Origin of the sequence: Pseudomonas sp. NBRC 111140, assembly GCF_001320885.1 — a bacterium.
GTDB lineage: Bacteria > Pseudomonadota > Gammaproteobacteria > Pseudomonadales > Pseudomonadaceae > Aquipseudomonas > Aquipseudomonas putida_P.
In genome coordinates, this window is the sequence record NZ_BCBQ01000019.1 from 1 (window position 1) to 57671 (window position 57671).

Genomic DNA, 57671 nt, shown 5'->3' on the forward strand with positions numbered 1-57671 from the left:
CTTACCATCATCTTGTTCATTGCGAGTCCTTGTGCGAGAGCGTTCCCGGGTGGGTGGCGGCGGCAAAGATATCAACCAGCCACCATAGCGTCCAGGCGCCATCCGCCTCGCTAGCCAGTGCTAGAAGAACCCTTGGGAGCACTCCCACTCTGCCCCAACATCCACGGCGCCCACCGCTGCAAAAACTTTAAGCTGATAACTACTGCGCACTCGGCCGCATCACTACCTGCCGCTGGTTGTAGAAGGTCATGCCAGCCGGAATATCCCGCGTAACCAGCGACATAGCGCCAATCACCACGTCGTCGCCAATATCGATGCGATCGGCAACAATGCAGCTATTGGCGCCCATGCTCACATTGTCGCCAATGCGCAGCGCGTATTCCTCTAGGCCAAGGGTCTTGATGCCGATCGAGCAGTTCTGCCGGATGAAGAAATTGCGCCCGATGCGCACGTGCCGGGTGATCACTACCCCCGGTAGGTGCGCGATGCGCAGGCCGGGCGCGATGTGTGCACCTATATCGATGTCCACGGCGTACTTGAGGTTTAGCCGCTGTTGCATGCGCCGGGCGTGACGCCGTGCCAGGCCACCATGGGCGTCGAGGTACTGGGCCAGGCGGTAGGCAAAGAGAAAACGCAGTTTGTTGTCCTTGCGGGCGCGGCGCAGCACGTTGAACAGCAAACTGATTCGGCGTCCGGGCCTTTTCTTGTTGGAGACTTCCAGTCGCCAGCATTCGAGCAGGTGGTCGAGGTTCACGCTGAGGTTCTCGTTGGACTAGCGCTTCATCATGCCGAAGGCAAAGTCATCGGGCCAGCGTGGTCAGCTGTGACGGCCCTTGCCCTCATCGGCATTGGCTGGCTAGGCTAGCGGGCCAACCGCAGAGACTCGCCATGTCGGATTCCCGCTCCATCACGCTGGATGAAATCGATCGCCAGCTGATCGCCCTGTTGCAGATCAACGCCCGCGAAAGCGTCGCCACCCTCGCCCGCCAGCTGGGCATTGCCCGTACCACCGTCAACTCACGCCTGGAGCGGCTGGAGAAGAACAAAGTCATCTCCGGTTATGGCGTGCGCCTGGGCCAGAGTGTGATAGGCGGCGGGCTGCAGGCGTACGTGGGGATCAAAGTACAGCCGCGTTCCGGCAAGGAAGTTGTGCGGCGCCTGAGTGCCATGGGGCAGGTGCAGCAGCTGTGTGCGGTAAGCGGAGAATTCGACTACGTGGCCTGGCTGCGTACGGACTCGCCCGAACAGCTTGACCAGTTGCTTGACCAGATCGGCAGTGTCGACGGCGTGGAGAAGACCACCACGTCGATCATTCTCAGTAGCAAGGTAGATCGCGGGCAGCCGCTCTGATTTCTAAGTCGTCGTAATGTATATGACGCATGTTATTCCGACGAAACAAACTACATTCAGACACCACTCTGCGCCTTAATTACGAAAACCCCACGCCCTAAAATGACCCCCAGGCATCTCCTATACTCAGGCTCCGCTCCCCGCGCAGCCTCTCTGGCAAGGTCACTTCATGAACAAGAAAAACCGCCACCCCGCCGACGGCAAGAAGCCGATCACCATCTTCGGCCCGGACTTCCCGTTCGCTTTCGACGACTGGTTGGAGCACCCCGCGGGCCTGGGCAGCATTCCGGTTGATCGCCAGGGTGAAGAAGTAGCCATCATAGGTGCCGGTATCGCCGGCCTGGTGGCGGCCTACGAGTTGATGAAGCTGGGCCTCAAACCGGTGGTGTACGAGGCTTCCAAGCTGGGTGGCCGGCTGCGCTCGCAAGCCTTCAACGGCACCGATGGGATCATCGCCGAATTGGGTGGCATGCGCTTCCCGGTGTCGTCCACGGCCTTCTATCACTACGTGGACAAGCTGGGCCTGGAAACCAAGCCTTTCCCCAACCCGCTGACCCCGGCCTCGGGCAGCACGGTGATCGACCTGGAAGGCCAGACCTACTACGCCGAAAAAACCAGCGACCTGCCCAAGCTGTTTCATGAAGTGGCCGATGCCTGGGCTGATGCGCTGGAAAGCGGCGCCCAGTTCGCCGAAATCCAGCAAGCCATCCGCGACCGCGACGTACCGCGCCTGAAGGCACTGTGGAACAAGCTGGTGCCGCTGTGGGACGACCGCACCTTCTACGACTTCGTCGCCACCTCGCGCTCGTTTGCCAAGCTGAGCTTCCAGCACCGCGAAGTGTTCGGCCAGGTCGGTTTCGGCACCGGTGGCTGGGATTCGGACTTCCCCAACTCGATGCTGGAAATTTTCCGCGTGGTGATGACCAACTGCGACGACCACCAGCACCTGGTGGTCGGCGGTGTGGAACAAGTGCCGCAAGGCATCTGGCGCCATGTACCGGAGCGCTGCGTGCATTGGCCGCAGGGCACCAGCCTGAGCACGTTGCACGGCGGCGCGCCGCGTACCGGGGTCAAGCGCATTGCCCGCGCTTCCGATGGACGCCTGGCGGTCACCGACAACTGGGGCGACACCCGCCACTACAGCGCGGTACTCGCCACCTGCCAGACCTGGCTGCTGACCACCCAGATCGACTGCGAGGAATCGCTGTTCTCGCAAAAAATGTGGATGGCTCTGGACCGCACCCGCTACATGCAGTCGTCGAAGACCTTCGTCATGGTCGACCGGCCGTTCTGGAAGGACAAGGACCCGGAAACCGGCCGCGACCTGATGAGCATGACCCTCACCGACCGGCTTACCCGCGGCACTTACCTGTTCGACAACGGTGACGACAAGCCGGGGGTGATCTGCCTGTCCTACGCCTGGATGAGCGATGCGCTGAAGATGCTGCCGCACCCGGTGGAAAAGCGCGTGCAGCTGGCCCTGGATGCGCTGAAGAAGATCTACCCGAAAACCGACATCGCAGGGCACATCATCGGCGACCCGATCACCATTTCCTGGGAAGCCGACCCGCACTTCCTTGGCGCTTTCAAGGGGGCGCTGCCGGGCCACTACCGCTACAACCAGCGCATGTACGCGCACTTCATGCAGCAGGACATGCCCGCCGAGCAGCGCGGCATCTTCATTGCCGGTGACGACGTGTCGTGGACCCCGGCCTGGGTGGAAGGCGCGGTGCAAACGTCGCTGAATGCGGTGTGGGGTATCATGAACCACTTCGGTGGCCACACCCACCCGGACAACCCCGGCCCAGGCGACGTGTTCGACGAAATCGGCCCGATCGCCCTGGCAGACTGAGACAAGGAGGCACCATGCGCATCGCTCTGTTCCAGGGTGCACCCAAGCCACTGGACGTGCCCGGCAACCTGCAACGGCTGCGCCACCAGGCGCAGCTGGCGGCCGAACGCGGCGCACAGTTGCTGGTGTGTCCGGAAATGTTCCTGACGGGCTACAACATCGGCCTGGCCCAGGTCGAGCGCCTGGCTGAAGCCGACGATGGCCCGACGGCGATGGCGGTGGTGGAGATCGCCCAGGCGCAGCGCATCGCTATCGTCTATGGCTACCCCGAGCGCGGCGACGACGGGGCAATCTACAACAGCGTACAGTTGATCGATGCGCATGGCCGCAGCCTCAGCAACTACCGCAAGACCCACCTGTTCGGTGACCTGGACCGCTCGATGTTCAGCCCAGGCGCCGACCTGTCCCCGGTGGTGGAATTTGACGGTTGGAAAGTCGGCCTGCTGATCTGCTACGACATCGAGTTCCCGGAGAACGCTCGGCGCCTGGCGCTCGATGGCGCAGAGCTGATACTGGTGCCGACCGCGAACATGACGCCGTACGACTTTACCTGCCAGGTGACCGTGAGGGCGCGGGCGCAGGAGAACCAGTGTTACCTGGTGTATGCCAATTATTGCGGTGCGGAAGACGAGATTCACTACTGCGGGCAGAGCAGCCTCATCGGGCCGGATGGCAGTGTGCTAGCCATGGCCGGGCAGGATGAATGCCAGTTGTTGGCGGAGCTTGAACATGATCAGGTGGTGCAGGGGCGCTTGGCGTTTCCTTATCTGAACGATTTGCGCCAGGAGCTTCACCTGCGTAAAGGCTGATAGCCCTTTCGCGGGCCCGCTACACAAATGGGTTAGCATGGACAGCAGCAACCGGAGCCCCCATGCCTGACGCCACCCGCCACCTCACCCTCGCCAACGGCCTGCAGCTTACCCTGCGCCATGCCCCGCGCCTGAAGCGCGCGGCCGCCGCATTGCGGGTGCACGCGGGTAGCCATGACGCGCCGGGAAAATGGCCAGGGCTGGCCCACTTCCTCGAGCACCTGTTCTTCCTCGGCACCCCGCGCTTCCCCCTGGACGATGGCCTGATGCGCTACGTGCAGGCCCTCGGTGGCCAGGTCAACGCCAGTACCCGTGAACGCACCACCGATTTTTTCTTCGAAGTCCCGCCTAATGCCTTGGCCGCAGGCCTCGAGCGCCTGTGCCAGATGCTGGCCGAGCCTGACCTGGGCATCGCGCGCCAACGCCGCGAGCGCGAAGTGATTCACGCCGAGTTCATCGCCTGGTCGCGCAACCCACAGGCCCAGCAGCAATTCGCCTTGCTGCAGACGCTGTCGCCCGCTCATCCGCTGAGCGCTTTTCATGCCGGCAACCGATACACCCTGGCCCTGCAGGACCCGGCCTTCCAGCAAGCGCTTGGGGGCTTTCACCGGCGCTTTTACCAAGGCGGCCAGATCGTCTTGAGCCTGTGCGGCCCGCAACCGCTGGTTGAACTGGAGCAACTGGGCCGGCAGCATGCTCAGCAGTTCGCCACGGGCACGCGAGTACCGCACCTTCAGCCACCGCCCCTGTCGGCGGCGACTATGCCACTGGCTTTTATCCACGAGCACCTTCCGGCAGGTGCCGAGCAGGCGCTGGAACTGCTGATTGCCTGCCTGAATGACAGCCGCCCAGGTACCTGGCTGGGTACACTGCGCGAGCGTGGCTGGCTGCAAGGTTTCAAGGCCGAAAAGCTGTATGCCTTCGCCGGGCAGTTGCTGTGGCACCTGGACCTGAAGCTCAGCTCCGACGCCTGCCCAGATGAAGCCAATGACCTGCTGCACGGTTGGTTCAATTTCATCCGACAAGCCGATCTCGCACAGCTGAACCGTGACTTCGGCTTGCTGCAGCACAGCGGCGAACGCAGTGCCAGCGCACTTGAACTGGCCCGCCGGGACAGTACCGGGTTGCCGTTCAGCCAGTTGGATACACAAGGTTTGCAGGCCCTTCGTGCCCTGCTGGATGACCTGCCATGCAGCAATCATGGGCAATGGCAGATACCCACGGTCGAGCCGTTGCTGATGGCTGACTTACCCACCGCCATGGCGCAGCCTCTACCGAACGCACTGACGATCAGTGACCAGCTCCCCGGCACCCGCCAATATGCGGCACTCTACTTACGCTGGCACGTGCCTTCGGCTGTGCGCCAGCGCTTGCAGGGCGTGCTTGAACAGGCCCTCGCGCCGCTGCAGGAGCGATGTGAACGCGCCTCGGTGCAACTGCAATACACCACCGCAGGGGAATACTGGCAGTTGCGCTGCGCCGGGCTGCCGGCCGCGGTGCTGCGCGCAGTGCCGCAGGCCTTGGCTTTGATGCTCACCCCCCCTTCCAGTTGCTGGCTGCCCAGCGCGGCGCCGCCCCCGGCACTGATCCCTATCAGGGCCTTGCTCAAGCAACTGCCAGACACGGTGCTGCATACCCCGCCCACAGCGGCACCGGCCGGCACGCTGAAACAGCAGCAACTCGACAGCCTGTGGCAGCACGCAAATTGGCATGGCCTGGCTGCGGGCTTCGACGATGCCGCGCTGAACGCCTTGGCTACCGCGTTGCAGCACTGCCCCGGGCAAGGCGCACGGCCTGGCTCCCTGCCCACATGGGCCAACCGTCGCTGGCAGCATGCCGAAGTGGCTGGCAGCGAATATGCCCTGCTGCTGTTCTGCCCGCTGCCTCCCGCCAGCGAAGCCGCAGGCCGCCTGCTAGCGCAACTGCTGCAGGGGCCGGTTTACCAACGCCTGCGGGTAGAGTTGCAACTCGGCTACGCGGTGTTCAGCGCCTTTCGTCAGGTCGAGGGGGTCGGCGGTCTACTGTTCGGCGTGCAGTCCCCCCATACCGGCCAAGCGCAGGTCCTCGACCACCTGCTCGCCCTGTTGCGCCAGGGTGTCACCCTGGACCCGGCCGCCCGCCAAGCCCTGGCCGAGCAATTCGACGAGCCCGCCATGGCCAATGCCGACGTCGCCGAATGGGCGTGGCAGACACACCTGGCTACACAACCCGGCAGGCTGGATGCACTGCGCAGGGCTATCCTGAACACGTGGCAGACGGATCTGGACCACCTGCTGAGCAACCTGCTCGACACAGGTTCCACTTGGCTATGCCTGGCCAACGCTGCCGCGCCAAACCCTTCCTGGCAAGGCGCTGCACGATGATTGTTACGCGAACTGCAACGGCGCTTTTCGAATAATTAACCTTTCGGTACAAATTTTTCTTGTAAGATAGCGCAATCCCAGTTTCAGGGAACTGCCGACGCGTGGCGGTACCCAAGTAGTAGCTGAGCATCCCAACCCTCATCCGGAAGGAGTAATTCCATGTGGACCAAACCTGCATACACTGATCTGCGTATCGGCTTCGAAGTCACCATGTACTTCGCTAACCGCTAAGCCCGGCTTAGGGTTTCACGCCTCGGCCTGCCGGGGCGTTTTCGTTTTTCCGATCCGGTTTTTTGCATAGAGAGTGGCCATGTACATCCAGGTTCTCGGCTCCGCCGCCGGTGGCGGGTTCCCACAGTGGAACTGCAACTGCGTCAACTGCAAGGGCTACCGTGACGGCACCCTGCGCGCCACGGCACGCACCCAGTCGTCCATCGCCCTGTCCGACGACGGCGTGCATTGGGTTCTGTGCAATGCCTCGCCCGACATCCGCGCCCAACTGCAGGCCTTTGCGCCCATGCAACCGGCCCGGGCCCTGCGCGACACCGGCATCAACGCCATCGTCCTGCTGGACAGCCAGATCGACCACACCACTGGCCTGCTCAGCCTGCGCGAAGGTTGCCCGCACCAAGTGTGGTGCACCGACATGGTCCACCAGGACCTGACCACCGGTTTCCCGCTGTTCAACATGCTCAGCCACTGGAACGGTGGCCTGCAGTGGAACCGCATCGAGCTGGAAGGCAGCTTCGTCATCGAGGCCTGCCCCAACCTCAAGTTCACCCCCTTCCCCCTGCGCAGCGCTGCACCGCCGTACTCGCCGCACCGTTTCGACCCGCACCCAGGCGACAACCTGGGCCTGTTGGTCGAGGACACTCGTACCGGCGGCAAGCTGTTCTACGCCCCAGGCCTGGGCCAGGTCGACGGCAAGCTGTTGGCGATGATGCACGACGCCGACTGCCTGCTGGTCGACGGCACCCTGTGGGAGGACGATGAAATGCAGCGCCGTGGTGTCGGCACCCGCACCGGCCGCGAGATGGGCCACCTGGCGCAAAATGGCCCTGGCGGCATGCTCGAAGTGCTGGACGGCTTCTCGCGCCAGCGCAAAGTGCTTATCCACATCAACAACACCAACCCGATTCTCGATGAAGACTCCCCCGAGCGCGCCGAAGTCCTGCGCCGCGGTGTGGAAGTTGCCTTCGACGGCATGAGCATCGAGTTGTAAGGAGGCCCGATGAGCGACGCACTGCCCATGTCCCCTGCCGAATTCGAGCAGGCTCTGCGCGCCAAAGGCGCCTATTACCACATCCATCACCCGTACCATGTGGCGATGTACCAAGGCCGCGCCACCCGCGAGCAGATCCAGGGCTGGGTGGCCAACCGTTTCTACTACCAGGTCAACATCCCGATGAAGGATGCCGCGATCCTGGCCAACTGCCCGGACCGCGAAGTGCGCCGAGAGTGGATCCAGCGCCTGCTCGACCACGACGGCGCACCCGGCGAGAACGGTGGCATCGAAGCCTGGCTGCGCCTGGGCCAGGCCGTCGGCCTCGACCCCGACCAGCTGCGCTCCCAGGAGCTGGTACTGCCCGGCGTACGCTTTGCCGTGGACGCCTACGTCAACTTCGCCCGCCGCGCCAGCTGGCAGGAAGCCGCCAGCAGCTCGCTGACCGAACTGTTTGCCCCACAAATCCACCAGTCGCGGCTGGACAGTTGGCCACAGCACTACCCGTGGATCGACCCGGCCGGCTACGAGTACTTCCGCACCCGCCTTGGCCAGGCCCGGCGCGACGTGGAGCACGGCCTGGCGATTACCCTGCAGCACTACACCACCCGCGCGGGCCAGGAGCGTATGCTGGAGATCCTGCAGTTCAAGCTGGATATCCTCTGGAGCATGCTCGACGCCATGAGCATGGCCTACGAGCTGAACCGCCCGCCTTATCACTCCGTCACCCAGGACCGGGTGTGGCACAAGGGGATCACCCTATGAGTCTTGATCGCAATCAAGTGCCGAACTGGCGCCCCGGCTACCGCTTCCAGTACGAGCCGGCGCAAAAGGGCCATGTGTTGCTGTACCCCGAGGGCATGATCAAGCTCAACGAAAGCGCCAGCCTGATCGGTGGCCTGATCGACGGCCAGCGTGACGTGGCAGCGATCATCAGCGAACTCGAACAGCAATTCCCCGATGTCCCGGAAGTGGCCGATGACATCGAGCAATTCATGGAGGTGGCCCGTGCCGAACACTGGATCGTCCTCGCCTGAGTTGCCGCCTACGCCTGCGGTCGGCCTGCCGCTGTGGCTGCTGGCCGAGCTCACCTACCGCTGCCCGCTGCAGTGCCCGTACTGTTCCAACCCGCTGGACTTCGCCGCCCAGGGCCAAGAGCTGAGCACCGAACAGTGGTTCAAGGTGATGGCTGAAGCACGGGAAATGGGCGCCGCGCAAATCGGCTTCTCTGGCGGTGAACCGCTGGTGCGCCAGGACCTTGCCGAGCTGATTGGCGAGGCTCGCAGGCTGGGTTACTACACCAACCTGATCACCTCGGGCATTGGCCTGACCGAGGCGCGCATCGCCGATTTCAAGAAGGCCGGCCTGGACCATATCCAGATCAGCTTCCAGGCCAGCGACGAGCAGGTGAACAACCTGCTGGCTGGCTCGAAGAAGGCCTTTGCACAAAAGCTGGAAATGGCCCGCGCGGTGAAAGCCCACGGTTACCCGATGGTGCTCAACTTCGTCACCCATCGGCACAACATCGACAAGATCGACCGCATCATCGAGCTGTGCATTGCCCTGGAGGCCGACTTCGTCGAGCTTGCCACCTGCCAGTTCTACGGCTGGGCGCACCTCAACCGCCTGGGCCTGCTACCGACTCGCGTGCAGCTCGAGCGGGCAGAACGCATCACCAACGAATACCGGGACAAACTCAAGGCCGAGGGCAACCCGTGCAAGCTGATCTTCGTTACCCCGGACTACTACGAAGAACGCCCCAAAGCCTGCATGAATGGTTGGGGCAACCTGTTCCTCACCATCACCCCGGACGGCACCGCCCTGCCCTGCCACGGCGCGCGCCAGCTGCCGGTGCAATTCCCCAATGTGCGCGAGCATGACTTGCACCATATCTGGTACGAGTCGTTCGGCTTCAATCGCTTCCGTGGTTATGAGTGGATGCGCGAACCGTGCCGCTCCTGCGACGAGAAAGAAAAGGACTTCGGCGGCTGTCGCTGCCAGGCCTTCATGCTGACCGGCGATGCCAGCAACGCCGACCCGGTATGCGCCAAGTCGGCCGACCACGGCATCATCCTCAAGGCCCGCGAGGAGGCAGAAACCGCCCAGCTCGCCATTGAACAGATGACCTTCCGCAATGATCGAAACTCACGTGTCATCGCCCGCGGCTGAATTCAGCGCGGCCCAGGCGGTGGCCGCCGGCACCGACTTCGCCGAACTCAAAGTCAGTGCCGACGGGCTGTTCTGGATCGAATTTCGCCCGGCCGATGGTGCTTGCCGTATCTGGCACTGGCTGCACTACCAGGCCCGCTGCCTGACGCCAGATGGTTTCAGCGTGCGCAGCCGGGCCTACGAGTATGGCGGTGGCAGCTTCTGCCTGGGTGGCGACGGGTTGGTGTTCGTCAACGAAAAGGACCAGCAGGTCTACACCCAGCCGCTGGACGATTTGCTACCGCGTGCTCTGACCCGCGATGCCAGCTGCCGCTATGGCGATGTGCAGTGGCACGACAGCCAGGTGCTGGCCGTCGAGGAGCGCCATGCCGAGCAGGTGGAGCATCGCCTCGTCGCTTTGGGCGAAAGCCGCCGTGAGGTACTCGCCGAGGGTGCCGATTTCTACGCCGCACCCACCGTGAGTGCCGATGGCCAACGCCTGGCGTGGATCGAATGGGACCGCCCTGCACAGCCCTGGACCGTGACCCGCCTGATGAGCCGCACACGGGATGCCAGCGGCCACTGGGGGCCGCCGCAGTGTGTAGCCGCCGCTGACGAATCGCTGCAACAACCACGCTTCGATGCCGAAGGCCGGCTCTACTGCCTATCCGACCGCAACGGCTTCTGGCAGCCCTGGGGAGAGGTCGAGGGTCACTGGCAAGCCTTGCCCGCCAAGTCGGCGGACCATGCAGCAGCGCCTTGGCAGTTGGGCACCTGCACCTGGCTGCCACTGGGGCCGCAAAGCTACCTGGCCAGCTGGTTCCAGGATGGCTTCGGGCAATTGGGGCTGCGTGGCGAAGATGGCCGCATGGCGCGGTTTGCCAGTGCTTATACTCGTTTTCGCAACCTGGCCATGGATGCCGAACACCTCTATGCCATTGCCGCCTCGCCTATCAGCCCGCCGGCAGTGATTGCCATCGACCGCGGCAACCACGAGGTCCGTGTGCTGGCCGGTGGTGCCGAGGTGCTACCGGCAGGGCGCATCAGCCTGCCGCAGCCCATCCACTATGGCAGTGACGGCGAGCAGGCCCATGGCTTCTTCTACCCGCCAGTGCAGTCGCAAGGCGCCGCACCGCTGGTGGTGTTCGTCCACGGTGGGCCGACTTCGGCCTGTTACCCCGTGCTCGACCCACGCATCCAGTACTGGACCCAGCGCGGCTTTGCCGTGGCCGACCTGAACTACCGGGGCAGCACCGGCTATGGCCGGGAGTACCGCCAGGCACTGCACCTGCGCTGGGGCGAAAGCGATGTGGCCGATGCCTGCGCAGCGGTCGAATACCTGGCGGCTCAGGGTTGGGTCGACAAACACAAGGCGTTCATCCGCGGCGGCAGCGCCGGTGGCTATACCACCTTGTGCGCCCTGGCATTCCATGATGTGTTCCGTGCCGGCGCCAGCCTGTACGGGGTCAGCGACCCGGTGGCCCTGGGCCGTGCCACCCACAAGTTCGAGGGCGACTACCTGGACTGGCTGATCGGCGACCCGCAGCAGGACGCCGAGCGTTATCGCCAGCGCACGCCTTTGCTGCATGCAGGGCAGATCAAGGTGCCGGTGATTTTCTTCCAGGGCGAGCTGGATGCGGTGGTGGTGCCGGAACAGACCCGCGCGATGCTGGCGGCGTTGCAGGCTAACGGGATCGAGGCTGAGGGGCACTTCTATGCCGGAGAGCGGCATGGGTTCCGCAAAGCGGAGAACCTGGCGCATGCATTGGAAGAAGAGTGGAAATTCTATTGCCGGGTGTTGAAGCACTGAGAGTTTGGGGCCGCTTTGCGGCCCCGGAAAACCTCATCGCTTGGCGATGATATAGACCGCGTGCACGATCCCCGGAATGTAACCCAGCAAGGTCAGCAGGATATTCAGCCAGAATGCTCCGCCGAACCCCACCTGCAGAAACACACCCAGCGGTGGCAGAAGGATGGCGATAATGATGCGGATAAAGTCCATGCGAGTCTCTCCTGAAGGGTTACATCAAAGACTAGCCGCGCGCCACAGAGGTTCCACAGGCAAAAAAAAACGCCCCGGGCCGAATGAAACAGGCCAGGGGCGATGCGCAGGAACGCCAGACGGTTCGTAGAATTCTCGGTCTTGCTAAACAGCTACGCCGGCATCTCGCGGCGGGCCTGCTGCTGGGCATGCAGGCGGGCAAAGGCGCGGGCCAGGCGCAACAGCATTTCATCGATGTTGCCCTTGCTCACAGTCAGCGCTGGCGAAAAACGCACTACATCCGCTTGCGGTGCGTTCAGCAGCAGGCCTTCGTACAGGGCGGCCGCCACCAGTTCGCGGGCCAGGTTTTCTTTCAGTTGCAAGGCCCACAGCAGGCCTTGCCCGCGTACTTCGCCCTGGCCATAACGCCCAGCCAGGCGGCTTAAGCCTTCACGCAGGTGGCGGCCGTTGTCCTGCACCTGAGCGAAGAAGCCAGGCTCCAGCACGGTGCCCAGCACAGCCAGGCCGGCGGCGCACATCAGCGCATTGCCGTGGTGGCTGCCTTCCAGTTCACCAGGCTCGGCGCAGCACGCCGTGCCCCGGGCCAGCAAGGCGGCCAGCGGCACGCCACCGCCCAGGCCCTTGCCCAGGGTGATGATGTCGGCGCGCACGCCATAGGTCTCTTCTGCCAGCAGCGCACCACAGCGGCCAATACCGGTCTGCACCTCATCGAGGATCAGCAGGATGCCCAGTTCGCGGCAGAGCGTTTCCACGCCCTTGAGGTATTCCTGGGTAGCCGGAATAACGCCCGCCTCGCCCTGGATCGGCTCCAGCATGATTGCCACGGTGCGCGAGTCCACCGCCGCGTGCAGCGCCGCCAAGTCATTGAACGGCACCTTGCTGAAACCGGGCAGGCCCGGTTCGCAGCGATTGCACGGCAGCGGGTCGGATGCTGACAGCGCACCCAGGCTGCGGCCATGGCAGGCCTGGCTGGCGGTGATGATGTGATAGGCACCGTTGCGGTGCAGCTGGCCCCACTTGCGCGCCAGCTTGATCGCACCTTCGCAGGCCTCGGCACCGCTGTTGAGCAGGTAGGCCTGGTCACTGCCGGTGCTTTGGCACAGGCGATTGACCAGGTCCAAAAGGCCGCGGCTGTGGAAACCCGAGCCTGGGTTGATCAGCGCCTGGGCCTGGTTACCCAATGCCTTTACCAGCACACTGGGGCTATGGCCCAGGCTGTTGACCGCGCCGCCTTGGGTGAAGTCCAGGTAGGCGTGCCCTTCGTTGTCCCACAACCAGGAGCCCTGGCCACGCACGAATACCTGCGCCGCACGCTCGGCACTGGGCATCAGGCGATCACGCGACAGCTCGGAAGCTTGCGGCACGATCACCGGCGCACGCTTAGGCTCGGCGACGGCGGCAGGGGCCGAGCGGCGCAGGTTGAACAGGTTCATCAGGGCTCCAACCAATCACGGTAAAGGGCGGCACGGTGCGGTCTTGTCGCCGACACTCGATATTTTGCCTTGCCTATCAAAAGTGTTTTTCATCCGGGGTAACAATCGACCTATTCATCGCTGTAACCCTTTGGAATACGGCGATAGACTAGGCTTCACAAGGGTTTTCGACCATTTCGTTTTTCCAGCATTTTTGATAAGCGTTACTTATGGATTTCCGCCAACTGCGTTATTTCGTCGCGGTGTATGAAGAAGGCCACGTGGGCCGTGCCGCCGAACGCCTGTCGCTGTCCCAGCCTGCGCTTTCCCAACAGATCCGTCAGCTGGAGCACAGCCTCGACCTGAGCCTGTTCGAGCGCAGCAACAAGCGCCTGCTACCGACCCTGGCCGCCCACACCCTGTACAACCATGCCTTGCCGTTGCTCGACGGCCTGCAGCGTGCTCACGAGGCCATGCGCAATTTCAAAGGCCAGTCGCTGCGTACCTTGGCCATCGGTGTGCTGCAAACCGTGCGCCCCAGCCTGGTACCGCAGCTGCTTGAACGGCTGCGCAAGGCTCAGCCTCATCTGGTGGTGCAGATTTACGAATTGTCAGGGCTGGAGATCGAGCGGCGCTTGCTCAACGGCAGCCTGGACATCGGTATCAGCTACCTGCCGCCGCGCCAGCCAGGGCTGCATGGCCTGCTGCTGTACGAAGATGAGTTGCAACTGGTGATCCCCGATACCCACCCATTGAAGGACTTCAAGAAGGTGTCCATCCGCCAGGCCGCCGAGCTGCCCATGCTGATGTTGGGCGAGGAGTTCCAGATCCGACAGATCTGGCAGGCGCAGCTGGCCAGTCAGGGCCGACGGCCGCAGGTACAGGCCGAGATGAACAACATGGCGGGGATTCTCGACAGCCTGGCGCACACGGCGCTGGCCACTATTCTGCCGGGGCGGGCCAAGGAGGCCGCCGAAGATGACCAGGGGCTGCTGTGGAAGCCGTTGAGCGAGCCGCGCGTGCCGCTGAAGGTTGGCCTGGTGTTCCGCGATGCCCAGCGCCAGCAGGCCTCTGTGGAGTTGTTGCGCACGCTGCTGGAGGAAGAGACCGATGCCCGCCTTTTGGGGGCGTCACCGCTGGATGTGCTGGCCTGAAAAAACGCGCACAAAGAAAACCCCGCCGAAGCGGGGTTTTCCAGACTGTTTCCCTGTGACATCCGTATCGCCCCGCCATCCTGGCAGGTGGTCCTTCGTCGTCTTCCTTGATCTGTCCTTTGCGCTTCCTGCGCAACGTCCATGTGGTAAAGATTAACCGTGGATCCAATCTGAGACCAGTGGTGAAAAGTCACCACGTCGTGTAGGAAAAAGCTTACAAAGAGGACCTATTCCCAGACACACCGGGAATTGGGGCTGCTGCGCAGCCCATCGCGACACAAGGCCGCTCCTACAAGGACCGCATAAGCCTTGCGCCCTGTAGGAGCGGCCTTGCGTCGCGATGGGCCGCAAAGCGGCCCCAAGATCTGTCAGAACTGCTCAGCATCCAGCAGGTACAGCGACTCACTCCCCGCCTTCACCGAAGCCACCAGCGAATCCACCCGTGGCAGCAAGCGCGCAAAGTAGAACCGCGCAGTCCCCAGCTTGCCCGAGTAGAACGCCTCATCGCCCTCACCCGCCTTGGCCGCCCGCGCCATCAGTGCCCACATGTAGCCATACGCGACATAGCCAAAAGCATGCAGGTACTCGACCGAAGCCGCGCCAATTTCATTCGGGTTACCTTTGGCCTGTTCCAGCACCCATTCGGTCAACCCGTCGAGCTGGTCGAGGCAGACCGCCAAAGGCTTGGCAAATTCGTCTAGTGCGCCATCTGCGCTGGCAATGAACTGGCGAATCTCGTCGGAGAACAAGCGGTAGTACGCCCCACCGCTGGCCACCACCTTGCGCCCCATCAGGTCCAACGCCTGGATACCGTTGGTGCCTTCGTAGATCTGCGTAATACGCACATCACGCACCAGCTGCTCCTGGCCCCACTCACGGATATAGCCATGCCCGCCGAATACCTGCTGGCCGTGCACCGCGCACTCCAGGCCCAGGTCGGTGAGGAACGCCTTGGCCACCGGCGTCAGCAGTGCCACCAGCTCTTCGCTGCGTTTGCGTACGTTGGCGTCTTCGCTGTACTTGGCACTGTCCAGCTGCATGGCCACGTAGGTGGAGAAGGCGCGGCCACCCTCGATCAGCGCCTTCATGGTCAACAGCATGCGGCGCACGTCTGGATGGACAATGATCGGGTCGGCGGCCTTGTCCTTGGCTTGCGGGCCGGTCGGGGCGCGGCTCTGCAGGCGGTCGCGGGCGTACTCCACGGCGTTCTGGTAGGAGCGTTCGGCCGAGGCCAGGCCCTGGATGCCAACACCCAGGCGCTCGTAGTTCATCATGGTGAACATGGCCGCCAGGCCCTTGTTCGGCTCACCGACGATGTAGCCGACCGCCTCGTCGAAGTTCATCACGCAGGTAGCCGAGGCCTGGATGCCCATCTTGTGCTCGATCGAACCGCAGGTGGCCGGGTTGCGCGCGCCGAGGCTGCCGTCCTCATTGACCAGGAACTTCGGCACCAGGAACAGCGAAATGCCTTTTGGCCCCGCCGGTGCATCTGGCAGCTTGGCCAACACCAGGTGGATGATGTTCTCGGTCAGGTCGTGCTCGCCACCAGTGATGAAGATCTTGGTGCCGCTGACCTTGTAGCTGCCATCAGCCTGGGGCTCGGCCTTGGTGCGGATGATGCCCAGGTCGGTACCGGCATGTGGCTCGGTCAGGCACATGGAACCTGCCCACACACCGGCGTACATGTTCGGCAGGTATTTTTCCTTCAAGGCTTCGCTGGCGTGGGCGTTGATCGACAGGCAGGCGCCAGCGGTCAGCATCGGGTACAGGCCGAAGGCCAGGCTGGAAGCGTTGACCATTTCCTCGACCTGCGCCGAGATGGCCTTGGGCATGCCCATGCCACCGAACAGCGGGTCGCCGCCCACGCCCACCCAGCCGCCTTCGGCATAGGTGTTGTAGGCCTCGATGAAGCCAGCTGGGGTGCGCACTGCACCATTGTCCCAGTGGCAGCCCTCTTCATCGGCGGCGCGGCTAAGCGGCGCGATGGTTTTGGCGGTGACTTTGCCGGCTTCTTCCAGCACGGCCATGGCCGTGTCGGCGTCGACAACCTCGGCCAGCGCGGGCAATTGCGCCCACTGCTCGGCCACGTTGAAGACTTCATTCAGTACGAAGCGCATGTCGCGCAGGGGCGCTTTATAGTCAGCCATGACAACCTCTCGCTAGTCGGGTCGGGGCGGTCTCGGGGAACCGCGACACTGGGGTTACTGGCAGTGTAACCGAACAACTTTTACGAGACATAGGGTCATCACTCGACCATACAGTCTTATTCGGTCACGCCGTCCGCACGGCCCCACGCTGCGATTGTTGCCCATGCACCATGACACAATTGCGCCCCGCACCTTTGGCGCTGTATAGCGCCTGGTCGGCGGATTTGAGCACCGCCTCGGGGTTGCGATGATCGGCATGGCGCTCGGCCACGCCAATACTGATGGTGACCGAGACCGTGCCGCCGCCACTGCCAGCGCGGCGCTGACGCCCGGCCGTATCGTCCTGCGGGCGGTTATGCTGGTCGCGCAGATGCATCACGTAGTTGGCGATGACTTCACGCACGGCTTCCACATGCGGTACGCATTCTTCGGCGGTCTTGCCAGCGAAGACCAGGGCGAACTCCTCGCCACCATAACGGTAGGCGCGACCACCGCCGGTGACCTTGGACAAGCGGCTGGCGACCAGGCGCAGCACCTGGTCGCCCACATCGTGGCCGTGGGTGTCGTTGAATTTCTTGAAGTGGTCGACATCGGTCATGGCGATCACATAGTTGCGTCCCAGGCGCTGCATGCGTTCGTTCAGCGCACGACGCCCCGGCAGGCCGGTCAGCTCATCACGAAAAGCCATCTGATAAGCCTCGTGCGCCACGGCTGCGGCGATCATCAGCATCACCTGGCTGCACATGATGTTCAGGGTAAACGGCAGGATGAAGGTTTGCGGCAGCATCCAGAAAATGCCCAGCAGGCCCGTTATCAACGCGGCGTGCAGCGGCCGCGGTGCGCGCAGGTATTGCACCACCAGCAGGATGAACACGCCGATGAACAGGGGGTATACCATCTGAATCAGGCTCATCCACTGGCCATGCAAGGCCGGCCAGCGAATTTCAGCCAACCAGGTCAGCAACGCCTCGGGGTAACTTTGCTCCAGGGCTACCGCCACGCTGCCCACGGCAAACAGCACGGCACCACGGGCCACCAGGTCCTGCAGCAGGTGAGTGCGTTCCTGCCAGGCGCCATACAGCCCGAACAGCGCCGGCAGCAGCAGGCACACCAGGTGGAAGATTACCGCTGCGTCCTCGCGCACGCGGCCATGGTCACGGTAGAAGTCGGTCTGGGTGTCGAGCAGGAAGTAGGCGATGTACACCGTAAGCATCATGAACAGCTCACGCTGGCGGCGGTACACCGCGCAGTAGGCGCCGCCCAGCAGCAGAACCAAGGTAGGCAAGACATTGAACAGCGATGTGAAAAAGACGCTGAGGTCTCTCACATAGGCTGCGGCGAGCCCTGCCAGCAACAGGAACAGCGAAGGCAGGAAGTGGCTTGCGCGAACAGCGTTAAGACGAAACAAGGGTAATCTCCAACCCGGCAGATCAATAATGGCATTGTGCCCCTACTTCATCGGCAGTGCACATGAACAGTTGAATTCAGTTCAGACACAAGGCCACGCCTACACAGGATTCGCAGTAGCACCCCAAAAGCAAAAAACCCGCCTGCCGGTGAAGGCAGGCGGGTTTTTGGTACAGCCGATGGATCAGTACGACAAGCCGAAGTGCTCTTCGTCCATTGCCATCAGGTTGTTGGCACCCGACAGCATGGTCGCCACATGGGTACGGGTACGCGGCAGGATGCGCTGGAAGTAGAAGCGCGCAGTCTGCAGCTTGGCCGTGTAGAACGCCTCTTCGCTGGTGCCTGCAGCCAGTTTCTCAGCCGCCAGGCGGGCGATGTCGGCCCAGAAGTAGGCCAGGCAGGCGTAGCCGGAATACATCAGGTAATCGACCGAGGCCGCACCGACTTCTTCGCGGTCCTTCATGGCGGCCATGCCCACTTTCATGGTCAGCTCGCCCCACTCCTTGTTGATGGCCGCCAGCGGTTCGACGAACTCTTTGACCGCTTCGTTGCCTTCCTGCGCCTGGCAGAACTTGTGCACGATCTTGGTGAAACCCTTCAGTGCTTCACCCTGGGTCATCAGCACTTTACGGCCCAGCAGGTCGAGGGCCTGAATACCGGTGGTGCCTTCGTACAACATGGAGATACGGCTGTCGCGCACGTTCTGCTCCATGCCCCACTCGGCGATGAAGCCGTGGCCGCCGTAGATCTGCACGCCGTGGTTGGCGGCTTCGAAGCCGACTTCGGTCATGAACGCCTTGGCGATCGGGGTCAGGAACGCCAGCAGGGCATCGGCCTTCTTGCGCTCTTCTTCGTCCTGGCTGTACTTGACGATGTCCACCTGCTTGGCAGTGAAGTACACCATGGCGCGGTTGCCTTCGGCGAAGGCCTTCATGGTCAGCAGCATGCGGCGCACGTCCGGGTGGACGATGATCGGGTCGGCAGCCTTGTCCGGTGCTTTCGGGCCGGTCAGGGAGCGCATCTGCAGGCGCTCGCGGGCGTACTTCAGGCCACCCTGGAACGCCACTTCGGCGTGGGCCAGGCCTTGCAGCGCGGTACCCAGGCGAGCCGTGTTCATGAAGGTGAACATGCAGTTCAGGCCTTTGTTGGCCGGGCCGATCAGGTAGCCCGTGGCAGCATCGAAGTTCATCACGCAGGTAGCGTTACCGTGGATGCCCATTTTGTGTTCGATGGAGCCGCAGCTCACGCCGTTGCGCTCACCCACGCCGCCTTCGGCGTTAGGCAGGAACTTCGGCACGATGAACAGCGAAATGCCTTTGGTGCCAGCCGGTGCGTCCGGCAGGCGGGCCAGGACGATATGGACGATGTTGTCGGCCATGTCGTGTTCACCGGCCGAAATGAAGATCTTGGTGCCCGACACTTTGTAGCTGCCGTCGGCCTGTGGTTCGGCCTTGGTGCGCAGCATGCCCAGGTCGGTACCGCAGTGGGGTTCGGTCAGGCACATGGTGCCGGTCCACTCACCGGACACCAGCTTGGTCAGGTAGGTCTCTTGCTGCTCATGGGTGCCATGCGCAGAAATGGTGTTCATCGCGCCATGCGAAAGGCCTGGGTACATGCCCCACGACCAGTTCGAACCACCGACCATTTCGCTCAGGGCCAGGCCCAGCGATTCCGGCAGGCCCTGGCCGCCATGTTCTACGTCATGCGCCAGGCTCGGCCAGCCGCCTTCGACGAACTGCTCGTAGGCCGCTTTGAAGCCGGTCGGGGTTTTAACGCCCGATTCGCTCCAGGTACAGCCTTCCTGGTCACCCACACGGTTCAGCGGCGACAGCACTTGTTCACAGAACTTCGCACCTTCTTCGAGGATCGCGTCGACCATGTCGGGCGTGGCGTCCTGGCAGCCCGGCAGGCTCTGATAGTGCGCCTCATAGCCAAGCAGCTCGTCGCGAACGAAGCGGATATCACGCAAGGGGGCTTTGTAATCAGGCATTGCGATGAACCTCTGGGTCAGTTCTGTGGGGGTGACCAGCTCTTGGCGGCCGTCTATCAAACAGTTGTTTGAAACTTACGTTTAGCACCGCGTTCTGTCAAGGTTGGACTATGGTGCCATTTACGCCGCGAAAAATGGCAAATATGCCATCGCATGACAAAAACCCCTGTGGGAGCGGGTTTACCCGCGAATAGGCCCGCCCAGAAAACAGAGGTATCTGGTCAAACGCATTCGTGGGCAAACTCGCTCCCACAGGGGTGGGTCGCGATGCAGGGGAAACGCCGAGAATTCAGGCGTAGGTGTCGATGATCCGGCCGAGCATTTCGTCGGATGCCTTGACCACTTTTGCGCCAAGTTCGACTTCGGTTTTGCCCACTGCCTGTTGCACGATGCTGGTGGCCATGTCCATCTGCTGGCTGCGGTCGACCGCGCGCAGGCGTTCGGCCTGAAAATCGCTGGACTGGCTGGTGGCGGTACGTTCGGCGGTGGTGTTGGCGATCTGGGCGGCGGCCTGATCGACGCGGCTCTGGCCGGCCTGGATTGCGCTCAGGCCCGCGTAATAAGCGGAGCTACCGGTGATTTCCATGTCAGGACTCCATTGACGCTGGATGACGAACAGCCCCAATTAAAGCAGGCCAGGCGTGAAAAGGCCCGTTTAAATCCCTAATGGCCTGGTGCCAGTCGATAGGCCTGGGGTATTCCCGCAAAAGAACCAGGCCTGGAAACGGCTAATCCAGCAGGTCCAACTGCAAATGCTCAGCCACCATATCGGCGCTGGCCTGCTTCAACTTGGGCACCCGCCCCAGGCAAGGCGCCGGCAAGCGTTCAGCCAGACTGGCCAGGTTTTCTTCCAGCCGTGAAGTACGCGGCTCGATGATGTTTGCCACCCAACCCGCCAGCTGCAACCCGTCACGTTCTATGGCCTCGGCGCTGAGCAAGGCATGGCTGATGCAACCCAAGCGCACGCCTACCACCAGAATCACCGGCAACTGCAGGGCAATGGCAAGGTCGGACAGATTCTCCAGGCCCGACAGCGGCACGCGCCAGCCACCGGCCCCTTCCACCAAGGTGAAATCGGCATGCTGTTGCAGCACATTACGCATAGCCGCCAACAGCTCTGGCACCGCCAGCGTCACCCCCGCCTCGCGCGCGGCCACATGTGGGGCAATTGCAGGCTCGAAGGCAAACGGGTTGACCTGCTCGTAGGGCAACTTGATCGTGCTTTCGTCGATCAGCGCCTGGGCATCGCTATTGCGCAAGCCTTTGGGCGTCATCGTGCAGCCAGAGGCCACCGGCTTGGCGCCCAACGTGCTCATGCCCTGCAAGCGCGCCGCATGCAACAGCCCGGCGGCGATGGTGGTCTTGCCGACATCGGTGTCGGTGCCGGCAATGAAATAGGCCTGGCTCATCGTGTTCCCCTTACGCCTGTGGCTTGCGCAACACACCATAGACCACTTGATAGGTAGCTGGCAGCCCCGCAGGCTGGCGAAATGCCTCATAGGCTTGCAACAAGCCCTGCATGCGCGCCCTGCCGGTGAGGCCGGAAGGGCGCCCAGGGTTCAGATTGTGTGCCCCTAAAGCCTTCAGCTCGTGGGTCAGGCTACGAACGTCCGGGTAATGCAGCACATGCGGGCGGCGCTGCAGCTCAAGCTGTTCGAAGCCGCTGGCCGCGCACAGGCGTTGGTAGTCTTCGAACCGGCGGAAGCGGTTCACATGCACCAGCCCATCTACCGCTTGCCAACTGGCGCGCAGTTCGTCGAGGGTGCCCACGCACAAGCTGCTGAAGGCCAGCACACCGCCTGGGCGCAGCACGCGCTGCGCCTCGGCCAGCACACTGGCGAACTGGTCGCACCACTGCACCGCCAGGCTGGAAAACACCAGGTCGACACTGCCATCACGCAGCGGCAGGCGCTCGGCGTCGCCAGCCACGTGATACTGCGCCCCGCCCTGTTCATGGCGTGCATGGCGCAGCATGCCTTCGGCGATATCCACCGCCACGCCGCTGGCCTGGGCGAAACGCTCAGCAAGCATGCGGCTGAAGTGGCCGGTGCCGCTGCCCAGGTCCAGCCAATGCAACGGCTGCAGGCCTGCAGGCAACTGCTCCAGCAGGTTCGCACCTACCGCACGCTGCAAGGCAGCCACGCTGTCGTAACTGGCTGCCGCGCGGGAGAACGAAGCCGCTACCTGGCGTTTGTCGGGCAATGCACCGGGTAGGGTCGGACGGGAAAGATCAGTCATCGCCACTCTCATGCAGGAAACTCTTGATGCCCGCCGCCAACTCCTGCGGGTACTCCAACAGGAAGGCGTGGGAACTGTCTTCGACCAGGCCCACTTCCACATCGGGCAACAGCTCGCTCAAGGCCTTCGCCGCCTCTGCCGGCACCAGCGCATCGCTGCCGGCGAACAGGTGCAACTGCGGGCCGCCATAGGCCTGCAGGGCTTCGCGAGTGTCCAGCTTGGCCAGCACCTCAAGGCCGGTGGCCAGGTACAGCGGGTCGGTGTCCGGCACGCCGACACCCAGTTGGCGCAGCAAGGTGCGTGGTTGCAGGGCGCCATCGCTGCACAAGGTACGGAAGCGCTTGAGGGTGACCTGGGTATGGCTGCGGCAGCCGTCGAGGAAGGTGCCGAAGGTGTCTTCGGCCATGCCATGCGGCCAGTCCGCGCGGGCCACGAAACAGGGGTTGCTGGCCAGGGTCAGCAGGCCGCAGCAGTGGTCGCCACGCTTGTGCGCGAGGGCGCTGGCGAGCATGCCGCCTAACGACCAGCCGCCCAGCCAGACATCCGCCGGCAACTTGCGGTCGAGGTGGTCAAGCCAGCCCTCCACATCGCTGTGAGGCAATTCCGGCAAGGGCATCAGCTCTACCTGCAGGCGGGCGTCCTGGGCGCGCAGGCTGGCTGCCAGCGGCTCAAGGGCAGCAATGCCCAGGCCCCAACCAGGCAGCAGAACAAGTCGATTACGCATCGGCGTTCTCCAGTTGTGGATAACACTCGGCCAATGCATTCAACAATAGCTGCACCTGCGCCTCGCTGTGCGCGGCGCTCAAGGTTACCCGCAGACGGGCGCTACCCGCCGGCACGGTAGGCGGACGGATAGCCGTCACCAGCAAGCCGCGCTCGCGCAGCATGCGTGACAGGCGCAAGGCCTGCGCACTGTCGCCGATCACGATGGGCTGGATCGGCGTCGGGCTGTCCATCAGTTGCAGCCCGATCTGCTGCGCGCCTTCGCGGAACTGGCGAATCAACGCGGCCAGGTGCTCACGGCGCCAGGTTTCGCGGCGCAGCAGCTCCAGGCTTTTGAGCGTAGCGCAGGCCAGCGCCGGTGGCTGGCTGGTGGTGTAGATGTAGGGCCGGGCGAACTGCACCAGTGCCTCGATCAGATCTTCGCTGCCGGCAACAAAGGCACCTGCGGTACCGCAGGCCTTGCCCAGCGTGCCGATCAAGACCGGTACATCAGCCACGCCCAGGCCGAAGTGCTCGACGATACCGCCGCCTTGTGCGCCCAAGGTACCCAGGCCATGGGCATCGTCGACCATCAACCAGGCGCCACGGCCACGGGCGACATCGGCCAGCGCCGGCAGGTCGGCCAGGTCGCCGTCCATGCTGAACACACCATCAGTCACCACCAGGGTATTGCCGACGGCCTTGTCCAGGCGGCTGGCCAGGCTCGCTGAGTCGTTGTGCAAGTAGCGGTTGAAGCGCGCACCGCTGAGCAACCCGCCATCCAACAGCGAGGCATGATTCAGTCGGTCTTGCAGCACCGTGTCACCCTGCCCCACCAGCGCGGTGATGGCGCCCAGGTTGGCCATGTAGCCGGTAGAGAACAACAGCGCGCGCGGACGCCCGGTCAGTTCGGCCAGCGCCTCTTCAACCTGGTGGTGCGGCGTGCTGTGGCCGACCACCAGGTGCGAGGCACCGCCGCCCACACCCCAGCGCTCGGCGCCGGCCTGCCAGGCAGAGATAACCTCGGGGTGGTTGGCCAAACCCAGGTAGTCATTGCTACAGAAGGCCAGCAGGCGTTGGCCATCGACCACTACTTCCGGCCCCTGTGGGCTTTCCAATAGTGGCCGCTGCCGATACAGGTCTGCGGCGCGCCGTTCGGCCAGGCGCGCTGCCAGGTCGAAGGCCATATCAGGCCGATGCAGCGTTGTAGAACATCTCGCTGCTGCGCTGTTCGACCAGCGCCTGCTCGATCGCCGCCTGATGCACTTCATCGGCGTGCTCTTCCCGCGCTTCGGGCTTGATGCCCAGGCGTGCGAACAGTTGCATGTCCTTGTCGGCCTGCGGGTTGGCGGTAGTCAGCAGTTTTTCGCCGTAGAAAATCGAGTTGGCGCCAGCCATGAAGGCCAAGGCCTGCATCTGCTCGTTCATCTGCTCGCGGCCTGCGGACAGACGCACGTGCGACTTGGGCATGAGGATACGGGCCACGGCCAGCATGCGAATGAAGTCGAACGGGTCGACGTCTTCTTCCTCGGCCAGCGGTGTGCCGGCCACCTTGACCAGCATGTTGATCGGTACCGATTCCGGGTGCTCGGGCAGGTTGGCCAGCTGGATCAGCAGGCCGGCGCGGTCGTCCAGCGACTCGCCCATGCCCAGGATGCCACCGGAGCAGATCTTCATTCCAGCATCGCGCACGTAGGCCAGGGTCTGCAGGCGCTCGCCATAGGTGCGGGTGGTGATGATGCTGCCGTAGAACTCCGGCGAGGTGTCGAGGTTGTGGTTGTAGTAGTCCAGGCCAGCCTGGGCCAGGGCCAGGGTCTGATCCTGGTCGAGCTTGCCGAGGGTCATGCAGGTTTCCAGGCCCATGGCCTTCACACCTTTGACCATCTCCAACACGTAGGGCATGTCTTTGGCCGACGGGTGCTTCCAGGCCGCTCCCATGCAGAAGCGGGTAGAACCGATGGCTTTGGCCCGGGCGGCCTCTTCCAGCACCTTCTGCACTTCCATCAGTTTCTGTTTTTCCAGCCCGGTGTTGTAGTGGCCGGACTGGGGACAATATTTGCAATCTTCCGGGCAGGCACCGGTCTTGATCGACAGCAAAGTCGAAACCTGCACGCGGTTTGGGTCGAAATGCGCGCGGTGTACGGTCTGCGCCTGGAACAGCAAGTCATTGAACGGTTGCTGGAACAGCGCCTTGACCTCGGCCAGGGACCAGTCGTGACGTGTTGTTGCAGTTGTGCTGGCGCTCATCGGCGTTTCCTTGTTTAGGCTGTAGCTGGCGCCGGGACAGGAAAGCCCGCCAGCGCATCACGGATAGCTCGCATAGTCATGGAAGGCCTATGAACTGTCAACCACACTGGAAAAGGCTGGTTTACAAGTGCTCACTTATTAATCAAACGTGTTTACTGTGCGATGAGCCTGCCGAGCAGCGCTACCCATTGTGCACCGCCTGCGAGCAGGAACTGCCCTGGCTGGGTGATCACTGCCAGCATTGCGCCCTGCCCTTGCCCATGGCCGGGCTGACTTGCGCCCAGTGCTGCCGCCGCTTGCCGGCCTTCGATCAGGTCATTTCCCTGTGGCACTACGGCTTTCCGGTGGACACGTTGATCAGCCGCTTCAAGCACAATCGTCAATGGCCATTGGGGCGCTTGATGGCCGAGTTACTCGGGCATGGGCTGCTGCACCGCTTTGCCGAAGGGCTACCGCGCCCAGACCTGCTGTTGCCTGTGCCCTTGGCAAGCCGTCGATTGCGCGAGCGAGGGTTCAACCAGGCGGGGATGCTTGGGCGTTGGTTGTCTTCGCAACTGCGGCTACCTTGCGATGAGCGATTGCTGATGCGCACGCGCGAAACGACTGCGCAGCAACAGCTGACTGCCAAGGCAAGGCGACGCAACTTGCGTCAGGCGTTTGCGGTCACTGGCAAGCTGACAGGTAAGCATGTCGCTGTTGTCGACGATGTGTTGACCACCGGTGCCACCGCGCAGGCCATTGCTCAGGTGCTGCGCAAGGCCGGAGCGCGACAGGTAGATGTGTATTGCCTGGCACGCACGCCCAAACCAGGGTATGCATGACCTGTGCAGTCCTACACAATTCACCTTCAGGCCCATCACCTACAACGACTCAATGCTCATGCCGCTGCCTACTCTGCTTACCCAGCACATCGCCCGCCGCCCCCAGCGCATCGCGCTGCTGCAGCACATTGCCGAACAAGGCTCGATCACCCGCGCCGCCAAGGCAGCGGGCATCAGCTACAAGGCGGCCTGGGATGCCATCGACGAGCTCAACAACCTGGCCAGCCAACCCCTGGTCGAGCGCAGCACCGGTGGTCGAGGTGGTGGCGGTGCGCGCTTGTCGCCGGAAGGCGAGCGGGTGCTGCGCCTGTATCAAAGGTTGCAGGCCCTGCAGGCGCAAATCCTCGAAGCCGCCGAAGAGTCCAGCGACCTCGACCTGCTCGGGCGCCTGATGCTGCGCACCAGCGCGCGCAACCAGCTGCAGGGCCAGGTCAGCGGCCTGCGCCGCGAAGGCCGGTATGACCGCGTCAGCCTGGCATTGGGCGGCGGGCTGGAGATCGACGCGCTGATCACACACGACAGTACCGCGCGGCTGGAGCTGACGCTGGGGACGATGGTAGTAGCGCTGCTCAAGGCCGGGTGGGTGCGGTTGTTGGCGCAGGGGGAGCAAGCCGAGGTCGGCAGCAACTGCTTGAGTGCTACGGTGGAAGAAGTGTTGGCAGCGGATGACGGGCCCAGCGAGGTCCGACTGGCATTGGGTAATGGGCAGACGCTGTGTGCCATTGCCGAAGCGGATTGGTTGGCCGGGCTACAAGTGGCGGCTGGTAGTTCGGTGCGGGTGCAGTTTAATCCGTCCGTTGTGCTGATCGGGGTACCTGCATAGCCTGGGCGGGCCTCTTCGCGGCTAAAGCCGCTCCCACAGGGACCGCGTCGCCTGAAGGATGCTCACAAAACCTGTGGGAGCGGCTTTAGCCGCGAAGAGGCCGGTACAGGTATAACGCTGTACCATGGGCTCCATGCCGCCTATCCCCGGAGCCATCATGTCCCACCCCTTCGACACCCTCACCCCCGACCTGGTCCTGGACGCCGTGGAAAGCCTGGGCTTCCTCAGCGATGCCCGCGTGTTGGCGCTGAACAGCTACGAGAACCGCGTCTACCAGGTGGGCATCGAAGACGCGCAGCCGCTGATCGCCAAGTTCTACCGCCCAGGCCGCTGGAGCGATGCGGCCATTCTTGAGGAACACAGCTTCACCGCTGAACTGGCCGACTGTGAAGTGCCGGTGGTTGCGCCGATGCAGCACGACGGCCGCACCCTGTTCGAACACCAGGGCTTCCGTTTCACACTGTTCCCCCGCCGCGGCGGCCATGCCCCGGAGCCAGGCAACCTCGATCAGCTTTACCGCCTTGGCCAGTTGCTCGGCCGTCTGCATGCCGTGGGTGCCAGCAGGCCATTCGAGCACCGTGAAGCCCTGGCTGTGGACAACTTCGGCCACGCCTCGCTGAACACCCTGCTGGAAGGTGGTTTTGTCCCTCGCGAACTGTTGCCGGCCTTCGAGTCCGTGGCACGCGACCTGCTCAAGCGGGTGGAGGACATCTACGCCCGTACACCGCATCAGCTCATCCGCCTGCACGGCGACCTGCACCCCGGCAACCTGATGCACCGCGACGAGGTGTACCACGTGGTCGACCTCGACGATTGCCGCATGGGCCCGGCGGTACAAGACCTGTGGATGATGCTGGCCGGCAACCGCGAGGAGCGCCTTGGGCAGCTGGCCGAGCTGATCGACGGCTACAACGAGTTCCACGACTTCGACCCGCGCGAACTGGCCTTGATCGAGCCCCTGCGCGCCCTGCGTCAGTTGCACTACAGCGCTTGGTTGGCAAGGCGCTGGGACGACCCGGCATTCCCACCCAGCTTCCCGTGGTTCGGCCAGCCACGTTACTGGGGCGACCAGATTCTTGCCCTGCGCGAGCAGATGGCCGCGTTGGACGAACCACCGCTGAAGTTGTTCTAGTGCTTGCATCAGAAATGATTTAGCTAGCAATACCCTGACACGCCAGCCGGCAGGCGAGATGCCGGCACCCCACCTGAAACTTCTCTATGGGCTGAACACCTAGCATTTTTGCCAGTAGGCAAATAATTAAAGCAGGCGTAGAAAATATTAAGCGGACCACTCAAATTAATGTTGGCAAGCCAACTAGCGCCCCCTGTCGGCTACCACTGGCCGCCTCATAACCAGGCTGGAACGGGGCGCCTTGCAGGCAGCTTAATTAAAGAGAGAAGACGATGAATAATTTTGTACGCCAGTCACTTGAAGATTTTCTGAACGAGATAGCCAAAGCACGGAAAAATTTTGGCTACCCCGTGATCGTGGCATTCGATAGAAAAACAGCAAACAATGTACTGAAACAGGAGTTTATTGAGCGCTACACGGGAGAGCTATTCCTGGACCCGATGAACAGTGAGGTCGATATCGAATCAGGCGTTTCTTATCATCAGTTGAGTGACTTCTGCCTGGACCAGCCAAGGCTGACATTTGAGAATGCAGACCTCAGCGATTCTAAAGCTACGCTGATGATGCGAACGGTCAGAGGCAAGCAGCTTCAGCTAAGTCAAGCGGTAGGCAGCACGCGCCGGCAGGTCACACGCTTGGCGAAGGCTTCCCCTATCAATGGGCCATCGCTTGTATTCGATATCGAGTTGAAAAACACTAGGAATGCAGTATCGGAGAATGGCAGAGTTTACTTCAGCTATGCTGCAGGTACTAACTATGCCTTCTACGGTGGCACAACACAATTCGAACTAGACAAACTGGGGTTGCATTTCAAAGAATACTTTGAAGCCTACACGGTACAACCCGGACAGCGAGAAATCATCGAGTACACACTGGGTGAACTGGCTAATCTAGCAGACCTTATACTCAAGCCAAAGGATTTCAAGATTCGCACCCACGGCGCACCCGGCACACGGCTTAGAAACCAGGCGTCCTTTGGTGACGGGGCCGTTGTTTTATTTGTAGAGCTCGAAGGGTTCGACAGTTCGAATGCCATCCCACCCGATCGAAACGACAAGCTGCCATATCTCTTGCCAGACGGTTACAGTGCAAACGTGCTGATCAACTCTGATTTCATAACGAAAAATCTGATAATCAAACAACTGAAGGAATCTGCTTCGGGTATCAGTCTACTTGACTGGGCACCCCTACTTACAGGCGGCTTAGGCTACAGGGCAACGGGAGAACTCTCTATTGATGGCTTTGAATTTTATGACAACGCTGGGCCAAACGTCACAACATTCACCAAATACAACGCCACCTACACCTGCCCCCCCGAACATGACACAGCCAAAAATTTTAGAATAACTTTCAAAAACGACCTAATGATCGTCGATTGGAACGACGAACATCGCGCAGCTGGAAGGGCATATACACCGCGCTCGGGTCTCGATCCGATTATAGAGGACGGCGAATTTGTAAACAGCTGGAGCATACGCCTTGAATACAAGTTCACCATTGAAACAATTGAAGGCAAGCATTCGCTGGCACTCGAAAAAACCAAACAGGACTACACCTATAACTTGATGGCCACCGGAGACCTTGGGAAACACGTGCATTATGGCGAAAGAGTATACCGCCTTTGCTACGAACGGTCCGAACCCAAGTTTAAAGAGTTTCTGGATAGCATCATGTCTGGATTTACAACGCTTGACGTGGAGATTGACACGTTCATCCTATCATCACTGCTATTCCGAAACTCCCAGGTTGCCCTTGACTCCGTGCATTGGCCAAATGATTTGCTCACGGTAGGTCAATTGGCCCCTGATCGCACCAAGTTCAGCATTTCCACAAGTGACAACACCGCGATCGATCAAGGTGAAACAAGCGTACTGACCGGTGGCCGCATTGCCTTCACGACCGAGCCCGCTACCCCAGGCGTAGTCTGGAGCGTACAGCACCTCCCTGATTACACCGGTGACGACCTGAAAGGTGAGATCGACCCTGGAACGGGTGTGTACACTGCACCCGCTGCCGATACGTTCGACGACAGCTTCATCAAGGTCATCGTAACTGCCAAGTCTGGCGATAATGTTGCCCATGCCCTGGTAAGCGTGCTGCGAACTACCGTGAGTGTCTATCCGTCCGTCATGACGCTGAATCTCGGTGCCTACAACGATATCCTGGCGGGCGAGATGAACAAAGGCGCGATCAACTGGGCCGTCGAAGGGTTTGGCAAGCTTGAGGACATCGACAACGGCGACCCTTTGGCACAAGCGTCGAAAAGGTATCTAGCCCCCACTGTAGGCGAAGTCCCAGACTGGGACGACAGCATGCCATTGCTCGATATGTACATACGCCACAGCCGCATCAAGGTCAGCAGTGGGGCCACCAGCAAGTACGTTGATGTACTCCTGCCGATAGCTATTCAAGACAATCACTGGCTGGAGGCCACGCGGGCTGGCGAAGGTGTGAGGTTTGAGTTTTGGTGGAAGCCGAAAAGCAGACCCGCAGAGCTGGTGGACCCAGAAAATACGTCGTGGCACGTTCGCGTCGGTAGCGGCACCTGCATCGACGGTGTTTACACACCAGACCCATCAAAGGCGGAAGAGTACGCCGTTATTGTGGCAACAAACGACGTAACAGAAGATTACGCCAGCATGATCCTGCCACTGCCCTTCATCGACGTTGAACAGTTCATGGCGCTTCATGCGCCTGATGAAGCCAAGGCGGTTTAACGCCAGTCGTTCAACAACCGGCAATGATCGATGCAGCGATCATTGCCGGTTCAGGTATCAATGTCACGACCTCCAAAAACCAGGGCCAAGCCCTCGTTCCCACATTTAATTCGTCGCAGCACAACCGGCCAACCTGTGCTGAAATACCCCGCGCTATATTTAGCTAGCTGAGCAAGGATTCTGCATGCACGCCGCAAACCCGCGTCGCGGGTACACTTTGGGCCTGAGCGCCTACATCATCTGGGGCCTGTTCCCCATTTACTTCAAGGCGATACAGAGCGTCCCGGCGGTGGAGATCATCGTCCACCGGGTGCTCTGGTCAGCACTGTTCGGCTCGCTGCTGCTACTGGTGTGGAAACACCCCGGCTGGTGGCGTGAGCTGCGCGACAACCCACGCCGGCTGGGCATCCTGGCGTTGAGCGGGGCACTGATCGCCGGTAACTGGCTGACTTACGTGTGGTCGGTGAACAACGGGCGCATGCTTGAGGCCAGCCTGGGTTACTACATCAACCCGCTGATCAATGTGTTGCTGGGCATGCTGATTCTTGGCGAGCGCCTGCGCCGCCTGCAATGGCTGGCGGTGGGCATGGCCGCCGTGGGTGTGGCCCAGCAGGTGTGGCAAGTGGGCAGCCTGCCTTGGGTGTCGCTGGTGCTGGCACTGAGCTTTGGCTTTTATGGGCTGATCCGCAAGCAGGCACCGGTGGCCGCACTGCCGGGGCTGGTGGTGGAAACCTGGATGCTGGTGCCGCTGGCCCTGGGCTGGCTGCTGCTGCACCCGGCGGCGATGAGTGCCCAGGGGGCGTTCTACACCAGCAGCGAAGCACTGTGGTTGATGGCTGCCGGGCCAGTAACGCTGGTGCCGCTGGTGTGCTTCAACGCTGCGGCGCGGCACCTGCCGTATACCACCCTGGGCTTCTTGCAGTACCTGGCGCCGACCTTGGTGCTGTTGCAGGCGGTGCTGTTGTTCGATGAGCACCTGTCGTCGAGCAACCTGATAGCGTTCATGTTCATCTGGGCGGGTTTGGCGATTTACAGCGTCGATGCCTGGTTGAGTTTGCGCAAACGCAGCTGATCAAAAAACAACCAAAACTCTGCAGGCCATGTGGGCCGTGCCCTGCAGAGACATCTCCAAAGGTTATCCACACCCTCGTCCCCGTGCTTTGTGCACAAGCTGCTGATATTTGGGTGTTTTTTGAACAAAACCGTGTAAGGCTGATGGTACCTGGGCTGGAGAGGTACACCCCCAGGTTATCCACAGGGCCTTCCCCGTGATATCGGGATAACCGCAGGGGGCTGCTTTGCAGCCCATCGCGACACAAGGCCGCTCCTACAGGGGACCGCGTAACCCCTGTAGGAGCGGCCTTGTGTCGCGATGGGGCGCGCAGCGGCCCCGGCAATCTCGGATCAATCCTCCGCCCGCAACTGCAACTCCACCATCAAGTCATCCGCCAGGCTCTCCAACTTTTGCTGCAGTTCATCCAGCGACAGGGTCAACGGCAGCGCCAGCAACGCATCGGCATGGAAAAGAGGCTCGCTGCTCATCGGCGCAGGCCGCACCTCAGTGGTGAACCGCTCAAGGTTCACCCCCAGATCCGCCAGCAACCGCGTAATGTCTCGCACGATCCCCGGCCGGTCATTACCCACCAGCTCCATGGCAATCGGCTTCCAGGTACACGACGGCTCGATCCCGCTTTCGGCAATCAGCACGCGAATGTCATACCGGGCCAGCCCCTGCAGTGAGGCCACCAGTTCTGCGTAGTTTTCGGCCGGCACCGCCACCCGCAAGATGCCGGCAAACTGCCCGGCCATGCGCGACATGCGGCTTTCCAGCCAATTGCCACTGTGGTCGGCGATGCACTGGGCAATGCGTTCGACCTGGCCGGCCTTGTCAGGGGCAATAACAGTCAGTACAAGATGATCCACAAGCCCTTCCTCGTGTCGAACCGCGCCGGGCGGCAGAAAATCGGGGGATCGACTCAGTATAGGCAAGGCGCGGCAACCTGCCGCAGGGCAATCCGCACAACGAATCGTGTACTGTTTCAAGATTTATCTGGAACAATCCACCTGTTTTTTGCGAACATACCCACTCCCAGCGTGACCATACGCGACCAACGGGTCGCAGAACGGCGCTTTTAGTCTGATTTTGCCCCGCCTACTGCTTCATGTAGTATCCCGTGGCGCGGACTACAAAACGTCGTTTGGATGTCTGCCAAGGCGCCTGTGAAAATACGCACACTGCCCGCCAGCCCGTCTGGCCGGCCGCACCCAGCCGCGCCCGGCACAACCGGGGAGCACGCACGGGTGCCGTGTTTAGAGAAGCGCTACAGGCTTAATACAGAAGAGCGAAATAGCTGAGCAGAGTGAGGCAAGCAATGACTGGATACGTTCAAGTCGGTGGCCTTCAGGTCGCCAAGGTCCTGTACGACTTCGTGAACAACGAAGCCATCCCAGGGACCGGCATCGTCGCCGAGCAGTTCTGGGCGGGTGCAGAGAAGATCATCAATGACCTCGCTCCAAAGAACAAAGCCCTGCTCGCCAAGCGCGACGAGCTGCAAGCCAAGATCGACGCCTGGCACCAGGCACGCCAAGGCCAGGCCCACGACGCCGTAGCCTACAAAGCATTCCTCCAGGAAATCGGCTATCTGCTGCCACAAGCTGACGATTTCCAGGCCACCACTCAGAACGTGGACGAAGAAATCGCCCACATGGCCGGCCCGCAGCTGGTGGTGCCGGTAATGAACGCCCGCTTCGCCCTGAACGCCGCCAACGCCCGCTGGGGTTCGCTGTACGACGCCTTGTACGGCACCGACGCCATCAGTGATGAAGGCGGCGCCGAAAAAGGCCAGGGTTACAACAAGGTCCGTGGCGACAAGGTCATCGCCTTCGCCCGCGCCTTCCTCGATGAAGCCGCGCCACTGGCCGCTGGCTCGCACGTCGACTCCACCGGCTACCGCATCGAAGGCGGCAAGCTGGTTGTTGCCCTCAAAGGCGGCAGCAACAGCGGCCTGCGCGACGACGCCCAACTGATCGGCTTCCACGGTGACGCCGCCGCACCGACCGCTGTGCTGCTCAAGCACAACGGCCTGCACTTCGAAATCCAGGTCGATGCCAACACCCCGGTCGGCAGCACCGACGCCGCCAGCGTGAAAGACATCCTGATGGAGTCGGCACTGACCACCATCATGGACTGCGAAGACTCGGTTGCCGCCGTCGACGCCGACGACAAGGTCGTTGTCTACCGCAACTGGCTGGGCCTGATGAAAGGTGACCTGGCCGAAACCGTGAGCAAGGGTGGCAAAACCTTCACCCGCACCATGAACCCGGACCGCGAGTACGCCGCGCCCAACGGTGGCAGCGTGACGCTGCACGGCCGTTCGCTGCTGTTCGTGCGCAACGTTGGCCACTTGATGACCAACCCGGCGGTACTCGATGCCCAAGGCAACGAAATCCCCGAAGGTATCCAGGACGGCCTGTTCACCAACCTGATCGCCCTGCACAACCTCAACGGCAACACCAGCCGCAAGAACACCCGCAGCGGCAGCGTGTACATCGTCAAGCCGAAAATGCACGGCCCGGAAGAAGTGGCCTTCGCCGCCGAAATCTTCAGCCAGGTCGAAGACCTGCTGGGCATGCCGCGCAACACCGTCAAGGTCGGCATCATGGACGAGGAGCGCCGTACCACGGTCAACCTCAAGTCCTGCATCAAGGCGGCCGCCGAGCGCGTGGCGTTCATCAACACCGGTTTCCTCGACCGCACTGGCGATGAAATCCACACCTCGATGGAAGCCGGCGCCGTGGTGCGCAAGGGCGCCATGAAGAACGAGAAATGGATCGGCGCCTACGAGAACAACAACGTCGACGTTGGCCTGGCCACCGGCCTGCAAGGCCGTGCGCAAATCGGCAAGGGCATGTGGGCCATGCCTGACCTGATGGCAGCCATGCTCGAGCAGAAAATCGCCCACCCACTGGCCGGTGCCAACACCGCCTGGGTGCCGTCGCCGACTGCCGCCACCCTGCACGCCCTGCACTACCACAAGGTGGACGTGCAGGCGCGTCAGCGTGAACTGGCTTCGCGTACCCCGGCCTCGGTGGACGACATTCTGGCCATCCCGCTGGCCGCCGACACCAACTGGTCGGCCGAAGAAATCCGCAACGAGCTGGACAACAACGCCCAGGGCATCCTCGGCTACGTGGTGCGCTGGATCGACCAGGGCGTGGGTTGCTCGAAGGTGCCGGACATCAACAACGTCGGCCTGATGGAAGACCGTGCCACCCTGCGCATCTCCGCCCAGCTGCTGGCCAACTGGCTGCGCCACGGCGTGGTCAGCCAGGAGCAGGTGCTGGAAAGCCTCAAGCGCATGGCCGTGGTGGTTGACCAGCAGAACGCTGGCGACGCCCTGTACCGTCCGATGGCGCCGAACTTCGACGACAACGTCGCGTTCCAGGCGGCCGTGGAGCTGGTAGTGGAAGGTGGCAAGCAGCCGAACGGCTATACCGAGCCGGTGCTGCACCGCCGTCGCCGCGAGTTCAAGGCGCGTAACGGGTTGTAAACCGCAAGGGGCCGCATTGCGGCCCCTTTCTGCTTCACTGCATTTTCAGTTCTTTTTTCACCAGTTCCAGCAGCTTGCCCAGGTCCACCGGCTTGAGCAGGAAATCCACCACTCCCAGGTGCATCACATCCACCGCCTCTTTCACATCGGTGTCGCCCGACACCACGATGATCGACAACGCCGCCCACTTTGACTCGCGTATCTGGCGGATCAAGTCCATCCCGTCCTTGGGTTCCATGCGCAAATCCGTGATCATCAGTGCGATTCTGGGTTCCCAGTGCAACTTCCAAAAAGCCTCCTGGGCACCATCGGCGGTCATGCTGTCGATACCCCTGCTTTTCAGGTAATAGCCTAGAGCCTCGCTGTTCACTGGGTTGTCATCAACGATCAACACCAACGGTTTTGGCGCGACAGGCGCACTCACCACGGCCAATGCCTCGCGTTCGGCGTCGCTCAGGATGTCGGTTTGCTCAGGCATGGCCATCTCGTCAAAAAAATTCTGCTTCAGCATTAGGACCGCATTACTTGCGTAACCCGTTTCGCCTTTCGTCGGGTCTCTGACAGGGGTACTCATAGACTTACGTCCAATGGGCACCACCCCGCCGCAAGCCGACCATGGAGGCAGAAAACAACAGGGCCGGCACCTATATATAGATATATATAGTTCGGCGTAGCGATACGGTCAGTTTCATGAGCAAAAAGGACGCCTACAGCCAGGCGGGCAGGACAGCAGTACTGCAGAACATTCAAGGCACCCTGCAGTTTCTGCAGCGCTTTCCGCCGTTCAACCAGATGGAGCACAGCCACCTGGCCTACCTGGTCGAGCAGTGCCAGCTGCGCTTCTACGCCGGTGGCGAAAGCATCGTCAAACCTGCCGATGGGCCGGTCGAGCACTTCTACGTCGTCAAGCAGGGCCGCGTGGTTGGCGAGCGCCAGCACCTGGTCAAGCCTGGCGTGGAGACCACCTTCGAAATCACCAGTGGCGAATGCTTCCCGCTGGCCGCCCTGCTGGGCGAGCGGGCGACCCGCACCGAGCACCTGGCCGGTGAAGACACCTTCTGCCTGCAGTTGAACAAGGCCGCGTTCATCCGCGTGTTCTCGATGTCTGAAGTGTTTCGGGATTTTGCCCTGCGTGGAGTGAGCAGCCTGCTTGACCAGGTCAACCAGCAAGTACGCCAGCGTGCGGTGGAAACCCTCGGCACCCAGTATTCGTTGAACACCCCCCTGGGCGAACTGGCCATGCGTCACCCGGTGGTGTGCAGCGGCGACACGTCCCTGCGCGAAGCCGTGCGGCTGATGCACGAGCAACAGGTGGGCAGCATCGTGGTGGTCGACCCGCAGCGCTACCCCACCGGCATATTCACCCTGCGCGACCTGCGCCAGGTGGTGGCCGCGGAGGATGCCGACCTGGGTGCGCCCATCGACCGGCACATGACCGCCAAGCCGTTCTACCTCAGCCCCCAGGCCAGCGCCTTCGACGCTGCCATGGCCATGACCGAGCGGCATATTGCCCATGTGTGCCTGGTGGAAAACCGGCGCCTGTGCGGGGTGGTTTCCGAGCGCGACCTGTTCTCTCTGCAACGGGTCGACCTGGTGCACCTGGCGCGCACCATTCGCCATGCGCCTCGGCTGGATACCCTGGTCTCGCTGCGCGGTGAAATCAGCCAACTGGTCGAGCGCATGCTGGCCCATGGCGCATCGTCGACCCAGATCACCCAGATCATCACCCTGCTCAACGACCACACCGTGTGCCGGGTGATCGAGCTGGCCCTGGCCGAGCGTGGCGACCCCGGCGTGCCCTTCAGCTGGCTGTGCTTTGGCAGCGAAGGGCGACGCGAGCAGACACTGCATACCGACCAGGACAACGGCATCCTCTTCGAAGCCATCGACAAGGCCGAGGCCGACGCCATCCGCGCCCGCCTGCTGCCACTGGCGCAATACATCAACCAGTGCCTGGCCCAGTGCGGCTTTACCCTGTGCAAGGGCAACGTCATGGCCGGCAACCCTGACTTGTGCCTGTCGCGCAGCGAATGGGCGCGGCGCTTTGCCGGCTTTGTTCGTGAAGCCAGCCCGGAAAACCTGCTGGGTTCGAGCATCTACTTCGACCTGCGGGTAGTGTGGGGCGACGAACAAGGCTGCGAGCAACTGCGCCAGGGCCTGCTTCAGCAGGTCGCCGACAACCGCATCTTCCAACGCATGCTGGCCGACAACGCTCTGCGCCAGCGCCCGCCGGTAGGTCGCCTGCGCGAGTTCGTGCTGACCCGCCAGGGCAACGACAAGGCCGCCACCCTCGACCTCAAAGTCCAGGGCCTGACGCCCTTCGTCGATGGCGCCCGCTTGTTGGCCCTGGCCAATGGCATTGGCGCCTGCAATACCCTGGAACGCCTGCGCCAATTGGTGGCCAAGGGCGTGATCGAGCCGCTGGACGGCGCCGCCTATGAAGAGGCCTACCACTTCATCCAGCAGACCCGCATGCAGCAGCACCAGCGCCAGACCCGCGACAACCTGCCGTACTCCAACCGGCTTGACCCGGACAACCTCAACCACCTGGACCGGCGCATCCTGCGCGAATCCCTGCGTCAGGCCCAGCGCCTGCAAAGCAGTCTGGCCTTGCGGTATCAGCTATGAGCCTGTTCGCCTGGCTGCGCCCCAGTGCGCCCGAACTGGACTCCATCACGCGCCAGCGCCTGGCCCGACACGCCAAACCGGCGCCCCTGGGTGTGTGCAGTTTGCGCGAGCAGCGCTGGGTGGTGCTGGACCTGGAAACCAGCGGGCTCAACCCCAACCGTGACCAGGTGCTGTCGATCGGGGCGGTGGCCATCGAGGACGGTGCCATCGACTTTGCCCAGCAGTTCGAGCGCACCTTGCACCGGCCGTTGCAGAAAACCAACGCCAGCGTGCTGATCCACGGCTTGGGCCCCAGCGCTCTGGCTGCAGGTTGCGACCCAGCCGAGGCCTTGCTGGATTTGCTCGATTTCATGGGCGACAGCCCGGTGCTGGCGTTTCACGCGCCATTCGACCAGCGCATGCTGGCACGGGCGTTGAAGGAAAGCCTTGGTCATCGCTTGCAATCTGTTTTTCTCGACGTTGCCGAGCTTGCGCCGATGCTCAACCCCGACACGGTGTTGCGCGAAGCCGGGCTGGATGACTGGGTGGCGCGCTTTGGCTTGCAAGTGGAAGAGCGCCACCACGCCAGCGCCGATGCCCAGGTGACTGCAGAGCTGGCACTGATCCTGTTCAGCCAGGCCCGGCGCCAGCAGTTGGACAGCCCGTTGCAGCTGGAACAGCGACTGCGCAGGTGGCGGCGGCGCAACGTGCAAAGTCACGGTTTGTAGGGTTTGAGTGCGGCAGGGCCTGTCAAATCGAGCGCCGCCCGGGGGCGCTCGATTTCACAGGCGCTAAAACACTCAAGCCAATCCCATCACCCTTCCCCATGATGGCAATCCGATAAGCGTCCATTGCACCCACCCCCTCCCCTCTGCAACAATCGCGAATAATTATCGTTAGTTAATACATTCGTTCCGGGGGGACGCTGCTTGTCTTCTGCACAGAGCCCACACGCCGATCTGGTCGATTCGCTGTACCGCGACCATCGCGGCTGGCTGCTCGCCTGGCTGCAACGCAGCATGGCCTGCCGCCAACGTGCCGAAGACCTGAGCCAGGACACCTTCGTGCGCCTGCTGGGTCGCGAGCGACTGGACACACCCCGCGAACCCCGCGCCTTTCTCGCCGCCGTGGCCAAGGGGCTGATGTTCGACCACTTTCGCCGCGCCGCGCTGGAACAGGCCTACCTGGCCGAGCTGGCGCTGATCCCGGAAGCCGAACACCCCTCGCCAGAAGTGCAGCACCTGATCCTCGAAGACCTCAAGGCCATCGACCGCCTGCTCGGCAAGCTGTCGAGCAAGGCCCGCGCGGCGTTCCTGCATAACCGGCTGGACGGCATGGGCCATGCCGAAATCGCCGAACGCCTGGGCGTTTCGGTATCGCGTGTGCGCCAGTACATCGCCCAAGGCATGCGCCAGTGCTACGTGGCCCTGTACGGGGAGCCGACGTGAGCAACGCACCGGTTTCGTCCCGGGTACTGGAAGCCGCCATCGCCTGGAAACTCAGCCTCGACGACGCCAGCGGCACACCGGATGAGCGCAACGCGTTCATGCGTTGGCATGCCGCCAGCGAAGAACACGCGCGTGCCTGGCGCCAGCTGGGCGCCATGGACCAACGTGTCAGTGCTGCGGCCGGCCCGGCACGCCAGGCCCTGCTGCAAACGCGTGTCGGCCTGCGGCGACGCATCGGCAAGGTTGGCGGCGGGCTGGCCGGTATGTTCCTGCTCGGTTCGCTGCTGGCCTGGGTCGGTGCCCCGTCGCTGGCGCCCAGCTACTGGCTGGCCGACCAGCGCACCGCCACGGGCGAACTGCGTACCTTGCGCCTGGAAGACGGCACACTGCTGAGCCTGAACACCCACACCGCCGTGGATATCGACTATGCCGGCGAACAACGGGTGATTGTGCTGCACCAGGGCGAAATCTCGGTCGAAACCGGCCACCAGGACCCGCGCCCGCTGCTGGTGCGCACCGACGACGGTCGCCTGCGGCCATTGGGCACACGCTTCCTGGTGCGTCGCGAAGCTGAAGGTACACGCCTGGAAGTGCTACAAGCCTCGGTCGCCGCCATGCCGCATAACAGCGGCGACGAACACGTGCTGCGTGAAGGCCAGCAGGTGCTGATGAACGCCAACGGCCTCGGCCAGGTCGGCACGGTGCCAGCCGGTGCCGATGCCTGGACCCGCGGCATGCTGGTGGTCGACAACGTGCGCCTGGGCGACCTGCTGGCAGCACTGGGCCAGTACCGCAGCGGCTACCTCGGGGTGGACGCCAGGGTCGCCAACCTGCGCGTGACCGGCAGCTTCCCGCTGACCGACACCGATCTGGCGCTGGCATCGCTAGTGCCGGCATTACCGGTGAAGATCGAGCGGCATACCCAGTGGTGGGTCAACGTCGTTCCCAAATAAACCCGCACCGCCCTCATCGCGGGTGACCCCTTTCCCACAGCCCCCCACCGGTTTCAGGCCGTGTGAAACACCTGTGGGAGCGGGTTAACCGCGAAGCGGCCAATGCAGGCAAAAACCAATTTCAAATAATTCTCACTTTTTTTCAGATTCACCCTGTCACTTTTCAAATCTCGCTCGGCAAGGAAGCAGCAAGCACTTACCCGTCGAGGAACCGCCGCATGTCCCGTGCCGTAGATCGTATCCTGCGCCCCAGCCTGATGGCCCTGGCCATCGCCGTGGCCGCACCGCTGGCCAGCACTGCCTTGTTCGCCGCCGAGCAGTCCGCTCCGCGCGCCTACAACCTGCCCAGCGCGCCACTGGCCACCACCCTCAACCAGATCGCCAGCCAGGCCGGTATTGCCTTGGCCATCGACCCGGCACTGGTCAGCGGCCGCTCCTCGGCCCCGGTAAGCGGCCAGTACGACGGCCTCGGCGCCCTGCAAGCCGCCCTGCGCGGTACTGGCCTGCAGTTGCAACAGAGCAGCGCGGGCAGCTACAGCCTGGTGGCCGTCCCGGATGGCACCCTGGCGCTACCAGAAACCACAGTAGACGCGGCGAGCGTTTCTGAAAGCGCCTGGGGCCCGGTAGACGGATACCTGGCCAAGCGCACCGCCGCTGGCACCAAGACCGATACCGCGCTGGTCGAAGTCCCTCGCTCCATTTCCGTCGCCACTCGCGAGCAGATGAAAGACCGCGGCGTGCACAGCCTGGATGATGCCGTGCGCTACATGCCTGGCATCGTGTCCGCCAGCTTCGGCAGCGACACGCGCTACGACTGGATGCGCGTGCGCGGTTTCGAGCCCACTCAGTTCCTCGACGGCCTGCCACTGCCACGCGGTGTGTACGCCAACCCGAAAGCCGAAACCTGGAACCTCGACCGCCTTGCCCTGTTGCGCGGCCCGGCGTCCTCGCTGTATGGCCAGACCCCACCCGGCGGCCTGCTGGACATGGTCAGCCGTCGCCCACAAGCAGAAAGCGAGCATGAGATCGAACTGCAGTACGGCAGCGACAACCATCGCCAGATCAACTTCGCCAGCACCGGCAAAATCGACGATGAAGGCCGCTTTCTGTATGGCGTCAGTGGGGTAATCCGCGACGGCGGCACGCAGATCGACCACATCGACGACAAGCGCTACAACATTGCCCCGAGCCTGACCTGGAACATCGACGAGGACACGACGCTGACCTTGCTCACCCAGTTCACCCGCGACGATACCGGTGCCACCAGCCAGTTCCGCCCTATCCAGGGCACCAAGATCGACATGCCATTCGGCAAAATCTCGCACCACAAGAACCTCGGTGACCCGGACTACGAGTTCTACGACCGCACCTATTACGCGCTGGGCTATGCCTTCGAGCACCGTATCAACGACGTCTGGCAGTTCCGTCAGAACCTGCGCTACACCAAGACGGACTTGTCGTTCCAGACCATCACGCCCGGCAGCTATTACGAGCCCGGTGGCCCGGTGAAAGACGATGGCACGGTCAGCCGCATGTCCACCAACACGGACGAAGACATCAGCCAGTTCGCCGTGGACAACAACTTCCAGGCCGACTTCACCACTGGCGACATCAGCCACACCCTGCTGCTCGGCCTGGACCACCAGCGCATCAACACCAATTACCTGTCGATCTTCGGCTTCAACGTGCCGGACAGCAATGTCATCAACCCGGTCTACGGGGTGCCAATCACTCGCCCGGACCGCTCCACGGCGTTCTACGACTACAACCAGAAATCCCGTCAGACCGGCTTGTATGTCCAGGACCAGATGGCGCTTGGCAACTGGCGCCTGACCTTGGGCGGTCGTGAGGACTGGGTGCATACCGGTACCAAGTACTTCAACCAGGGCGATGCCACCAATACCCAGCGCGACAAGAAGTTCAGCGGCAACGCGGCCATCAGCTATGTCTTCGATTCGGGCTTCGTGCCGTACCTGTCGTATGCCGAGTCGTTCCAACCTACCAGCAATGCCAGCGCTTCAGCGACCGAGTCGCTCAAGCCGACCGAAGGCCAGCAGTGGGAGCTGGGCATCAAGTACCAACCACCGGGCTCCAACACCCTGCTGTCGGCAGCCGTGTATGACCTGACCCAGAAGAACGTCTCGGTCACCAACAACGTCGGTGGCGTAACCGTCACCAGCCAGACCGGCGAAGTGAAAGTTCACGGCCTGGAGCTTGAAGCGGTTTCCGACGTTACCGAAAACCTGAAAGTGATTGCCGCTTACACCCTGGCAAAATCTGAAGTACAGGACGGCCTGTACAAAGGCAACCGCCTCCAGCTGATGCCGAACCAGCAAGCCTCGGTATGGGGTGACTACACCTGGCACTCCGGCGTGCTCGACGGCTTTGGCATTGGCCTAGGCGCGCGTTACACCGGCAATACCTATGGCGACCAAGGCAATACCTACCTGGGCAAGGCCAAGGCCTACACGGTGTTCGATGCATCCGTGCACTACGATCTGGGTCGCCTGGACACCAGCCTGAAGGGCGCGTCGGTGGCGGTCACTGCCACCAACCTGTTGAACAAGGATTACCTCTCTACCTGTGACTCGTACTACTGCTACTACGGCGATGAGCGCAGCGTTGTCGCCAGCGCCACTTACAAGTTCTGAGTGAGCTGGGGCCGCTTTGCGGCCCCAGGCTCCAACAGACAACAATCGGTACCGTGATGAAAAGCCCAACCATCCGCCGCTGGTCCGTGATCCACACCTGGAGCAGCTTGGTCTGTACCCTGTTCCTGCTGTTACTGGCAATCACCGGCCTGCCGCTGATCTTCCACCACGAACTCGAACACCTGCTCGGCGACGCCCCCGAACTGCGTGAAATGCCAGCAGGCACCCCACACCTCGATTTGCAGCAGCTCGTACTCAAAGCGCAGCAGCACCGACCCGGCGAGGTCATGCAGTACTTTGGCTACGAAGAGGACGAACCCAACGGCGTGGTGGCCATCACCGCCGCCACCGCTGGCACCGACCCCAACCTGTCGCACACCTTCATGCTCGACGCCCGCACCGGCGAAGCAGTGGCCATGCCCGCCGCCAATGGCGGCTTCATGATGGTGATGCTGCGCCTGCACGTGGACATGTTCGCCGGCTTGCCCGGCAAACTGCTGCTGGCCTTCATGGGTGTATTGTTCATCGTCGCGATCGTTTCTGGCACCGTGCTCTATGCGCCGTTCATGCGCCGCCTGGACTTCGGCACCGTGCGCCACGAAAAGTCCCGCCGCCTGCGCTGGCTGGACCTGCACAACCTGATTGGCGTGGTCACCCTGGCCTGGGCATTGACGGTAGGCGTGACCGGTGTGATCAGCGCCCTGTCCGACCTGGTCATCGCGGCTTGGCGCAACGACAGCCTGGCCGCCATGGTTGCCCCCTACCGCGACGCCCCGCCGCTCACCGAGCGCGCACCCGCCACACGCCTGCTGGAAATTGCCGAACAGGCCGCCCCCGGCATGCGCCCGGATTTCATCGCCTTCCCCGGCACGCGCTTCTCCAGCGAGCACCACTATGCGGTGTTCATGAACGGTGCCACGCACCTGAGCTCGCACCTGTTCACGCCGGTACTGATCGATGCCCGCACCCTTGAGGTGACAGCGGTCGGCGAGCGCCCCTGGTACATGGACGCCATGGGCCTGTCGCAACCCTTGCATTTCGGCGACTACGGCGGGCGGCCGATGCAAATCCTCTGGGCGGTGCTCGACGTGCTGACCATCATCGTGCTCTGCAGCGGCCTGTACCTGTGGTGGGGCAAGCAGCGCAAGCCCAGGGAGGCGCGTGCATGAGCCACAAGTCGCAAACCACTGCGCGCATTTTCGCCTGGCCGGCGCTGATCGCCTTGCTGGGCGCCCTGGGGCTGTTCGCCGCCTTGCTCGGTGATGGCGGCTGGGATGGATTGTCCTGGCTAGGCCTTGGGCTACCTGCGTGGTTCTCGATACGCGGCCTGTGGCGCCGCTGAGGTAGCCCGCTGAAACCGGGTGTTGCCGAACGATTACCCGCGGATCATTCGGCCAGCTTGGGCAGCAGCCGGTCTAGCCGCTGATGCAAGGCACTGCCGCTCGGCCAGTTACGCAGCAGCCGCGCCCGGTCACGGGCGTAGGCCGGGGCGAAGCTGAGCTGGGTAGCGTGCTGGCACATGGCGTCGAGGTCGATCAGCGACCACCGGCCGTTGTCCCAGAACAGGTTATGGCCCTTGAAGTCGCCATGGCTGATGCGTTCGCGGATCAGCTGCTGCATCACATGCACCAGGGCGTCTACCTGTTCCTCCGGTGCATCGCCGTTCTCCACGAACGGTGCGAAACACGCGGTGAGGTCCGGGCCATCGACGTACTCGGTCACCAGGTAAGCACGGCTGCGCAGCCCCATGACCCGTTGCTCCAGCACCGCCAACGGTTTGGGTGTGGCAATGTCGAGGAACTCCAGACGATGGCCCTCGATCCACGAATGCCAGGCACGGCTCGGGCGCCAAAAGCGTTTGAACCAATGCGCGGTGTTCTTGATGTTGTAGCGCTTGAGCACCAGCTGACGACCGTTCACTTCGATGCGTGCCACACTGGCGGCGCCACCGGTCTTGTACAGATGGCCCTTGTCGATCAGCGTATCGGCCTGCGCCAGCACCGGCTGCATGGCGCTGACTTCACTGCGGCGGATCGCCTGCAACCCCGAGAGGCTGCGCTGGACGCTGAACAAGCTGCACTCGCGGCCGGCCTTTTCCAGGTAGTCCTTCTGCCGCCAGTTGCGCACCTTGTCTACCTGTTTCTGCAGGGCTTCCAGCGGTAGCGCATGCTCGGCATTGGCCAGCAGGTAGTGCACCAGCAGCTCTTCGATGAACGGCTCCAGGCGCTTGGGCAATTGGGCGAAGAACACGCCGAGGTTTTCCAGCACACGCGGACGCGACAACTGTTGGCCAGGTGTTTCGGCCTTGATGCCAGCGCCGTCGATCAAGTACAACTTGCCGCCATGGCGCAGCAGGTTGTCCAGGTGCAAGTCTTCCTGCCACAGGCCTTGGGCGTGCATGTGCGCAACGGCGGTGAGCGCTTCGCCTAGCACCAGGTGCTGTTCGTCACCCAGCACGGGCAGGTTTTCAACTGCGGCCCAGGCATCGGCCAGGCTTTCGGCACCGTCGAGGAATTCGAACAGCAGCCAGCCGCCTTCGCCTTCCTTGAGGCCGTCGGCCAGCAGCTTGGGCGTGGTCAGGCCCTGCTCGGCCAGCAACTTCACACCTTGCAGCTCGCGCTGGAAATGCCTAGCCGCGTTGCCGCCTACCAGCAACTTGGCCAGCACCGGGGTGCCGCGCCACACACCAGCGCCCACATAACGCTGGCCTGGCAACACGCGCAGCAAGCTGAGCAGTTGCAGGTCAGCGCTGCCAGCGGCATCGGCCAGGGTGATGCTCAGCGGCAACGACGGGTTGCGGCCGGCATCTTTCAATTCAGACAAACGCATCAGCGGGCCTCTTTTTCACGACGGCGTTGCGTCAGGCGTTGCAGCCAGGTATTCACCAGCGAACCATCGGCCGGCTGTGCCAGGTACGTGGCCAGCAAGGTACGCACATCCTGCTCGCTCCAGGCCTGGGCGCGGCGCAGCAGCGGCTCCAGGTCCTTGAGGCGGTCGCGCATGCCGAACAGCAATGGCCGGGTCTTTTCCAGGTCGATCAACTGCGCGTCCCAACCGTCGCGGCGTTGGCGCAGGAAGATGTGCTTGGGGTAGAAGCAGCCATGCACCTGGCCGGCGCTGTGCAGTGTGCGCGCCAGCTGGCCGCAGGCCTGCAGGATACCGTTGCGTTCGGCGTCGCCCAGCTGTGGCCATTGGGCCAGCAGGCCGTCGAGGTCGGCCCACTCGTCCAAAGCGCGGGTCATCAGGATGGCCCGGTGCTTGCCGCCCTGCTTGCGCTCACCATAGAACACTGCCTGCAACGCAGGAATGTGCAGCTTCTGGTAGCGGCTGATGTTGCGAAACTCACGGGCAAAGGTCGGCTCGCCGAACGGCCGGTGCAGGGTGCGGGTCAGGTAGTCGCTCTGGCGCTTGAGGTAGTAGCCCTTGCCTTCGAGTTCCAGGCGAAACACGCTGCTCCAGCCGCCACGGCCGGTGTTGGGTTCGTCCACAGCCTCGAGTTGCAGCGCCCACAGCGCCTCGAAGTCGTCCAGGCCATGGCGTTTGAGCAGCGCGAGGTCCGCGCTGGCCAGGTAATCGGTCATTCCCTTCCCTCGAAAAAGCCCAATACCTGGCGAATGCGCTTCTTGTCGCGCACATTCAGCCGGTCGCGGCCACGGTATTGCAGGTAGAAGCGCAGGCGTTGGGTGGCGGACAGGTGGTATTTGGCCACCTTGTCCAGGCATGCCAGGTCCTTGATCATCCGGTGTCGCCACATGAAACCGCGCCAGAAGTCGCCGGTGGGGCAGTCGATGAAGAATAGCGTGCCCTGGTCATCGACCAGCAGGTTGCGCCACTTCAGGTCGTTGTGGGCGAAACGGTGCTCGTGCATTACCCGGGTATGGCGCGCCAGCTGACGGCTGACATGGTCGACCCAGGCACGGTCGGCCAGGCGCGCATCGTGGCGCTCGGCCAGTGCCGACAGGTCTTCGGTGCGCGGCAGTTCACGGGTGATCATCGCCCCACGGCCAAATGCCAGGCCGTTGCGCTCCAGGCCCCAGGCCACCACCTCAGCAGTGGGGATGCCCCACTTGGCGAACTGTTTGAGGTTCTGCCATTCGGCCTTGATGCGCGGCCGGCCCAGGTAGCGACGCATGTGCTTGCCGGCCCCGGTGTAGCGCTTGACGTAGTAGTTGACCCCGCTGCGTTCGATACGGACCACTTCGCTGAGCGGGTCGCGGGTCAGGCGTTCGCCCTGGATGGCAAATACCGCATCGAGGCTGCCGAAGTCCGTCGCCAGGTGTTCGTAACCCGGCGCCAGTGTCCAACTCGCCATCAGAGTGCATCCCCATAGCGTTGCTTGCGATCGTAGAGTTTCTGCGCCTTGCGCTCCAACCAGGCGAGCAACGCGGCTTCGTCCTTGAGGACTTGGCGCAGCGGGCGCTGGAAGTAACCGCGCAGGAAACGCAGCTTGTCGCGCTGGGTCAGGCCGATGTCCAGCGCCGAGAAGTACAGCGCGGCCAGGTCCTTGTCACGCCAGCGGCGGCTGATTGTCGCCCGGGTTTGCGCGCGGTGCAGGTCGATCACCGACAGTTTGAAGTCATCCGCCGTCACCGGTCGGTCGGTGTGCAGCAGGAAATGGCAGATATAGCAGTCGCGGTGGTTGACCCCAGCGCGGTGCATACCGCCAGTCATCTTCGCCACTTCGGCGATCAGCGCGCGCTTCAGGCGTGGCTCGGGCGGCTGCTTGACCCAGTCGATGCTGTAGTCTTCAAGGCTGATGGTTGGCGCCAGTTCTTCGGTGATGATGAACGAGTGCTGCGTGGCCGGGTTGCTGCCGCGCTCGCCGTAGGCGACGGCGGTCATGGTCGGCACACCCACCTCATGCAGGCGCTGGATGGCCCGCCACTCCTGGCCGGCGCCGAGCACTGGCAGCTTGGCCGTGAACAAGTTCTTGAAGATTTCGCCCCAGCCAATGCCGCGGTGGATCTTGACGAAGAACCCCTCGCCCTCCACCTCGGTACGCAGCGTGCGGCGCCCTTCCAGTTCGCGATAGACCTCGCCTTGCAGCGCTTCTACGGCGTCGAAGGCATCACGCCCGGCCCACAGGCGTTTGAAGGGTTCGGCCACTATCAGCTTCATGCGGTTTTCTGCCCCAGGATCACGTCGGCAGCATGCTGCGGCATGCTGTACAGATCGGCGGTTTCTGCATATGCCAGGCCGTTGCGCGACCAGCTGGCGCGGGCCTGCGGGTCTTCGAGCATGCGCTGCAAGTAACCGTTGAGCTGTTCCTGCTCGAACGGCTCGTCCAGCACCAGGCCACTGTCGGCCTCGGCGATGTAGTGGGCGTAGCCGCACACCTTGGACACCAGCACCGGCAGACCGGCCACCAGCGCTTCGAGCAGCACTGTACCGGTGTTCTCGTTGTACGCCGGGTGAATCAGCAGGTCGGCACCCAGCAGGAAGCGCGGAATGTCGCTGCGGCCCTTGAGGAACTGCACCTGGTCGCCCAGGCCCAGGGTGGCGCTTTGCAGCTGGAACACCTTGGGGTCGTCCTGGCCGATCACCATCAGCTTCGTGCGTTTGCGCAGGGCCGACGGCAGCGCGGCCAGGGCCTTGAGGCTGCGGTCCACACCCTTGGTCTTGAAGCCCGAACCAATCTGAACCAGCAGCAGGTCATCCTCGCCCAGGTTGAATTCCTTGCGAAACTCGGCGCGAATCTCGGCGGCATTGGCCGGCGCACGGCGGTCCTGGGAAATACCCGGTGGCAGCAGGTGGAAGCGTTCCACCGGGGTGCCGTAGTGCTTGATGAACAGCGGCTGCTGCACTTCGGAAATCATCAACACTTCGGTATGGGCGTCCTTGGCGAACACCGCGCGCTCATACTCGGCAAAGTGCCGGTAGCGGCCCCAGCGGCGGTACAAGCCACCGCGCAAGGTCTGCGCCTTGTCCTCGAAGCAGCCGTCGGCAGCGTAGTACACATCCAGGCCCGGCATTTTGTTGAAGCCGATCAGGCGGTCGACCGGGCGCTTGGCCAGGTCGGCGGCCATCCAGGCACTGAGTTTCTCATTGCGGCGGTGGTTGAAAATCGCTTTCACCGGCGCCACCAGCACTTCGAAGCCCGGCGGAATGTCACCCTCCCAGATCAACGTGTACACACGGATCTGGTGGCCCCGCTTCTGGCATTCCAGGGCAATGCGCATGAAATCGCGCTGCAGCCCGCCGAAGGGGAAATATTTGTAAAGCACGAAAGCCAGTTGCATCAACGGACATCCTCAGCCAGCAGCAACGCGCTCAAGCGGCCCGCCACATGCTCGGGATTCAGGCGAGTGAAGCACAGCGGCCACTCGCGTTTCAGATCGAACCGGCGCAGGTCGTCGGCGCTCGGTTTGTAGGTGCACTTCTTCTGCAGGCAGGGAGCGCATGGCCAGTCACTGGCCTGGTGAATCTGGGTCCGTCCGTAGGCGCCAGTCAGGCCCGGGTTGGTCGGGCCGAACAGCGAAATGGTGGGCACATCGAGTGCCGCCGCCAGGTGGCCAAGGCCGGTGTCGACCGCCACGCAGGCTTTTGCCGCCGCCAGTACGCGCGCGACGCCGGCAAGGTTCAATTTGGGGAGCACCTGGCAGTTGTTCAAGCCCTGAGCGATACGCTCGGCCCGCGCCTTCTCGGCCGGGTTGCCCCAGGGCAGACGCACTTCCAGCTTACGCCGGCCCATGCGCTCGGCCAGTTCGCGCCAGTAGGCTTCGGGCCAATGTTTGGTCGCCCAGGTGGTACCGTGCAGGAACACCACATAAGGCGCAGCCGGCGGCAACTGCAGGCGGTCGAGGTCCAGGCCGTAGTTGCCAATGCCCTCCGGCAGGTCGTAGGCCAGGGCCATGGCGAACAGCTGGCGTACCCGTTCCACGGCGTGTTGGCCGGTGGCAACCGAAAGGCGTCGGTCGTAGAAGCGGCTTGCCCAGCCTTCGCGTGCCGAATAACGGTCCAGGCCGGCGACCGTGGCCTTCACGTAGCGGGTCAGCCAGGCCGACTTGACCAAGCCCTGGGCATCGATAACCAGATCGTACTTGCGCTCGCGCACCCGTTGCTTGAACGCCTTCCACTCACCACTCTTGATGGTTTGCCACACGTTCTTGCGCCAGCGGCGGATGGCCACCGGGATCACTTGGTCGACCGCCGGGTGCCAGCTGGGGATTTCGGCGAAGCCTTCTTCAACTACCCAGTCGAAACGGATACCCGGAATGGCATGAGCGGCATCGGTGAGTGCCGGCAGGGTGTGGATCACATCACCCAGCGACGAGGTCTTGATGATCAGTACCCGCACTTAGTCGACCTCGGCCACGGTATCGATCAGGTCCGGCCCGCTCAGGCTGTGCAGGGCGGCGATGACTTTGCCCGGTTCCAGCAGGCGCAGGCAGTTGTAGTGGCCGAAGCGGCAGGTGCGGTCAAAGCATGGGCTGCACTCGATGCCCGTGCGCACTACTTCTACCTGTTCGGCCAGCGGCGGGGTGAAGCCGGGCGAGGTCGAGCCGTACACCGCCACCAATGGGCGATTCAGGGCTGCGGCCACGTGCATCAGGCCGGAGTCGTTGGACACCACGGCATGGGCGCAGGACATCAGGTCGATGGCTTCGGCCAGCGAAGTTTCACCGGCCAGGTTGGACGATTCTTCACGGAACCCCGGGATCAGCCGGTCACGTATCTGCTCGCCGACCGGGTGATCGTTCTTCGAGCCGAACAGCCACACCTGCCAGCCCTGGCGGATCATCGCGTCGGCCACGGCGGCATAGTGCTCGGCGGGCCAGCGCTTGGCCTCGCCAAACTCGGCGCCAGGGCACAGCGCCAGCACCGGGCGGTCCAGCTCCAGGCCGAACTTGGCCAGGGCGGCGTCACGGCTTTGCGCTTCGATCTGCAGGCTGGGGCGCGGGTACGGCTGCGGCAGCTCAGCGCCGGGGGCGTAGGCCAGGGCCATGAAGCGCTCGATCATCAGCGGGTAGCGGGCCTTGTCCAGTTTGCGCACATCGTTCAACAGGCCGAAGCGCATTTCGCCGCGCCAGCCGGTGCGTTTGGGGATGCCGGCAAAGAACGGCACCAATGCCGACTTCAGCGAGTTGGGCAGCAAAATGGCCTGGTCATACTGGCCGGCCAGGGACTTGCCGATGCGCCGGCGCGTGGCCAGCTCCAGCGCGCCGTGGCCGAGCGGGAAGCTCAAGGCCTGGCGCACTTCAGGCATGCGCTCCAGGATCGGCCGGCTCCACTCGGGGGCCAGTACGTCGATCACGCAGTCGGGGTGCTGCTGTTTCAGGCACTGGAACAGGGTCTGCGCCATCACCATGTCGCCGACCCAGCTGGGGCCAATGATCAGTATTCTCATGCTTAGTCCAGAAACGCTCGGGGAGGCTACAGGCTGTGGTACAGCCTGGCCTCCCCTCTTTATATTCAGGCTATGTGGCGGACAGTGTACCACTCAGGCAGGTCCATGGCTGATCGCGGCCCCTGCGGGACCTTCAAGCCAACCCCAATTCACCCCAGATCCGCCGCACTTCGCGGCGCTCGTCGGCAAACTGCGCCGCATCGATCACTCCGGCCTGCTTCTGCAAAGCCTGGCGGTGCGAAGCCGAGCGGAACGCCTTGTACACTTCACGCAACAGCACCGCGTCACTGGCCGGCATCAAGTTCGCCTGCTCCAGCTCTTCCAGAATGCGGATGTTATCGGTCCATCGGAGTATGGCCGGGTGGTCGTGGGACCAGGCCAAAGCGGCGTATTGCACCATAAATTCGATATCGACGATACCGCCTGCATCCTGCTTGATATCGAAGGGCACACCGGCCTCGAAGGCGTTGGCCGCAGTACCGGCAGCCGTCGCCTTGGTACCCAGGTTGTCACGCATCTTGGCGCGCATGTCACTCACTTCGCCGCGCAGTTTTTCCAGGTCGCGGGGCTGGCCGAGCACCTTGGCGCGCACACCTTCGAACGCCGTGCCGACCTGCTTGCAGCCCACCAGCACCCGCGCCCGTACCAGCGCCTGGTGTTCCCAGGTCCAGGCCTCGTTCTGCTGGTAACGCTCGAACGCGCCCAGCGAGCTGACCAGCAGCCCCGAGGCGCCGGACGGGCGCAAACGCATGTCCACGTCATACAGCTGGCCCGAGTTGGTCTGGGTGGTCAGCAAGTGAATGATGCGCTGGCCCAGGCGCGTGAAGAACTGCGCGCTGTCGATCGGCTTGGCGCCGTCGGTTTCGGCCTGCGGGTCGCCGTCATGGATAAACACCAGGTCCAGGTCCGAACCGTGGCCAAGCTCCAGGCCGCCGACCTTGCCGTAACCAATGATGATGAACCCGGGGTCGCACAGGCTGCCGTCGCTGCGCTTGGGCTGGCCGTGGCGGGCCACGGTCTGGCGCCAGGCCAGGGCCAGCACCTGGTCGAGAATGGCTTCGGCCAGCCAGGTCAGGTAGTCGCTGACTTTCATCAGCGGCAGGTTGCCGCTGATTTCCGAAGCAGCTACGCGCAGGCTATGGGCCAGTTTAAAGTGGCGCAGCGCTTCCATCTGCTGCTCGAGGTCGTCCTCGGGGATACGCGTCAGGCGTTCGCGCAGCTCACTGGCCAGCTCTGGCGCCAAGGGCGGGCTGAACAAGCGGCCTTCATTGAGCAGCTCATCAAGCAGCAGCGGGTAGAGCGCGATCTGCTCGGCAATCCATGGGCTGGCAGCGCACAGGGTCAGCAGGCGGCGCAAGGCACCTGGGTTTTCGGTCAGCAGCACCAGGTAGGCCGAGCGCCGCGCCACGGCCTCGACCAGCGGCAACACCCGCTCCAGCACCAGGTCGGGGTTGTCATGCTCCACCGCCTGGGCCAGCAACCGTGGAATAAATGCGTCCAGGCGCTCACGGCCAATGCGCTGCATCGAGCGCAGCTGTGGGCTGGAGCGCAACCCGGCCAAGCGCCGCAAGGCCTCGACGGGCTGTTTGAAGCCGGCTTCTTGCAGCTGCCGGCCAGCGGCTTCTTCATCCTGCGCCTGCTCCCACAGCGGCGACCACTCGCCCCCCACCACCAGCTCGCCCTCGCCGTCTTCATCATCCGGGTCGGCGATGACCTGGCGGAAGTGCCAGTCGATACGGCCACGCCAGTACATCAGCTGGTCGTGGAAGCTCTGCCAGTCGGCAAAGCCAAGGATATACGCCACCCGCGCCTGGTCGGTCTCGCTCTCGGGCAGCATCTGCGTCTGGCGGTCGGCGATGGCCTGGATGGCGTGCTCGGTGTAACGCAGGAATTCATAGCCCTCGCGCAGCTCGGCGACCACTGCCGGCGGCAGATAACCCTGGCCTTCCAGCGTGGCCAGCACTTTGAGCAACGGCCGCTGCTGCAGGCTGAGGTCGCGCCCGCCGTGGATCAGCTGGAAGGCCTGGGCGATGAATTCCACCTCTCGGATGCCACCGGCACCCAGCTTGATGTTGTCGGCCATGCCCTTGCGCCGCACTTCCTGCTGGATCAGTTGCTTCATGGTGCGCAGCGCTTCGATCGCGGAAAAATCCAGGTATCGGCGGTACACGAACGGGCGCAGTACTTCCTGCAACTGCGCGCCGGCGGCCTGGTCGCCCGCCACTACCCGCGCCTTGATCATCGCGTAGCGCTCCCAGTCGCGGCCCTGGTCCTGGTAGTACTGCTCCAGTGCGTTGAAGCTGAGCACCAGTGCGCCGGCCGAACCATACGGGCGCAGGCGCATGTCGACGCGGAACACAAAGCCGTCGACGGTCACTGGGTCCAGTGCCTTGATCAGCCGTTGGCCAAGGCGGGTAAAGAACTCCTGGTTATCCAGCGAGCGCTTCACCCCTTCGGTTTCGCCGCCTTCGGGGAAGCCGAAGATCAGGTCGATGTCCGACGACAGGTTCAGCTCCACCGCCCCAAGCTTGCCCATGCCCAGCACCACCATGTGCTGCGGCTGGCCGCTGCGGTTGCCGATGGGCGTGCCGAACTGCTGGCAATGGCGCGGATACAGCCATTGGTAGGCTTCGTCGATGGCCGCATCGGCCAGGTCCGACAGGTCGCGGCAGGTTTCGCCCAGCTCGGCTTGGCGGGTGATGTCGCGCCAGATGATGCGCAGCTGCTGGCGGTTGCGCGCGCGGCGCAGGTTACGCGCCAGTTCGTCTTCGCTCTGCGCCGCCTGGGCAGCCTCGGCAATTTGCCCGCGCAACTCACCCGGGGCGTAACGCCGCTCCAACTCGCCACTGGCCAGCAGGGCAAACAGCATGGCCGGGTCGCGCTGGGCCACCCCCAGGACATAATCGCTGGCGGCGGCAACCTGATCGAACTGTTGCCGATGGGCTGGGCTCCAACCGTTCAGGTCAAGATCGGGGTGGGCAGCCACGGCATCGCTGATGAATTGCCGGTTGCGAACGACCAGTGGTTGCAGGGTGACGGGCAGATCGGAGGGCAAAGGTAGGCGCATGGTCTATCCTTGATCGGCGTGAAATAGAGGGGGAAAAGCGGCCAAGGGGAAGCCGGACCACGGTTGGACTGTCGTACAAAAGTTGGAAATAGCTGAAAAAAAAGAAAACTTGGCAACAAACATCAAGAACCACCCGTTCGCGACACAATGCCAACCAACATGAACGTTTTTCCTCACAAGCCAAGGTGCGACCAAACGTCGCACAAATGTAGTTTTACTACTACTCGCGTCGTGCAAAAGCATGAAATGCGAACGCAAATGTAGTAAAACTACAACGCGCCGGAAGACACCCCGGTAATCCAAGAATTCACGACGTCTGCCCATAAGGCCAGTCGCAATCTCAGGCAATCGATTCTGGTTGCCTTTCCGCCCTGGAGCAAGCCATGCAAGACCTCGATCCAATCGAAACCCAGGAATGGCTGGATGCCCTGGAGTCGGTCCTCGACAAAGAAGGCGAAGACCGCGCTCATTACCTGATGACCCGTATGGGCGAGCTGGCCACCCGCAGTGGCTCCCAGCTGCCGTATGCGATCACCACGCCATACCGCAACACCATCCCTGTCACCCACGAAGCACGCATGCCTGGCGACCTGTTCATGGAACGCCGCATTCGCTCGATGGTGCGTTGGAACGCCTTGGCCATGGTCATGCGCACCAACCTGAAAGACTCGGACCTGGGCGGACACATCTCCAGCTTCGCCTCCAGTGCCACCCTGTACGACATCGGCTTCAACTACTTCTTCCAGGCCCCGACCGAAGAACACGGTGGCGACCTGATCTTCTTCCAGGGCCACGCTTCGCCAGGCGTCTACGCCCGTGCCTTCATGGAAGGCCGCATCAACGAAGACCAGATGAACAACTTCCGTCAGGAAGTGGACGGCAACGGCCTGTCTTCGTACCCGCACCCATGGCTGATGCCTGACTTCTGGCAGTTCCCGACCGTATCGATGGGTCTGGGCCCGATCCAGGCTATCTACCAGGCACGCTTCATGAAGTACCTGGAAGCCCGTGGCTTCATCCCGGCCGGCAAGCAGAAGGTCTGGTGCTTCATGGGCGACGGCGAGTGCGACGAGCCGGAATCCCTGGGCGCAATCGCCCTGGCCGGCCGCGAGAAGCTGGACAACCTGATCTTCGTCATCAACTGCAACCTGCAGCGCCTCGACGGCCCGGTTCGCGGCAACGGCAAGATCATCCAGGAACTCGAAGGCGTGTTCCGTGGCGGTGGCTGGAACGTCAACAAAGTCGTCTGGGGCCGTTTCTGGGACCCACTGCTGGCCAAGGACACCAACGGTGCCCTGCAGCGCCGCATGGACGAAGTCATCGACGGCGAGTACCAGAACTACAAAGCCAAAGACGGCGCGTACGTTCGTGAGAACTTCTTCAACACCCCAGAGCTCAAGGCCATGGTCGAAGACCTGTCCGACGAAGAGATCTGGAAGCTCAACCGTGGCGGCCACGACCCGTACAAGGTCTACGCGGCCTACCACCAGGCTGTGAACCACAAAGAGCAGCCGACCGTCATTCTGGCCAAGACCATCAAGGGTTACGGCACCGGTGCTGGCGAAGCCAAGAACACCGCGCACAACACCAAGAAGGTCGACGTCGACAGCCTGCGTCACTTCCGTGACCGCTTCGACATCCCGGTCAAGGATGCCGACCTTGAGAACCTGCCGTTCTTCAAGCCGGAAGAAGGTTCCGCCGAAGCCAAGTACCTGGCCGAGCGCCGCGCAGCCCTGGGTGGGTTCGTGCCGCAGCGCCGTGCCAAGAGCTTCAGCGTACCGACCCCATCCCTGGAAACGCTGAAAGCGATCCTGGACGGCTCGGGCGACCGTGAAATCTCCACCACCATGGCCTTCGTGCGTATTCTGGCGCAGCTGGTCAAGGACAAGGAAATCGGCCAGCGCATCGTCCCGATCATCCCGGACGAAGCCCGTACCTTCGGTATGGAAGGCATGTTCCGCCAGTTGGGCATCTACTCCTCGGTCGGCCAGCTCTACGAGCCAGTCGATAAAGACCAGGTGATGTTCTACCGCGAAGACAAGAAGGGCCAGATCCTCGAGGAAGGCATCAACGAAGCCGGCGCCATGTCGTCGTTCATCGCTGCCGGTACCTCGTACAGCTGCCACAACCAGCCGATGCTGCCGTTCTACATCTTCTACTCGATGTTCGGCTTCCAGCGTATTGGCGACCTGGCCTGGGCCGCTGGCGACAGCCGCACCCGTGGCTTCCTGATCGGCGGTACCGCCGGCCGTACCACCCTCAACGGTGAAGGCCTGCAGCACGAAGACGGTCACAGCCACATGATGGCGGGCACCATCCCGAACTGCCGCACCTACGATCCAACCTACGGCTACGAGCTGGCGGTGATCATCCAGGACGGCATGAAGAAGATGACCGAAGAACAACAGGACATCTTCTACTACATCACCGTGATGAACGAATCCTACCAGCAGCCAGCCATGCCGGCCGGTGTCGAGGAAGGCATCATCAAGGGCATGTACCTGCTCGAAGAAGACACCCGCGAAGCCGCGCACCACGTACAGCTGATGGGCTCCGGCACCATCCTGCGCGAAGTCCGCGAAGCGGCGAAGATCCTGCGTGAAGAGTTCAACGTCGGTGCCGACGTGTGGAGCGTCACCAGCTTCAACGAACTCCGTCGCGACGGCCTGGCCGTGGAACGCGCCAACCGCCTGAAGCCTGGCCAGAAGCCACAGCAGACTTACGTCGAAGAATGCCTGAACGGCCGCAAAGGCCCGGTCATCGCCTCTACCGACTACATGAAGCTGTTCGCCGAGCAGATTCGCCAGTGGGTACCGAGCAAAGAGTTCAAGGTTCTGGGTACCGACGGTTACGGTCGCAGCGACAGCCGCAAGAAGCTGCGTCACTTCTTCGAAGTCGACCGCCACTTCGTGGTGCTGGCTGCCCTGGAAGCCCTGGCTGACCGTGGCGAGATCGAACCTAAGGTTGTTGCAGACGCTATCGTCAAGTTCGGTATCGACCCGGACAAGCGCAACCCACTGGACTGCTGAGGAGTATTTTTAAGTGAGCGAACTCATTCGCGTACCTGACATCGGCAGCGGTGAAGGTGAAATCATCGAGCTGTTCGTCAAGGTCGGTGACCGTATCGAGGCTGACCAGAGCCTGCTGACCCTGGAGTCCGACAAGGCCTCCATGGAAATCCCGGCCCCCAAGGCCGGCGTCATCAAGGAACTGAAGGTCAAGCTGGGCGATCGCCTGAAAGAAGGCGACGAGCTGCTGGTTCTGGAAGCCGAGGGCGCCGCTGCTGCGGCCCCTGAGGCTCCGGCCGCTGCCGCTGCGCCGGCTGCTGCTCCAGCGCCTGCCGCCGAAGCCGCCCCTGCTCCGGCCGCAGCTCCGGCTGCCGCCAGCGTGCAGGACATCCACGTGCCGGACATCGGCTCGTCGGGCAAGGCCAAGATCATCGAAGTGCTGGTCAAGGTCGGCGACACCGTCGAAGCCGACCAGTCGCTGATTACCCTGGAGTCCGACAAGGC

General features: G+C 62.7%; 48 protein-coding genes (1 of these 48 running past the window's edge). 26 read left to right on the forward strand and 22 right to left on the reverse strand.

The genetic code is table 11. The annotated features are described in order from the left end of the window. Positions 1-199: 199 nt before the first annotated feature. Positions 200-754 (reverse strand): serine acetyltransferase, encoded by a 555-nt coding sequence (locus APH42_RS08630; protein WP_012270182.1) that lies wholly within the window; start codon positions 752-754, stop codon positions 200-202. Positions 755-888: 134 nt separating this feature from the next. Between APH42_RS08630 and APH42_RS08635 the strand changes: the two genes are divergently transcribed. From APH42_RS08635 to APH42_RS08675, 10 genes are all read left to right on the forward strand, one after another. Continuing rightward, complete coding sequence (locus APH42_RS08635; RefSeq protein WP_012270181.1) at positions 889-1350, forward strand: Lrp/AsnC family transcriptional regulator; 462 nt, start codon at positions 889-891, stop codon at positions 1348-1350. Positions 1351-1519: 169 nt separating this feature from the next. Next, a complete protein-coding gene (locus APH42_RS08640) occupies positions 1520-3202 on the forward strand; it encodes an NAD(P)/FAD-dependent oxidoreductase (protein ID WP_060493143.1) in 1683 nt (560 codons plus the stop codon). A 14-nt stretch (positions 3203-3216) separates the two neighbouring features. Then, on the forward strand, positions 3217-4011 hold the full coding sequence (locus APH42_RS08645; protein ID WP_060493144.1) for a carbon-nitrogen hydrolase family protein: 795 nt from the start codon (positions 3217-3219) through the stop codon (positions 4009-4011). 62 nt (positions 4012-4073) lie between these two features. Then, a complete protein-coding gene (pqqF, locus tag APH42_RS08650) occupies positions 4074-6374 on the forward strand; it encodes a pyrroloquinoline quinone biosynthesis protein PqqF (protein ID WP_060493145.1) in 2301 nt (766 codons plus the stop codon). A 159-nt stretch (positions 6375-6533) separates the two neighbouring features. Next, positions 6534-6605 (forward strand): pyrroloquinoline quinone precursor peptide PqqA, encoded by a 72-nt coding sequence (pqqA, locus tag APH42_RS29085; RefSeq protein ID WP_003243383.1) that lies wholly within the window; start codon positions 6534-6536, stop codon positions 6603-6605. Positions 6606-6684: 79 nt separating this feature from the next. Beyond that, positions 6685-7596, forward strand: coding sequence for a pyrroloquinoline quinone biosynthesis protein PqqB (pqqB, locus tag APH42_RS08655; protein ID WP_012270177.1), 912 nt, complete (start codon positions 6685-6687; stop codon positions 7594-7596). A 9-nt stretch (positions 7597-7605) separates the two neighbouring features. Then, entirely contained in the window at positions 7606-8361 is a 756-nt protein-coding gene (gene pqqC / locus APH42_RS08660) for a pyrroloquinoline-quinone synthase PqqC (protein ID WP_060493146.1), read from the forward strand. Further along, positions 8358-8633, forward strand: a complete 276-nt coding sequence (pqqD, locus tag APH42_RS08665; protein ID WP_012270175.1) for a pyrroloquinoline quinone biosynthesis peptide chaperone PqqD — start codon at positions 8358-8360, stop codon at positions 8631-8633. Before pqqC ends, pqqD begins: the two co-directional genes overlap by 4 nt. Continuing rightward, the gene (gene pqqE / locus APH42_RS08670; RefSeq protein ID WP_060493147.1) at positions 8605-9765 is read left to right on the forward strand and encodes a pyrroloquinoline quinone biosynthesis protein PqqE; all 1161 of its coding nucleotides are present in this window, start codon (positions 8605-8607) and stop codon (positions 9763-9765) included. Before pqqD ends, pqqE begins: the two co-directional genes overlap by 29 nt. After that, on the forward strand, positions 9731-11554 hold the full coding sequence (locus tag APH42_RS08675) for a S9 family peptidase (RefSeq protein ID WP_060493148.1): 1824 nt from the start codon (positions 9731-9733) through the stop codon (positions 11552-11554). Before pqqE ends, APH42_RS08675 begins: the two co-directional genes overlap by 35 nt. Positions 11555-11587: 33 nt before the next feature. Here APH42_RS08675 and APH42_RS29090 read toward each other — a convergent pair whose 3' ends face one another. After that, positions 11588-11746 (reverse strand): YqaE/Pmp3 family membrane protein, encoded by a 159-nt coding sequence (locus APH42_RS29090; RefSeq protein ID WP_003177654.1) that lies wholly within the window; start codon positions 11744-11746, stop codon positions 11588-11590. 152 nt (positions 11747-11898) lie between these two features. Then, on the reverse strand, positions 11899-13179 hold the full coding sequence (locus tag APH42_RS08680) for an aspartate aminotransferase family protein (RefSeq protein WP_012270172.1): 1281 nt from the start codon (positions 13177-13179) through the stop codon (positions 11899-11901). Positions 13180-13388: 209 nt separating this feature from the next. Between APH42_RS08680 and APH42_RS08685 the strand changes: the two genes are divergently transcribed. After that, the gene (locus APH42_RS08685) at positions 13389-14312 is read left to right on the forward strand and encodes a LysR family transcriptional regulator (protein WP_012270171.1); all 924 of its coding nucleotides are present in this window, start codon (positions 13389-13391) and stop codon (positions 14310-14312) included. A gap of 368 nt (positions 14313-14680) precedes the next feature. On the opposite strand, the gene APH42_RS08690 is transcribed toward APH42_RS08685, so the two are convergent. The 9 genes from APH42_RS08690 to bioB all read right to left on the reverse strand — a co-directional run bounded on the left by APH42_RS08690 (position 14681) and on the right by bioB (position 25043). Next, positions 14681-16459: an acyl-CoA dehydrogenase C-terminal domain-containing protein gene (locus APH42_RS08690; RefSeq protein WP_012270170.1), complete on the reverse strand. Its 1779-nt coding sequence runs from the start codon at positions 16457-16459 to the stop codon at positions 14681-14683. 124 nt (positions 16460-16583) lie between these two features. Beyond that, a complete protein-coding gene (locus APH42_RS08695; RefSeq protein WP_012270169.1) occupies positions 16584-17867 on the reverse strand; it encodes a diguanylate cyclase in 1284 nt (427 codons plus the stop codon). 183 nt (positions 17868-18050) lie between these two features. Then, positions 18051-19856: a phenylacyl-CoA dehydrogenase gene (locus APH42_RS08700; protein WP_012270168.1), complete on the reverse strand. Its 1806-nt coding sequence runs from the start codon at positions 19854-19856 to the stop codon at positions 18051-18053. Between the two features lie 289 nt (positions 19857-20145). Next, on the reverse strand, positions 20146-20442 hold the full coding sequence (locus tag APH42_RS08705; protein ID WP_012270167.1) for a hypothetical protein: 297 nt from the start codon (positions 20440-20442) through the stop codon (positions 20146-20148). Positions 20443-20584: 142 nt separating this feature from the next. Then, entirely contained in the window at positions 20585-21265 is a 681-nt protein-coding gene (gene bioD, locus APH42_RS08710; RefSeq protein ID WP_012270166.1) for a dethiobiotin synthase, read from the reverse strand. Positions 21266-21275: 10 nt separating this feature from the next. Beyond that, positions 21276-22094, reverse strand: a complete 819-nt coding sequence (gene bioC / locus APH42_RS08715; RefSeq protein WP_012270165.1) for a malonyl-ACP O-methyltransferase BioC — start codon at positions 22092-22094, stop codon at positions 21276-21278. Beyond that, positions 22087-22818, reverse strand: a complete 732-nt coding sequence (locus APH42_RS08720) for an alpha/beta fold hydrolase (protein ID WP_012270164.1) — start codon at positions 22816-22818, stop codon at positions 22087-22089. Before APH42_RS08720 ends, bioC begins: the two co-directional genes overlap by 8 nt. Continuing rightward, on the reverse strand, positions 22811-23983 hold the full coding sequence (gene bioF, locus APH42_RS08725; protein ID WP_012270163.1) for an 8-amino-7-oxononanoate synthase: 1173 nt from the start codon (positions 23981-23983) through the stop codon (positions 22811-22813). The genes APH42_RS08720 and bioF overlap by 8 nt, the downstream gene beginning before the upstream one ends. A 1-nt stretch (position 23984) precedes the next feature. Next, a complete protein-coding gene (bioB, locus tag APH42_RS08730) occupies positions 23985-25043 on the reverse strand; it encodes a biotin synthase BioB (RefSeq protein ID WP_012270162.1) in 1059 nt (352 codons plus the stop codon). Between the two features lie 89 nt (positions 25044-25132). Between bioB and APH42_RS08735 the strand changes: the two genes are divergently transcribed. From APH42_RS08735 to rarD, 5 genes are all read left to right on the forward strand, one after another. Beyond that, positions 25133-25864, forward strand: a complete 732-nt coding sequence (locus tag APH42_RS08735) for a ComF family protein (RefSeq protein WP_060493149.1) — start codon at positions 25133-25135, stop codon at positions 25862-25864. A 58-nt stretch (positions 25865-25922) separates the two neighbouring features. Continuing rightward, complete coding sequence (locus APH42_RS08740) at positions 25923-26687, forward strand: TOBE domain-containing protein (RefSeq protein WP_060493150.1); 765 nt, start codon at positions 25923-25925, stop codon at positions 26685-26687. A gap of 157 nt (positions 26688-26844) precedes the next feature. Further along, a complete protein-coding gene (locus tag APH42_RS08745; RefSeq protein WP_012270159.1) occupies positions 26845-27819 on the forward strand; it encodes a serine/threonine protein kinase in 975 nt (324 codons plus the stop codon). A 272-nt stretch (positions 27820-28091) separates the two neighbouring features. Continuing rightward, a complete protein-coding gene (locus tag APH42_RS08750; protein WP_060493151.1) occupies positions 28092-30536 on the forward strand; it encodes a hypothetical protein in 2445 nt (814 codons plus the stop codon). Positions 30537-30720: 184 nt separating this feature from the next. Further along, positions 30721-31608: an EamA family transporter RarD gene (rarD, locus tag APH42_RS08755; protein ID WP_060493152.1), complete on the forward strand. Its 888-nt coding sequence runs from the start codon at positions 30721-30723 to the stop codon at positions 31606-31608. Positions 31609-31940: 332 nt separating this feature from the next. Here rarD and APH42_RS08760 read toward each other — a convergent pair whose 3' ends face one another. Continuing rightward, positions 31941-32459 (reverse strand): glycine cleavage system protein R, encoded by a 519-nt coding sequence (locus APH42_RS08760; protein WP_049275374.1) that lies wholly within the window; start codon positions 32457-32459, stop codon positions 31941-31943. Between the two features lie 449 nt (positions 32460-32908). On the opposite strand from APH42_RS08760, the gene APH42_RS08765 reads away from it, so the two are divergent. Next, positions 32909-35086 (forward strand): malate synthase G, encoded by a 2178-nt coding sequence (locus APH42_RS08765; protein ID WP_060493153.1) that lies wholly within the window; start codon positions 32909-32911, stop codon positions 35084-35086. A gap of 34 nt (positions 35087-35120) precedes the next feature. On the opposite strand, the gene APH42_RS08770 is transcribed toward APH42_RS08765, so the two are convergent. Continuing rightward, positions 35121-35660, reverse strand: coding sequence for a response regulator (locus APH42_RS08770; RefSeq protein WP_060493154.1), 540 nt, complete (start codon positions 35658-35660; stop codon positions 35121-35123). A 116-nt stretch (positions 35661-35776) separates the two neighbouring features. Here APH42_RS08770 and APH42_RS08775 point away from each other — a divergent pair, with 116 nt between their 5' ends. The 7 genes from APH42_RS08775 to APH42_RS30130 all read left to right on the forward strand — a co-directional run bounded on the left by APH42_RS08775 (position 35777) and on the right by APH42_RS30130 (position 44087). Continuing rightward, complete coding sequence (locus APH42_RS08775; protein WP_060493155.1) at positions 35777-37714, forward strand: DUF294 nucleotidyltransferase-like domain-containing protein; 1938 nt, start codon at positions 35777-35779, stop codon at positions 37712-37714. Next, positions 37711-38421: a PolC-type DNA polymerase III gene (locus APH42_RS08780; RefSeq protein WP_012270151.1), complete on the forward strand. Its 711-nt coding sequence runs from the start codon at positions 37711-37713 to the stop codon at positions 38419-38421. The genes APH42_RS08775 and APH42_RS08780 overlap by 4 nt, the downstream gene beginning before the upstream one ends. Before the next feature lie 201 nt (positions 38422-38622). Then, the gene (locus APH42_RS08785) at positions 38623-39141 is read left to right on the forward strand and encodes an RNA polymerase sigma factor (RefSeq protein ID WP_012270150.1); all 519 of its coding nucleotides are present in this window, start codon (positions 38623-38625) and stop codon (positions 39139-39141) included. Further along, positions 39138-40094: a FecR domain-containing protein gene (locus APH42_RS08790; RefSeq protein ID WP_060493156.1), complete on the forward strand. Its 957-nt coding sequence runs from the start codon at positions 39138-39140 to the stop codon at positions 40092-40094. The genes APH42_RS08785 and APH42_RS08790 overlap by 4 nt, the downstream gene beginning before the upstream one ends. Before the next feature lie 218 nt (positions 40095-40312). Continuing rightward, positions 40313-42745, forward strand: a complete 2433-nt coding sequence (locus tag APH42_RS08795; RefSeq protein ID WP_060493157.1) for a TonB-dependent siderophore receptor — start codon at positions 40313-40315, stop codon at positions 42743-42745. Positions 42746-42801: 56 nt separating this feature from the next. Beyond that, complete coding sequence (locus tag APH42_RS08800) at positions 42802-43914, forward strand: PepSY domain-containing protein (RefSeq protein ID WP_012270147.1); 1113 nt, start codon at positions 42802-42804, stop codon at positions 43912-43914. Beyond that, positions 43911-44087, forward strand: a complete 177-nt coding sequence (locus APH42_RS30130) for a hypothetical protein (protein WP_012270146.1) — start codon at positions 43911-43913, stop codon at positions 44085-44087. Before APH42_RS08800 ends, APH42_RS30130 begins: the two co-directional genes overlap by 4 nt. A gap of 44 nt (positions 44088-44131) precedes the next feature. Here APH42_RS30130 and APH42_RS08805 read toward each other — a convergent pair whose 3' ends face one another. The 8 genes from APH42_RS08805 to glnE form a co-directional block, all read right to left on the reverse strand. Next, complete coding sequence (locus APH42_RS08805; RefSeq protein WP_060493158.1) at positions 44132-45574, reverse strand: lipopolysaccharide kinase InaA family protein; 1443 nt, start codon at positions 45572-45574, stop codon at positions 44132-44134. Next, positions 45574-46326, reverse strand: a complete 753-nt coding sequence (locus tag APH42_RS08810) for a lipopolysaccharide kinase InaA family protein (protein WP_012270144.1) — start codon at positions 46324-46326, stop codon at positions 45574-45576. The genes APH42_RS08805 and APH42_RS08810 overlap by 1 nt, the downstream gene beginning before the upstream one ends. Next, the gene (locus APH42_RS08815; protein ID WP_012270143.1) at positions 46323-47057 is read right to left on the reverse strand and encodes a lipopolysaccharide kinase InaA family protein; all 735 of its coding nucleotides are present in this window, start codon (positions 47055-47057) and stop codon (positions 46323-46325) included. The genes APH42_RS08810 and APH42_RS08815 overlap by 4 nt, the downstream gene beginning before the upstream one ends. Then, the gene (rfaP, locus tag APH42_RS08820) at positions 47057-47863 is read right to left on the reverse strand and encodes a lipopolysaccharide core heptose(I) kinase RfaP (RefSeq protein WP_060493159.1); all 807 of its coding nucleotides are present in this window, start codon (positions 47861-47863) and stop codon (positions 47057-47059) included. The genes APH42_RS08815 and rfaP overlap by 1 nt, the downstream gene beginning before the upstream one ends. After that, positions 47860-48984 (reverse strand): glycosyltransferase family 4 protein, encoded by a 1125-nt coding sequence (locus APH42_RS08825; protein ID WP_012270141.1) that lies wholly within the window; start codon positions 48982-48984, stop codon positions 47860-47862. Before APH42_RS08825 ends, rfaP begins: the two co-directional genes overlap by 4 nt. Continuing rightward, entirely contained in the window at positions 48984-50042 is a 1059-nt protein-coding gene (waaC, locus tag APH42_RS08830; RefSeq protein ID WP_012270140.1) for a lipopolysaccharide heptosyltransferase I, read from the reverse strand. The genes APH42_RS08825 and waaC overlap by 1 nt, the downstream gene beginning before the upstream one ends. After that, complete coding sequence (waaF, locus tag APH42_RS08835) at positions 50043-51092, reverse strand: lipopolysaccharide heptosyltransferase II (RefSeq protein WP_012270139.1); 1050 nt, start codon at positions 51090-51092, stop codon at positions 50043-50045. A 133-nt stretch (positions 51093-51225) separates the two neighbouring features. After that, a complete protein-coding gene (glnE, locus tag APH42_RS08840) occupies positions 51226-54159 on the reverse strand; it encodes a bifunctional [glutamate--ammonia ligase]-adenylyl-L-tyrosine phosphorylase/[glutamate--ammonia-ligase] adenylyltransferase (protein ID WP_060493160.1) in 2934 nt (977 codons plus the stop codon). A 383-nt stretch (positions 54160-54542) separates the two neighbouring features. Between glnE and aceE the strand changes: the two genes are divergently transcribed. Together aceE and aceF are read left to right on the forward strand one after the other, a co-directional pair. Continuing rightward, positions 54543-57188 (forward strand): pyruvate dehydrogenase (acetyl-transferring), homodimeric type, encoded by a 2646-nt coding sequence (aceE, locus tag APH42_RS08845; protein WP_060493161.1) that lies wholly within the window; start codon positions 54543-54545, stop codon positions 57186-57188. A 13-nt stretch (positions 57189-57201) separates the two neighbouring features. Further along, positions 57202-57671, forward strand: partial view of a dihydrolipoyllysine-residue acetyltransferase gene (gene aceF, locus APH42_RS08850; protein ID WP_012270136.1) — the beginning only. Its footprint extends 1168 nt past the window's final position; only the first 470 of its 1638 coding nucleotides appear in the window; the start codon lies at positions 57202-57204; the stop codon falls past the right edge of the window.

What these genes read in the sequence shown, in the direction of transcription:
- APH42_RS08635 (WP_012270181.1), top strand. Translation starts at nt 889, where the DNA reads ATGTCGGATTCCCGCTCCATCACGCTGGATGAAATCGATCGCCAGCTG.
- APH42_RS08640 (WP_060493143.1), top strand. Translation starts at nt 1,520, where the DNA reads ATGAACAAGAAAAACCGCCACCCCGCCGACGGCAAGAAGCCGATCACC.
- APH42_RS08645 (WP_060493144.1), top strand. Translation starts at nt 3,217, where the DNA reads ATGCGCATCGCTCTGTTCCAGGGTGCACCCAAGCCACTGGACGTGCCC.
- pqqF (WP_060493145.1), top strand. Translation starts at nt 4,074, where the DNA reads ATGCCTGACGCCACCCGCCACCTCACCCTCGCCAACGGCCTGCAGCTT.
- pqqB (WP_012270177.1), top strand. Translation starts at nt 6,685, where the DNA reads ATGTACATCCAGGTTCTCGGCTCCGCCGCCGGTGGCGGGTTCCCACAG.
- pqqC (WP_060493146.1), top strand. Translation starts at nt 7,606, where the DNA reads ATGAGCGACGCACTGCCCATGTCCCCTGCCGAATTCGAGCAGGCTCTG.
- pqqD (WP_012270175.1), top strand. Translation starts at nt 8,358, where the DNA reads ATGAGTCTTGATCGCAATCAAGTGCCGAACTGGCGCCCCGGCTACCGC.
- APH42_RS08675 (WP_060493148.1), top strand. Translation starts at nt 9,731, where the DNA reads ATGATCGAAACTCACGTGTCATCGCCCGCGGCTGAATTCAGCGCGGCC.
- APH42_RS29090 (WP_003177654.1), bottom strand. Translation starts at nt 11,746, where the DNA reads ATGGACTTTATCCGCATCATTATCGCCATCCTTCTGCCACCGCTGGGT.
- APH42_RS08680 (WP_012270172.1), bottom strand. Translation starts at nt 13,179, where the DNA reads ATGAACCTGTTCAACCTGCGCCGCTCGGCCCCTGCCGCCGTCGCCGAG.
- APH42_RS08685 (WP_012270171.1), top strand. Translation starts at nt 13,389, where the DNA reads ATGGATTTCCGCCAACTGCGTTATTTCGTCGCGGTGTATGAAGAAGGC.
- APH42_RS08690 (WP_012270170.1), bottom strand. Translation starts at nt 16,459, where the DNA reads ATGGCTGACTATAAAGCGCCCCTGCGCGACATGCGCTTCGTACTGAAT.
- APH42_RS08700 (WP_012270168.1), bottom strand. Translation starts at nt 19,856, where the DNA reads ATGCCTGATTACAAAGCCCCCTTGCGTGATATCCGCTTCGTTCGCGAC.
- APH42_RS08705 (WP_012270167.1), bottom strand. Translation starts at nt 20,442, where the DNA reads ATGGAAATCACCGGTAGCTCCGCTTATTACGCGGGCCTGAGCGCAATC.
- bioD (WP_012270166.1), bottom strand. Translation starts at nt 21,265, where the DNA reads ATGAGCCAGGCCTATTTCATTGCCGGCACCGACACCGATGTCGGCAAG.
- bioC (WP_012270165.1), bottom strand. Translation starts at nt 22,094, where the DNA reads ATGACTGATCTTTCCCGTCCGACCCTACCCGGTGCATTGCCCGACAAA.
- APH42_RS08720 (WP_012270164.1), bottom strand. Translation starts at nt 22,818, where the DNA reads ATGCGTAATCGACTTGTTCTGCTGCCTGGTTGGGGCCTGGGCATTGCT.
- bioF (WP_012270163.1), bottom strand. Translation starts at nt 23,983, where the DNA reads ATGGCCTTCGACCTGGCAGCGCGCCTGGCCGAACGGCGCGCCGCAGAC.
- bioB (WP_012270162.1), bottom strand. Translation starts at nt 25,043, where the DNA reads ATGAGCGCCAGCACAACTGCAACAACACGTCACGACTGGTCCCTGGCC.
- APH42_RS08735 (WP_060493149.1), top strand. Translation starts at nt 25,133, where the DNA reads ATGAACTGTCAACCACACTGGAAAAGGCTGGTTTACAAGTGCTCACTT.
- APH42_RS08740 (WP_060493150.1), top strand. Translation starts at nt 25,923, where the DNA reads ATGCCGCTGCCTACTCTGCTTACCCAGCACATCGCCCGCCGCCCCCAG.
- APH42_RS08745 (WP_012270159.1), top strand. Translation starts at nt 26,845, where the DNA reads ATGTCCCACCCCTTCGACACCCTCACCCCCGACCTGGTCCTGGACGCC.
- APH42_RS08750 (WP_060493151.1), top strand. Translation starts at nt 28,092, where the DNA reads ATGAATAATTTTGTACGCCAGTCACTTGAAGATTTTCTGAACGAGATA.
- rarD (WP_060493152.1), top strand. Translation starts at nt 30,721, where the DNA reads ATGCACGCCGCAAACCCGCGTCGCGGGTACACTTTGGGCCTGAGCGCC.
- APH42_RS08765 (WP_060493153.1), top strand. Translation starts at nt 32,909, where the DNA reads ATGACTGGATACGTTCAAGTCGGTGGCCTTCAGGTCGCCAAGGTCCTG.
- APH42_RS08770 (WP_060493154.1), bottom strand. Translation starts at nt 35,660, where the DNA reads ATGAGTACCCCTGTCAGAGACCCGACGAAAGGCGAAACGGGTTACGCA.
- APH42_RS08775 (WP_060493155.1), top strand. Translation starts at nt 35,777, where the DNA reads ATGAGCAAAAAGGACGCCTACAGCCAGGCGGGCAGGACAGCAGTACTG.
- APH42_RS08780 (WP_012270151.1), top strand. Translation starts at nt 37,711, where the DNA reads ATGAGCCTGTTCGCCTGGCTGCGCCCCAGTGCGCCCGAACTGGACTCC.
- APH42_RS08795 (WP_060493157.1), top strand. Translation starts at nt 40,313, where the DNA reads ATGTCCCGTGCCGTAGATCGTATCCTGCGCCCCAGCCTGATGGCCCTG.
- APH42_RS08800 (WP_012270147.1), top strand. Translation starts at nt 42,802, where the DNA reads ATGAAAAGCCCAACCATCCGCCGCTGGTCCGTGATCCACACCTGGAGC.
- APH42_RS30130 (WP_012270146.1), top strand. Translation starts at nt 43,911, where the DNA reads ATGAGCCACAAGTCGCAAACCACTGCGCGCATTTTCGCCTGGCCGGCG.
- APH42_RS08805 (WP_060493158.1), bottom strand. Translation starts at nt 45,574, where the DNA reads ATGCGTTTGTCTGAATTGAAAGATGCCGGCCGCAACCCGTCGTTGCCG.
- APH42_RS08810 (WP_012270144.1), bottom strand. Translation starts at nt 46,326, where the DNA reads ATGACCGATTACCTGGCCAGCGCGGACCTCGCGCTGCTCAAACGCCAT.
- APH42_RS08815 (WP_012270143.1), bottom strand. Translation starts at nt 47,057, where the DNA reads ATGGCGAGTTGGACACTGGCGCCGGGTTACGAACACCTGGCGACGGAC.
- rfaP (WP_060493159.1), bottom strand. Translation starts at nt 47,863, where the DNA reads ATGAAGCTGATAGTGGCCGAACCCTTCAAACGCCTGTGGGCCGGGCGT.
- APH42_RS08825 (WP_012270141.1), bottom strand. Translation starts at nt 48,984, where the DNA reads ATGCAACTGGCTTTCGTGCTTTACAAATATTTCCCCTTCGGCGGGCTG.
- waaF (WP_012270139.1), bottom strand. Translation starts at nt 51,092, where the DNA reads ATGAGAATACTGATCATTGGCCCCAGCTGGGTCGGCGACATGGTGATG.
- glnE (WP_060493160.1), bottom strand. Translation starts at nt 54,159, where the DNA reads ATGCGCCTACCTTTGCCCTCCGATCTGCCCGTCACCCTGCAACCACTG.
- aceE (WP_060493161.1), top strand. Translation starts at nt 54,543, where the DNA reads ATGCAAGACCTCGATCCAATCGAAACCCAGGAATGGCTGGATGCCCTG.